This is a genomic window from Erwinia sorbitola (assembly GCF_009738185.1).
GTDB classification, from domain to species: Bacteria; Pseudomonadota; Gammaproteobacteria; order Enterobacterales; family Enterobacteriaceae; genus Erwinia; species Erwinia sorbitola.
Genome location: NZ_CP046510.1, coordinates 1 through 50358, shown reverse-complemented (window position 1 = coordinate 50358; position 50358 = coordinate 1). Strand labels below are relative to the sequence as shown.

The 50358-nt window shown below is 50.1% G+C and carries 50 protein-coding genes, 1 pseudogene and 1 riboswitch; of the genes and pseudogenes, 22 read left to right on the top strand and 29 right to left on the bottom strand.

Features of this window, described 5'->3' with window-relative positions:
- Positions 1-459: 459 nt before the first annotated feature.
- Positions 460-1359: a LysR family transcriptional regulator gene (locus GN242_RS21600; RefSeq protein WP_154754570.1), complete on the bottom strand. Its 900-nt coding sequence runs from the start codon at positions 1357-1359 to the stop codon at positions 460-462.
- A 112-nt stretch (positions 1360-1471) separates the two neighbouring features.
- On the opposite strand from GN242_RS21600, the gene GN242_RS21595 reads away from it, so the two are divergent.
- Positions 1472-2839 carry an MFS transporter gene (locus GN242_RS21595; RefSeq protein WP_154754569.1) on the top strand — a complete coding sequence of 456 codons (1368 nt, stop codon included), beginning with the start codon at positions 1472-1474 and terminating at the stop codon, positions 2837-2839.
- A gap of 3 nt (positions 2840-2842) precedes the next feature.
- On the opposite strand, the gene msrA is transcribed toward GN242_RS21595, so the two are convergent.
- The 4 genes from msrA to GN242_RS21575 form a co-directional block, all read right to left on the bottom strand.
- On the bottom strand, positions 2843-3379 hold the full coding sequence (gene msrA / locus GN242_RS21590; protein WP_156288434.1) for a peptide-methionine (S)-S-oxide reductase MsrA: 537 nt from the start codon (positions 3377-3379) through the stop codon (positions 2843-2845).
- Between the two features lie 85 nt (positions 3380-3464).
- Complete coding sequence (locus GN242_RS21585) at positions 3465-4772, bottom strand: type II toxin-antitoxin system HipA family toxin (RefSeq protein WP_197094808.1); 1308 nt, start codon at positions 4770-4772, stop codon at positions 3465-3467.
- Entirely contained in the window at positions 4772-5014 is a 243-nt protein-coding gene (locus GN242_RS21580) for a helix-turn-helix domain-containing protein (protein ID WP_154754566.1), read from the bottom strand. Before GN242_RS21580 ends, GN242_RS21585 begins: the two co-directional genes overlap by 1 nt.
- A gap of 124 nt (positions 5015-5138) precedes the next feature.
- Positions 5139-5798 carry a DUF1345 domain-containing protein gene (locus GN242_RS21575; protein WP_156288430.1) on the bottom strand — a complete coding sequence of 220 codons (660 nt, stop codon included), beginning with the start codon at positions 5796-5798 and terminating at the stop codon, positions 5139-5141.
- A 328-nt stretch (positions 5799-6126) separates the two neighbouring features.
- On the opposite strand from GN242_RS21575, the gene GN242_RS21570 reads away from it, so the two are divergent.
- Genes GN242_RS21570 through GN242_RS21560 form a run of 3 tightly spaced genes read left to right on the top strand, consistent with a single transcriptional unit; the run spans position 6127 to position 8644 of the window.
- A complete protein-coding gene (locus GN242_RS21570) occupies positions 6127-7152 on the top strand; it encodes a methionine ABC transporter ATP-binding protein (RefSeq protein ID WP_156288428.1) in 1026 nt (341 codons plus the stop codon).
- Positions 7145-7813 (top strand): methionine ABC transporter permease, encoded by a 669-nt coding sequence (locus GN242_RS21565; protein WP_154754563.1) that lies wholly within the window; start codon positions 7145-7147, stop codon positions 7811-7813. The genes GN242_RS21570 and GN242_RS21565 overlap by 8 nt, the downstream gene beginning before the upstream one ends.
- Positions 7814-7831: 18 nt before the next feature.
- A complete protein-coding gene (locus GN242_RS21560; RefSeq protein WP_154754562.1) occupies positions 7832-8644 on the top strand; it encodes a MetQ/NlpA family ABC transporter substrate-binding protein in 813 nt (270 codons plus the stop codon).
- A 58-nt stretch (positions 8645-8702) separates the two neighbouring features.
- On the opposite strand, the gene GN242_RS21555 is transcribed toward GN242_RS21560, so the two are convergent.
- Positions 8703-9344, bottom strand: coding sequence for a TetR/AcrR family transcriptional regulator (locus GN242_RS21555; protein ID WP_154754561.1), 642 nt, complete (start codon positions 9342-9344; stop codon positions 8703-8705).
- 280 nt (positions 9345-9624) lie between these two features.
- On the opposite strand from GN242_RS21555, the gene bhsA reads away from it, so the two are divergent.
- Complete coding sequence (gene bhsA / locus GN242_RS21550; RefSeq protein WP_154754560.1) at positions 9625-9882, top strand: multiple stress resistance protein BhsA; 258 nt, start codon at positions 9625-9627, stop codon at positions 9880-9882.
- A 35-nt stretch (positions 9883-9917) separates the two neighbouring features.
- Positions 9918-10175, top strand: coding sequence for a hypothetical protein (locus tag GN242_RS21545; RefSeq protein WP_154754559.1), 258 nt, complete (start codon positions 9918-9920; stop codon positions 10173-10175).
- 75 nt (positions 10176-10250) lie between these two features.
- On the opposite strand, the gene GN242_RS21540 is transcribed toward GN242_RS21545, so the two are convergent.
- Both GN242_RS21540 and ptrR read right to left on the bottom strand, forming a co-directional pair.
- Positions 10251-11003, bottom strand: coding sequence for a hypothetical protein (locus tag GN242_RS21540; protein ID WP_231617179.1), 753 nt, complete (start codon positions 11001-11003; stop codon positions 10251-10253).
- A gap of 8 nt (positions 11004-11011) precedes the next feature.
- A complete protein-coding gene (ptrR, locus tag GN242_RS21535) occupies positions 11012-11914 on the bottom strand; it encodes a putrescine utilization regulator PtrR (protein ID WP_154754558.1) in 903 nt (300 codons plus the stop codon).
- A gap of 139 nt (positions 11915-12053) precedes the next feature.
- On the opposite strand from ptrR, the gene GN242_RS21530 reads away from it, so the two are divergent.
- Positions 12054-13439 carry an aldehyde dehydrogenase family protein gene (locus tag GN242_RS21530; protein ID WP_154754557.1) on the top strand — a complete coding sequence of 462 codons (1386 nt, stop codon included), beginning with the start codon at positions 12054-12056 and terminating at the stop codon, positions 13437-13439.
- Positions 13440-13444: 5 nt separating this feature from the next.
- Here the strand turns inward: GN242_RS21530 and GN242_RS21525 are convergent, their stop codons facing one another.
- A complete protein-coding gene (locus GN242_RS21525; RefSeq protein ID WP_154754556.1) occupies positions 13445-15223 on the bottom strand; it encodes a sensor domain-containing diguanylate cyclase in 1779 nt (592 codons plus the stop codon).
- A gap of 261 nt (positions 15224-15484) precedes the next feature.
- On the opposite strand from GN242_RS21525, the gene GN242_RS21520 reads away from it, so the two are divergent.
- The 3 genes from GN242_RS21520 (at position 15485) to GN242_RS21510 (ending at position 17523) form a co-directional block, all read left to right on the top strand.
- Entirely contained in the window at positions 15485-15787 is a 303-nt protein-coding gene (locus tag GN242_RS21520; RefSeq protein WP_374189557.1) for a hypothetical protein, read from the top strand.
- A 324-nt stretch (positions 15788-16111) separates the two neighbouring features.
- Entirely contained in the window at positions 16112-16483 is a 372-nt protein-coding gene (locus GN242_RS21515) for a TehB family protein (RefSeq protein ID WP_156288426.1), read from the top strand.
- Positions 16484-16704: 221 nt separating this feature from the next.
- A complete protein-coding gene (locus GN242_RS21510) occupies positions 16705-17523 on the top strand; it encodes a DUF4225 domain-containing protein (RefSeq protein WP_156288424.1) in 819 nt (272 codons plus the stop codon).
- On the opposite strand, the gene GN242_RS21505 is transcribed toward GN242_RS21510, so the two are convergent.
- The 6 genes from GN242_RS21505 to GN242_RS21480 form a co-directional block, all read right to left on the bottom strand.
- A complete protein-coding gene (locus tag GN242_RS21505) occupies positions 17501-17830 on the bottom strand; it encodes a hypothetical protein (RefSeq protein ID WP_156288422.1) in 330 nt (109 codons plus the stop codon). The genes GN242_RS21510 and GN242_RS21505 overlap by 23 nt on opposite strands.
- A 229-nt stretch (positions 17831-18059) precedes the next feature.
- Positions 18060-18332: a VF530 family protein gene (locus tag GN242_RS21500; RefSeq protein WP_154754552.1), complete on the bottom strand. Its 273-nt coding sequence runs from the start codon at positions 18330-18332 to the stop codon at positions 18060-18062.
- Between the two features lie 92 nt (positions 18333-18424).
- Positions 18425-19390: a HesA/MoeB/ThiF family protein gene (locus GN242_RS21495; protein WP_156288420.1), complete on the bottom strand. Its 966-nt coding sequence runs from the start codon at positions 19388-19390 to the stop codon at positions 18425-18427.
- 3 nt (positions 19391-19393) lie between these two features.
- Positions 19394-20164: a thiazole synthase gene (locus GN242_RS21490; protein WP_154754551.1), complete on the bottom strand. Its 771-nt coding sequence runs from the start codon at positions 20162-20164 to the stop codon at positions 19394-19396.
- Between the two features lie 3 nt (positions 20165-20167).
- Positions 20168-20365, bottom strand: coding sequence for a sulfur carrier protein ThiS (gene thiS, locus GN242_RS21485; RefSeq protein WP_156288419.1), 198 nt, complete (start codon positions 20363-20365; stop codon positions 20168-20170).
- Positions 20362-21294: an FAD-dependent oxidoreductase gene (locus GN242_RS21480; RefSeq protein WP_156288417.1), complete on the bottom strand. Its 933-nt coding sequence runs from the start codon at positions 21292-21294 to the stop codon at positions 20362-20364. Before GN242_RS21480 ends, thiS begins: the two co-directional genes overlap by 4 nt.
- Positions 21295-21450: 156 nt before the next feature.
- A riboswitch (TPP riboswitch) is annotated at positions 21451-21572 on the bottom strand.
- A 328-nt stretch (positions 21573-21900) separates the two neighbouring features.
- Here GN242_RS21480 and GN242_RS21475 point away from each other — a divergent pair.
- A complete protein-coding gene (locus tag GN242_RS21475) occupies positions 21901-23940 on the top strand; it encodes a choline transporter (RefSeq protein WP_156288415.1) in 2040 nt (679 codons plus the stop codon).
- A gap of 130 nt (positions 23941-24070) precedes the next feature.
- On the opposite strand, the gene GN242_RS21470 is transcribed toward GN242_RS21475, so the two are convergent.
- Positions 24071-24931 carry a DMT family transporter gene (locus GN242_RS21470; RefSeq protein WP_154754547.1) on the bottom strand — a complete coding sequence of 287 codons (861 nt, stop codon included), beginning with the start codon at positions 24929-24931 and terminating at the stop codon, positions 24071-24073.
- A gap of 139 nt (positions 24932-25070) precedes the next feature.
- Here GN242_RS21470 and GN242_RS21465 point away from each other — a divergent pair, with 139 nt between their 5' ends.
- Together GN242_RS21465 and GN242_RS21815 are read left to right on the top strand one after the other, a co-directional pair.
- A complete protein-coding gene (locus tag GN242_RS21465; RefSeq protein WP_156288413.1) occupies positions 25071-26456 on the top strand; it encodes an aminotransferase-like domain-containing protein in 1386 nt (461 codons plus the stop codon).
- 65 nt (positions 26457-26521) lie between these two features.
- Positions 26522-26590, top strand: a pseudogene (locus GN242_RS21815) (recombinase family protein); the annotation flags it as partial.
- A gap of 201 nt (positions 26591-26791) precedes the next feature.
- Here GN242_RS21815 and GN242_RS21460 read toward each other — a convergent pair.
- Complete coding sequence (locus tag GN242_RS21460; protein ID WP_154754545.1) at positions 26792-27685, bottom strand: LysR family transcriptional regulator; 894 nt, start codon at positions 27683-27685, stop codon at positions 26792-26794.
- Between the two features lie 131 nt (positions 27686-27816).
- Between GN242_RS21460 and GN242_RS21455 the strand changes: the two genes are divergently transcribed.
- The 5 genes from GN242_RS21455 (at position 27817) to GN242_RS21435 (ending at position 31718) form a co-directional block, all read left to right on the top strand.
- Positions 27817-28797, top strand: a complete 981-nt coding sequence (locus GN242_RS21455; protein WP_046852623.1) for an aldo/keto reductase — start codon at positions 27817-27819, stop codon at positions 28795-28797.
- Positions 28798-28869: 72 nt separating this feature from the next.
- Entirely contained in the window at positions 28870-29643 is a 774-nt protein-coding gene (locus tag GN242_RS21450) for an SDR family oxidoreductase (RefSeq protein WP_154754544.1), read from the top strand.
- 10 nt (positions 29644-29653) lie between these two features.
- Complete coding sequence (locus tag GN242_RS21445) at positions 29654-29965, top strand: putative quinol monooxygenase (protein WP_156288411.1); 312 nt, start codon at positions 29654-29656, stop codon at positions 29963-29965.
- Positions 29966-30042: 77 nt separating this feature from the next.
- Entirely contained in the window at positions 30043-30927 is an 885-nt protein-coding gene (locus GN242_RS21440; protein WP_034458336.1) for an aldo/keto reductase, read from the top strand.
- A gap of 149 nt (positions 30928-31076) precedes the next feature.
- Entirely contained in the window at positions 31077-31718 is a 642-nt protein-coding gene (locus GN242_RS21435; RefSeq protein ID WP_099001051.1) for a carboxymuconolactone decarboxylase family protein, read from the top strand.
- Between the two features lie 454 nt (positions 31719-32172).
- On the opposite strand, the gene GN242_RS21430 is transcribed toward GN242_RS21435, so the two are convergent.
- The 4 genes from GN242_RS21430 to satP form a co-directional block, all read right to left on the bottom strand.
- On the bottom strand, positions 32173-32667 hold the full coding sequence (locus tag GN242_RS21430) for a hypothetical protein (protein WP_156288409.1): 495 nt from the start codon (positions 32665-32667) through the stop codon (positions 32173-32175).
- 343 nt (positions 32668-33010) lie between these two features.
- A complete protein-coding gene (locus GN242_RS21425; RefSeq protein WP_156288407.1) occupies positions 33011-35116 on the bottom strand; it encodes a fimbria/pilus outer membrane usher protein in 2106 nt (701 codons plus the stop codon).
- Positions 35117-35203: 87 nt separating this feature from the next.
- The gene (locus GN242_RS21420; protein WP_156288397.1) at positions 35204-35695 is read right to left on the bottom strand and encodes a hypothetical protein; all 492 of its coding nucleotides are present in this window, start codon (positions 35693-35695) and stop codon (positions 35204-35206) included.
- A gap of 286 nt (positions 35696-35981) precedes the next feature.
- Positions 35982-36548, bottom strand: coding sequence for an acetate uptake transporter (satP, locus tag GN242_RS21415; RefSeq protein ID WP_154754540.1), 567 nt, complete (start codon positions 36546-36548; stop codon positions 35982-35984).
- Between the two features lie 484 nt (positions 36549-37032).
- Between satP and GN242_RS21410 the strand changes: the two genes are divergently transcribed.
- Positions 37033-37200 (top strand): YhfL family protein, encoded by a 168-nt coding sequence (locus GN242_RS21410; RefSeq protein ID WP_154754539.1) that lies wholly within the window; start codon positions 37033-37035, stop codon positions 37198-37200.
- A gap of 173 nt (positions 37201-37373) precedes the next feature.
- Here the strand turns inward: GN242_RS21410 and GN242_RS21405 are convergent, their stop codons facing one another.
- Positions 37374-38018, bottom strand: a complete 645-nt coding sequence (locus GN242_RS21405; protein WP_374190152.1) for a Qnr family pentapeptide repeat protein — start codon at positions 38016-38018, stop codon at positions 37374-37376.
- Positions 38019-38025: 7 nt separating this feature from the next.
- On the bottom strand, positions 38026-39132 hold the full coding sequence (locus GN242_RS21400) for a tyrosine-type recombinase/integrase (RefSeq protein WP_156288393.1): 1107 nt from the start codon (positions 39130-39132) through the stop codon (positions 38026-38028).
- A 1395-nt stretch (positions 39133-40527) separates the two neighbouring features.
- Between GN242_RS21400 and GN242_RS21395 the strand changes: the two genes are divergently transcribed.
- Positions 40528-40932, top strand: coding sequence for an H-NS family histone-like protein (locus tag GN242_RS21395; protein WP_154754536.1), 405 nt, complete (start codon positions 40528-40530; stop codon positions 40930-40932).
- Between the two features lie 323 nt (positions 40933-41255).
- Here the strand turns inward: GN242_RS21395 and GN242_RS21390 are convergent, their stop codons facing one another.
- On the bottom strand, positions 41256-42458 hold the full coding sequence (locus tag GN242_RS21390; RefSeq protein ID WP_156288391.1) for an MFS transporter: 1203 nt from the start codon (positions 42456-42458) through the stop codon (positions 41256-41258).
- A gap of 93 nt (positions 42459-42551) precedes the next feature.
- Here GN242_RS21390 and GN242_RS21385 point away from each other — a divergent pair, with 93 nt between their 5' ends.
- On the top strand, positions 42552-42995 hold the full coding sequence (locus tag GN242_RS21385) for a winged helix-turn-helix transcriptional regulator (RefSeq protein ID WP_154754534.1): 444 nt from the start codon (positions 42552-42554) through the stop codon (positions 42993-42995).
- 74 nt (positions 42996-43069) lie between these two features.
- On the opposite strand, the gene GN242_RS21380 is transcribed toward GN242_RS21385, so the two are convergent.
- Positions 43070-44314 carry an LVIVD repeat-containing protein gene (locus tag GN242_RS21380; RefSeq protein WP_156288389.1) on the bottom strand — a complete coding sequence of 415 codons (1245 nt, stop codon included), beginning with the start codon at positions 44312-44314 and terminating at the stop codon, positions 43070-43072.
- 10 nt (positions 44315-44324) lie between these two features.
- The gene (locus GN242_RS21375) at positions 44325-45389 is read right to left on the bottom strand and encodes a sugar ABC transporter substrate-binding protein (protein ID WP_156288387.1); all 1065 of its coding nucleotides are present in this window, start codon (positions 45387-45389) and stop codon (positions 44325-44327) included.
- 194 nt (positions 45390-45583) lie between these two features.
- Here GN242_RS21375 and GN242_RS21370 point away from each other — a divergent pair, with 194 nt between their 5' ends.
- Positions 45584-46678 carry an oxidoreductase gene (locus tag GN242_RS21370; protein WP_156288385.1) on the top strand — a complete coding sequence of 365 codons (1095 nt, stop codon included), beginning with the start codon at positions 45584-45586 and terminating at the stop codon, positions 46676-46678.
- A gap of 234 nt (positions 46679-46912) precedes the next feature.
- Here the strand turns inward: GN242_RS21370 and GN242_RS21365 are convergent, their stop codons facing one another.
- The 3 genes from GN242_RS21365 to parA form a co-directional block, all read right to left on the bottom strand.
- The gene (locus GN242_RS21365; protein ID WP_154754530.1) at positions 46913-47893 is read right to left on the bottom strand and encodes a replication initiation protein; all 981 of its coding nucleotides are present in this window, start codon (positions 47891-47893) and stop codon (positions 46913-46915) included.
- Positions 47894-49062: 1169 nt separating this feature from the next.
- On the bottom strand, positions 49063-49269 hold the full coding sequence (locus GN242_RS21360) for a plasmid partition protein ParG (RefSeq protein ID WP_154754571.1): 207 nt from the start codon (positions 49267-49269) through the stop codon (positions 49063-49065).
- A gap of 2 nt (positions 49270-49271) precedes the next feature.
- Positions 49272-49898, bottom strand: coding sequence for a ParA family partition ATPase (parA, locus tag GN242_RS21355; protein WP_154754529.1), 627 nt, complete (start codon positions 49896-49898; stop codon positions 49272-49274).
- Positions 49899-50358 lie beyond the last annotated feature (460 nt).

The window sequence follows — 50358 nt, the reverse complement described above, 5'->3', positions numbered from 1 at the left end:
TTGTCATATGCCGCACAGCAGGGAATATTACTGCCTGAATCCCTGAATCCCTGAATCCCTGAATCCCTGAATCCCTGAATCCCTGAATCCCTGAATCCCTGAATCCCTGAATCCCTGAATCCTGAGATTATAGGATTCAGGGTTTTCATTGAGAGCAGTTACGGCATGTTAAGGTTGGAAGGGCACAACATTGAGGACAATATTACGAGGTCGGGAGGACGTAAAGTTGCCGGTATTGCCCCGCGTCAGATAACGAGAAGCAATATCCGGCAGGCTTTATAAGCGTATTTATTCGCACAGCTCATTCCAGTAACTGAAGCGAATTGCGTGTTGGATGGGCTGATTCACAGAGCTCTCCTTTTGATGGAACTCCAGGACGTTACCATTGATGCATTAAGCAGACGAACGACATATTCTGCTTAACATTGTCGCCGGCCGGGATTAACCGGTACCGGATATTTACCGGGGAAAAGCAGCCAGCAGGGCATCAATGGCGTAACGCAGACGCAGTGGCATGGCCGTCGTTTTAAGCCAGACGGCATAGACAGGCAGGCCACTGCTGCGGCTTTCTGGTAAAACTTCGATCAGTTGCCCGTTGGCCAGTTCGTCATTCACCAGCCAGCGTGGCAGCTGGGCAATGCCAATACCTGCTATACACGCAGCATACACGGCGCTCATGGTGCTCAGGCGCAGCCGGTCAGCAGGCTGCCAGTAAATCAGTTCATTCTGCTGATTTTTGAGAAGCCATGCCTGCGAGCGCCCCTGTTGAAGAAGAGTCAGATGTGGGAAGCCGGTCAGATCGTCGAGTCGGGAAATAGCAGGAAAGCTATCCAGCAGGACAGGGGCGGCGCACAGCAGCAGTGGCTGAGTACCCAGATGACGGGCTGTAAGATCAGCATGGTGTCCCGGATCGCCGATGCGGATAGCCAGATCCACGCCTTCGGCTGCAAGGTCGATACGTTTAGTGGAGAACTGGACATCGAGTGAAAGTTCTTGCCAGCGCTGCGCCAGTGGCATCAGCACCGGCAACACCCATTTTTCACCAAACAGGGGAGGGGCACTGACCCTCAGTCGCCCGGACGGCTCACGGGCGTGCAGCGCAAGACGATTTTCTGCGGCATCCAGGCTGGCCAGAATTTGCAGACAGTCCTCGTAAAAGCGCTGGCCCTCACTCGTAAGTGAAAGTGAACGCGTGGTTCGCTGAAACAGTTTGACCTGCAAACGCGATTCAAGGCGCGCAACAGCTTTCCCTACCGTTGAACGTGACAGCCCCAGCTGTTCAGCCGCCAGGCTGAATCCGCCGGCCTGGGCGGCCTGCACGAAAGCGCGAATAGTGTTGAGTCTGTCACTGTTGATCATCCTGCAATCCTGGTGGCGATATTAATTCGTCATTATGGCGAATTAATCGCGTAATTGAAGATAATAAATCGTGTCAGGCTGAAGAGATTATTATTTTTAGGTGTCTTCCGTTATGACAAACCCTTCACAGTTATTTCGCTTGCAGTCCGGTATCTGCCTTAGCAGTTTCCTGGGATGCATTGATTTCACCATTGTTAACACGGCGCTGCCAGCGTTACAGCGGCAGTATGCCGCCGGGGTTGATGCAGTACAGTGGACGATGACGCTGTTTGTGATGGCGCTCTGCTGTTGCATGGTGCTTACCGCCCGTCTTGGTGAGTATTTCGGACAGCGGCAGATGTTGTATGCTGGCATGATCGGGTTTGCGCTGGCCTCGTTAGGGGCCGGACTCTCCCCGGGGCTGGCGCTGCTTAACCTTTGTCGTCTGCTACAGGGGGCTGGCTGTGCAGTACTGTATACCGCCACAGCAGCTATCCTGGTGGAAGCGATGCCTGCGTCACGCAGGGGCAGGGCGCTTGGGCTGCTGTTTGCTGCAAACGGTGCAGGCCTGGCCCTTGGGCCGGTGGCGGGAGGGCTGATGGTGAGCCAGTTCGGCTGGCGCTCGATTTTTCTGCTGAATGTGCCGCTTATTCTGCTCAGTTTTATGCTTTGCCGGGGCAATATCCCAGACTCTACGACAAGTCGTCATCTTCGCCTGGATTATCGCGGCTGGCTGCTGATGGTCAGCGGACTGGTTCCGTTATTACTCTGGGCAAGCTATGGTACACGCTGGGGCTGGCTGAGTTTGTCATCGCTGATGCTGCTGGGAAGCGCTGTTTTGCTCCTGCTGGTTTTTGTGCGCGTGGAACGAGGAACGGAGCAGCCGCTGATCGATTTCAATCTGCTGCGTGAGCAGAGGTTCCGGCGGGCCTGTGGATTATCCATGCTGCTGGCTATTTTCTACTGTGTGGCATTTATGCTGATGCCGTTCCGTCTGGTTGAGATGTATTCGTTAAGTGATGCACAGCTGGGTCTTATGCTGCTGCCGGTAACGCTGGTGATGGCGCTGATTTCCCCTCTGGCAGGAAGGCTTGGCGATCGACACGGTCCATGGCCGGTTATGACTGCGGGATTTATCCTGCTGACTGCCTCGGCAGTACTGCAAAGCACCTTCAGCAGTACTCTTTCTGTTTATTTCGTGATGACAGCATATGTGCTGATGGGGATGGGATGGGGGGCGATCCTCGGTTCTTCTGTTGCGGCTGCGCTGGGTGCTCTGCCCCCGTCACTGCATAGTCAGGGGATAGGGATCTCCTGGACGCTGCATAATCTGGGCGGCGCGCTGGGGCTGGCTGTTGCGGTGCGTATTTTTCAGGCTGGCGGAACGGATAATGGCTATCAGTGGGTGATGTGGTTACTGAGCGTGTTGTCAGCGCTTGGTGTGATTATCGCTGCCTGTTCCGTTCGCAGCGCCAGCGGTGCATCTGCCGGCGCTGGCTGATGATTAGCCCGTAACGGTTTTTGCGGCAAAACGCTTACGCAGTTTTTGCAGTTTGGGTGGGATCACCGCCAGACAGTAACGGTTCTCCTGACCTTCGCCCGCCCAGTAGTCCTGGTGATAATCTTCTGCCGGATACCAGGTGGCATTCGCTTCAATAGTGGTCACTACCGGGTCATTATGCTCGCTCTGAGCGCGGGCGATAGCTGCCCGTGCTTCCGCTTCCTGGCTGGCATTGGCCGGGAAAATAGCTGAACGGTACTGCGTGCCGATATCATTACCCTGCCGGTTCAGCTGAGTGGGATCGTGGGTGGCGAAGCTGATATCCAGCAGGTCACCATAGCTGATTTTTTCCGGATCAAAAGCAATGCGGATTGCTTCTGCATGCCCGGTATCACCGTTACACACCTGCTTATAAGTCGGGTTCTCAGTATGGCCGCCGATATAGCCGCTTTCCAGTGACTCCACGCCGTTAATCTGTTTAAAAACTGCTTCGGTACACCAGAAGCAGCCTCCGGCGAGGGTTGCGTATTCTGTCGCCATTTGTCACTCCTCAGGGATATTCCTGCTGTTTGGCTGTTGATGTGAGAATAACCTTAGCGTGTTGTTGCACAAGGTCAATGCGTTTTTAGCCCGCGCCGTTCAGTCGCTGATATTTTGACAGGGTGTCGAGCGTCCCCCTGCAAATAGCTTCACCTGTCTGGCGATCGAACTCGTCCGGTGCATCTCTGAGCGCGATGCTCAGACTTTCCGGCGTGCGGATAATCACCTCATCAATCCACTGATGTGCCAGCTGCTGACTGATACCCTGGTGGCGGGCATGGGTCATCCAGTGACGTGGCAGAATGCTCTGCCAGCGATAATGTTTGCCCGATTTTCCGCGTACTGACATCGCCATCTGAATTTTTTGCGGCTGAATATCACCCTGACCAAAATAGGGATAGGTTGACATCACATCGTACAGCGGCGTCAGGCTGTAGCCCTGTGGCAGATGATGGAGGCTGAAGTTTTTGGCATGCCCATCAATGGCCGCCAGCAGCCAGAAAACAAACTGTGTTTTAAAGAAGATCTCCAGATCCTTTTCCGGATCGAGCGCATAGCGCAGTACGCCAGCAATCGCTCTGGCATCCGGGCCTCCGTGTGACTCATACTTGCTGCCGCTGGCTTTCCCCAGCGCCTGGCAGAAATCTTCCTGCGGCAGCCGGTAAATGCGTTCTCCGATAATGCGCCGGTCGAAACGTTTAACAATCAGTACTTTTTGTGCACCAAAACGGGCAATCTCTGCCTCTGCAGCTGGCAGGCCCAGCGCGGTCAGATAACGCAGGCAGAACCACTCATTATCCACACTTGATGAGAGATCAAGAGGGTCACCACGGCGAGGAGAGATCGGCGGCTTGAAAATATGGGTGGTCGGTGTGCGGCCAAGGGGTTTTTGCCAGCGTTGCTGCCACCATGTCAGCGCGGTTTTCTCCTGGGCTCCGGCAAGGGAGAGGCGGAATGGATCTCCGGCACGCATACCGAGAATATTATGCAGCCGGGTATCATTAATCAGCTGTTCAATCTCGCTTTCTTCGAGTGGCTGCGTTGCCATCGCTGCTGAGGTTGAGGGCTCGCTATTGCTTTGCAGCGTCAGCGCGCCCACGCAGTCACGTCCAAGTACTGTCAGCAGGTCAAAGGGTTTACTGCTGGCAGCACCCAGGCGATCGACGATGGCCTGCCGGATGGTGTCGTTGTCTGGCAGCAGGTTTTCAAACCAGGCATCGACCACATCACCGCTGCGGATCTCATCGGTTAGCGGAAGGCTGACTGAGAGTGCACGCCCCCGGGGCGAGGCCAGCCAGCGATGGTCGTAACGAAAAGACTGTTTGCCATTGTGCCGACTCAGCTCGCCCACCGGTTCATCATTCATAAAGCAGTACAGTCGGCGGATAGCCATTACCATCCTCCTTCGTCAGCGCCGCTGTTATGCTGGGGTAACGGGCTGATATCCAGTTGCAGATGCAGAGCGGCACAGGCGCGAAGAAGTGTCTCAATATGACAGATGCCGGTTTTTTCCAGCCGGGAAATTGCGGATTGAGTCGTGCCGCATATGACCGCAAGCTGCTGCTGGTTGAGATCGCGTGCTTTGCGCGCACTGCGGATCACGGCGCTTACGTCGATTGGTGTACGTACTTTCATTTTATTTATCGCAGTAGAGAGATATTTTCAAATTATAGCGGTAGTGCGATAAAACGCAATTATCGCATCACTGCGATAAACTATCTGCCTGAGCGCATGCGGTGTAATAACATCCCGCCAAAAACTAGCTTAACAAACCAGCCCCGACGTTTACTGACAGCCCCAGAATCGCCAGATTAAACACAAATGAGATCACTGACTGGAGCAGGGCAATCTGGCGCATATAGGTAGAACCGGTTGCCACATCGGCAGTCTGTGCAGCAACGGCGATGGTGAAGGAGAAATAAAGAAAGTCCCAGTATCCTGGTTCGTCAGGTTTTTCCGGGAAGATCATCGGTGTGACCTCTTTCGTCTGGTGCAGGTAGTGGTGGTGAGCGTAGTGCATGGCAAACGAGGTGGGAAGCAGTGCCCACGAAGCAATTAATGTGGTGGCCGTCAGCAGCAGATGCAGGACGCGCGGTGCACCACTGAGCTCCTTCAGTGAGGTCAGTTCCATCAGAATAGCCAGAATGCTGACCAGACAGCCAATAGTTACCAGGCTCAGTACCAGTGTGGCACTTTCATCCTGAGTTCTGGCGATATGCGGAATATCTTTCGCTGCTGTGCGAAGCATCCGGAACCATAGAAAAAACAGATAAAAATAGGCCAGTACGTTCCAGCCTGTCAGCAGACGTTGCAGCAGACCAAACTGTGCAGGCAGAGCAAGAAAACACGCCACGCCGGCGGCGATGGAAATCAGCAGACGGCTGCGTGCAAGCAGATGATGGTGGAGAGAGAGACTCATGGTGACAGATGCTAATAGAAAAGAAGAGTAGGTTAACTGTAGACGTTGCCGAAACAAAAAAATGTCGTGATCCGGTAGAAATTGTTTCAACACGTTTGGCAAAGATAGTAAATGACGCTATGTCCGCATTCAGGGGGACTCTCTACAGGATCGCCTTCATATCTCTGATATTCCATTTGCTTATAAGGCATGTCATTTCGGTTGTTTCCAATGAATCCTCGCCTGATTAATATCATTTGGCAATTAGTGCTACCAATAATGCATGAAAAATAATCAGTTTAATTAATCAGCGTTTTTCGCTGATACGACGGCAGAAAACAGGCATCAGATGATAGTTTTACGCAATGTTTCTAAAATATTTAACGCCAAATCAGGCCCGGTGACCGCCGTTGATAATGTCAGCCTGCTGGTAGAGCAGGGGCAGATTTACGGCATTATTGGCTATAGCGGGGCCGGTAAAAGTACCCTGATCCGTCTGCTGAACGGGCTGGAAAAACCAACCTCAGGCAGCGTGATTATCTCAGGACAGGACATTGCCCAGGCTAGCGGCGAAGCGCTGCGCCAGGCACGGCTGAAAATCAGTATGGTTTTCCAGCATTTCAATCTGCTGTGGTCGCGCACCGTCAGTGAAAATATTGCCTTCTCCCTGCAAATTGCCGGTGCGCCGAAAGCCGTGATTCAGCGCCGGGTGCAGGAGCTGATCGCGCTGGTCGGTCTGAACGGCAAAGAGAATGTTTATCCTGCGCAACTGAGCGGCGGACAGAAACAGCGTGTCGGGATTGCACGCGCCCTGGCGAACAGCCCGGATGTGCTGCTGTGTGACGAAGCAACGTCGGCGCTCGATCCACAAACCACCGATGCCATTCTCGATCTGCTGCTGGACATTAATCGCCAGCTTAAGCTCACCATCGTACTGATCACTCACGAAATGCATGTGGTACGCAAAATCTGTCACCACGTGGCGGTGATGGAAGAGGGTAAAATTGTTGAAGAAGGCGAGGTTCTGTCGGTATTCACCCATCCGCAGCAGCCGATCACCCGCATGTTTGTAAAGCAGACCTCGGAATACACCAGCGCGGAGACGCCGTTCAACCCGCAACTGATTAATGCTGACGATGGCGTGGTGCTGAAGCTGACGTTTGTCGGCAAAAATACCCAGCAGCCGATCGTTGGCGAGCTTACGCTCAAGTACGCGTTAACCTTCAATATCCTGCATGGAAAAATGACCCAGACAGCCAACGGCACCTTTGGTGAACTGTGGTTGCAGGTGCCTGCCACCCCCGATCAGCTGTCGAATATTCTCGACGATTTACACGCGCACGCGATTAGCACTGAGGTAGTTACCCATGTTTGAGAACCTGTTCCCGCATCTGAAACTGGAGCAACTCTGGGCCGCCACCGGTGAAACGCTGTATATGACCGCGCTTTCCGGCGTGGCGACATTTGTCCTCGGAATCGTCCTGGGGCTGGCGCTGTTCCTGACCGCCCGCGGCGGATTGTTCCAGAACCGCGCTATTTACTCGGTGATATCTGTCCTGGTAAACGTGTTCCGCTCGATTCCGTTCATCATTTTAATCGTCCTCCTGATCCCGTTTACCAAAACGCTGATCGGTACCATTCTTGGCGCTGATGCGGCCCTGCCTGCGTTGATCGTTGGTGCTGCACCATTCTATGCACGGCTGGTAGAGATTGGCCTGCGTGAAGTTGATAAAGGTGTGATTGAAGCCTCGCGATCAATGGGGGCGCGTCTCAGCACCCTGATTTTCCGTGTGCTGCTACCAGAGTCGTCTCCTGCCCTGGTGTCAGGGATCACGGTAACCCTGATTGCGCTGGTGAGTTATAGCGCAATGGCCGGAGTGATTGGCGCGGGTGGTCTGGGGAATCTGGCGTATCTGGAAGGTTTTCAACGTAACCACGGCGATGTCACGCTGGTGGCGACGGTAATGATTCTGGTGATTGTTTTTATCATCCAGTTTTTAGGTGATGTGCTTACGACACGGCTCGACAAACGTTAACTCTTTAGGAAAAACAAAATGAAAAAAACACTGACGCTGCTGGCTGCGGCAACCCTGGGTGCGCTGAGTCTGAGTGCATGGGCTGATACCCTGACCGTTGGCGCATCGAACGTGCCTCACGCAGAAATTCTTGAGCAGGCGAAACCAATTCTGGCAAAACAGGGCATCGACCTGGAAATCAAACCATTCCAGGATTACATTCTGCCGAACACTGCGCTGGCGAGCCGCGATATTGATGCCAACTACTTCCAGCACATTCCTTACCTTAACAGCGTGCTGAAAGATCACGCCGGAGATAAAACCTACGATTTCGTCAGCGCCGGTGCTATTCATATCGAGCCTATCGGTATTTATTCAAAAAAATATAAGTCGCTGAAAGATCTGCCGCAGAATGGCAAAGTGATCATGCGTGATGCGGTAGCTGAAGAGGGCCGTATTCTCTCTATCTTCGAGAAAGAAGGCGTGATTAAACTAAAGCCAGGCGTCAGCAAAGTTGATGCGCGTATCAGCGATATCGTGGAGAATCCGAAACACCTGAAATTCCTTGCCAATGTTGAAGGCGCACTGCTGCCGCAGATGTACAACAATGACGAAGGTGATGCTGTGGTGATCAACGCTAACTACGCGATCGATGCTGGTCTTGACCCGGTGAAAGGCCCGATTGCTGTGGAAAGTGGTGAGAATAACCCGTACGCGAATATCATTACCGTACATCGTGGTGATGAGAACAAACCGGATGTTAAAGCGCTGGTGACCGTACTGCATTCAAAAGCAATTCAGGACTGGATCCGTACTAAATATAAGGGTGCGGTGATCCCGGTAAACAACTGATTCTGCATAAGGCCGGGTAACCGGCCTTTTCCTCTCTTCCGCGTCTGTACTTAACTTATCAGCAGCCCAGCCTGCTTAATACCGGCCACTGTAGCATCAGCGTATCAATCAGTGTGTCCAGTTCTGCACGCGTCGCGCCCTCACGTGCGCGAACCGACATACCCTGCAACAGGCAACAAAGATAGGCTGCCAGCGCACTGACGCTGGTGTTTGCATCCAGCTCTCCTGCGGCCTGCCGCGCCTGCAAAAACGTCAGTAAATGTTGTTCCTGATTGCTGTGACGGTTGCGCAGCATCTCTGCCACCTCTGTAGAATCTGCTGACAGGGTGCTGGAAGTACAGATAAAGAAGCAGCCGCCAGGTTTTTTGCCGTCAGTAAAGCAGGCTGCCGTCGAGCGGAAATAGTTTTCCACACCGCTGGCCACGCAGCTTTCCGGGCATATCAGTGCGGCCTCACTCTGACGGGCGAACTTTTCTGTATAGCGATCAACAGCCGCGCGAAACATCCCTTCTTTATTGGTAAATTCCGCGTAGAGCGTCGGAGCTTTTGCTCCGGTAGCTTCAACCAGATCGGCCAGAGAAGTTCCCTCATAGCCATGTCGCCAGAATAACTCCAACGCTTTATCCAGCGCCGATTCCCGGTCAAAGGTTTTTGGCCGTCCCCGGCCTTTACGGATGCCTGCGTCCTGCTCAGTATTCATCTTTCCTCACTTGCGCAATACCGCCCGGTCATTAAATTATCAATCAGTATAAAAACATTAAACCCGACTGTCGAGCGGCGTTTTCATGCCATGTGATCCTGCCGCACGAAGAAAATAACATAACTATATTTGAAATGAATTCAATGTGTTAATTAATAAATTATCGATCATTAATAAAATATTGTTGACGTGGATCACTAACAGGCCTAACATTTACCTATCGATCGTTAATTAATAACGACGCAACGCAAAATTACTGAATTCAACTGAGAGTAAAATCATGAAAACTATCAAAATGACCCTGGCTGCCATCGCACTGACTTCCGTTTCTTTCGCCGGTTTTGCTGCCGAACTGGTAAATGCAGAACCTGTTCAGCAACAGCAGGTAGGTGTGATTTCTGCCAGCGGAGCCTCAAATCTATCTTCACTGGAATCTCAGCTGTCGGCAAAAGCCGATCAGGCGGGAGCTAAATCGTTCCGCATCACCTCAGCTGTTGGTGATAATAAACTGCACGGCACCGCGGTGATTTACCAGTAATAGCGATGATGAAAGATAAGCATCAAGGGGGAGTTATGACATTCACAAAATCAGCCCTTGTTGCCGTCATCCTGAGCACGATCTCTGGTGCCAGCCTGGCAGCACTTCCCGAAGGGCATTCAAATGCAGTGGCGCCGGCAGTGGCAACCACCTATGTGACCGGCAGTACAACGCTGGTATCACTGGATGTCCAGTTATCGGGAACGCCTGTCACCCCTGCGGTCAGACCGATATCGGTAGCCCGGGCTTCAGGTGCTAACAGTCTGTATGGCACCACGATCAGCTATCATTAAGAGATGATTACGAAAACCGCCGGTTATCCGGCGGTTTTTTTATGCGTCAAATGCGCTGGTCAAATGCCTGAAAAATTACTCTGAAGTGATATAGCGCATGCTGGCTTTATCAAAGTGATAGCCGACGGTGATATCGGCCTGCTGGCTGTAGCAGTTAAGCCAGATCGTTTTACCGGCCTGATCGCTCTCAATATTCTGATAAATGGCCGTCATATAAAAGCCGAACTGGCACTGATGCAGCTGTGGATCCAGCGTCTGATCGCTATTACCGGTTTTTTTATTAATCACGCTGATGCTGTTGATGGCGATGCCGTCAGCAGTGGTCTGGTAGTGGCCGATAAAACTGTGGGTAGCGGTTTGCCCCCAGAAGGGGATATCGACGCGTTTTCCGGTAATTTTTCCCTCTGCGGTATTATCCAGTGAGGCCGTCTGTTTTAGCGCAACCTCATAGCGTTTATCCCCCTGCTGCCAGTGGCCGCGCAGTTTGTCGCCTTGTCGTGTCAGGCTGAACGGGCAGATATGCGTATCAACTTTACCCTTGCTTCCCTGAATCAGCGCACTGTCATACTCCGCAGGTGTATTAACTTCGCACAGTTCAAACGAATCGGCACTGCGCTTGCCATATAACGGAATGGGCGCACGATATTTATCGTAATAGTAACTCCCTTTGATATTTAACCCGCTGCCATAGCTGTCGTACTCCTGTAAGGAGATATGAACCGGCCATTTGCCGAGTGTACCTTCGTAGTTATCCACCACGTACCACCCGGCATGTGCGGTGCAGGAGAGCAGAAGTGCAGCGACTGCCAGACTGTTTTTCATCTTCATTGTTATCTTTACTGCCCTGTAGTATCAGAGGTTATGACTGAACTTTCATCAGCAACGCGTTCCTGAAGCATCCGCGTCATGGCCTGTAAATTAGTGGAGTGAGTGCCTTTGCGCCAGACCAGCCAGATGGCAATCAGTCCCCGCCCTTCACTGAGCGGGTATGAGCGTACGCTGTCTCTGCCAGGCATATTTGCCAGCATGCTGGCAGGTATCAGCGCAAGTCCGGCCCCGGCACTGACACAGGCGAGAATACCGTGATAGGATTCCATTTCAAAAATCTTCCCGGGAGCGGCATTTTCTCTTGAGAACCAGTTTTCGAAATGCCGGCGGTAGGAGCAGTTAGCGCGGAACGCATAGATGGTTGATCCGGATATACTGGCGGCGTCGGGCACAGGTGGATGATTGAGCGCAGCGATCAGAACCAGCTCTTCAGAAAACACCGGCACACCCTCCAGCTGCGGATGCTTTGGCGGCCCGTCCACAAAGGCGGCGCTGTACTGCCCTGCCAGCACGCCGTCGATCATATCGCCGGACGGCCCGGTGGTGAGATCAAGCTCGACCTGTGGCCAGGTCTGATGATAGCGCGCTATCAACGGCGGCAGCCTTACGGCAGCAGTGCTCTCAATCGCTCCCAGCGTAAAAATCCCGCTGGGATGCTGGCCGGAAACGCTCTCTCTGGCTTCTCCGGTCAGCGCCAGGATTCGCCGGGTATAGTCGAGGAAAGTTTTGCCGCTGTCGGTAATATGCAGGCGCAGCTTCTCGCGCCGGAACAGCTCACAGCCGAGTTCTTCTTCCAGCTGTTTCAGGCGAGTGGAGATATTTGATGGCACCCGATGTAATTTGTCAGCGGCTGCGGTGACGCTGCCTTCCTCCGCGATGGCACGGAAAATTTCCAGCTGGGCTAATTCCATATCATTCTCTTTTTGAGCTAATAATTTTCTTTATTATTCATTTTAAAAGAATCATCCACAAGCCTATGATGGTTACATATTGCGCTGCACGGCATTATGCGTGGCGCCCGAATTCACTGTTTTTGATAAGGCGAACATAATGACGAACCTCTCTTCTGCACAAGCCATTTCACGTAATCCGGCCACGGGCGAAATCGTTGCCCGCTATCCTTTTGCCAGCAGTACTGATGTCCTTACATCGCTGGCGCTGACCGATGCTGCATTCCAGAGCTGGCGTCACAGCGCGATGGATGAACGGGTAAAACTGCTACAGAACATCGCCGAAGGCCTGCGCCAGCACGCACAGGCACTGGCTGAGATGATGACAAGCGAAATGGGCAAGCCTGTTGATCAGGGGCTTGCTGAAGTGGAAAAAAGTGCAAAGCTGTGCGAGTGGTATGCAGAACACGGCCCGGCATTCCTGCAGCGTGAACCAACGCTGGTAGAGGGCGACAAAGCCTTTGTTGACTATCTGCCACTGGGCCCGGTGCTGTCGGTAATGCCGTGGAACTTCCCGGTATGGCAGGTGCTGCGCGGTGCAGTACCGATCATACTGGCGGGTAACAGCTATCTGTTAAAACCGGCTCCAAACGTGATTGGCTGTGCGCTGTTGTTACAGGATATCCTGACCGCAGCTGGCGTACCACAGGGGCTGTTTGCGGTGGTGAATGCTGATAATGACGGCGTAGCTCAGGCAATTAACGATCGCCGTATCGCTGCCGTTACTGTCACTGGCAGCGTTCGTGCCGGGGCGGCCATTGCAGCACTTGCCGGAGCGGCCATCAAAAAATGTGTGCTGGAGCTGGGAGGTTCAGATGCCTTTATTGTGCTGGCCGATGCGGATATCGATGCGGCAGTGAAGGGTGCTATCGCCGGGCGTTTTATGAATAATGGCCAGCTCTGCATCTCGGCAAAGCGTATTATTGTTGATGCTGCCGTGTTTGAGCAGTTCAGTGAAAAGTTTGTCAGCGCTGTTAAAGCAATGAAAATTGGCGATCCGCGTGATTCCGGTACCTGGATCGGTCCGATGGCACGCTACGATCTGCGTGACGAGCTGGATGCCCAGGTGCAGGCGACCCTGAAAGAGGGGGCAACGCTGCTGCTCGGAGGTCATCCTCTGCCGGGAGAAGGAAACTGGTACGCGCCGACGGTGCTCAGTGATGTTAAACCGGGTATGACCAGTTTTACACAGGAACTGTTTGGCCCGGTAGCATCGCTGATTGTGGCGGATGATGCAGCTCATGCCATCGCGATGGCCAATGACTCTGAGTTCGGTCTGGGGGGCAGCCTGTGGAGTCGTGATGTGGTCACGGCGCAAAAACTGGCATCGCAGATTGAAACCGGCGGTGTATTTATCAACTCACCGAGTTTCTCCGATCCTCGCGTGCCGATCGGCGGCGTGAAAAAAAGTGGTTTTGGCCGCGAGCTGTCACACTTTGGCCTGCGTGAGTTTACCAACGCACAGACGGTGTGGATTGAGTCCTGATTGTCTCAGTTCGTTGGAAAGTGGCGACTGAGCCAGTGTTCCAGCACCTCGGGTGCCAGAGGACGTGAATAATAGAAACCCTGGATTTCGTCGCAGCCTAAACGCTGCAATGAAGCCAGGGTTTGCAAATCTTCCACTCCTTCCGCCAGCACCACATAATGCAGCTCCTTCAGCATGGTGATCACATGCCGGGCAATGACTTCACTGGCCGGGTCGTGGGAAAGCTGCTGGATAAGTGATCGATCCAGCTTAATCACATCTACCGGAATACGGCACAGCGTATTGATATTGCTGTAGCCTGAGCCGAAATCATCCAGCGCAATACGAAAACCGCGCAGCTTCAGTTTATCCAGCCCGCACCGTGCATCAGGATTTTCCAGCACCTGCTCGGTTTCCAGACATTCAATGGAGAGATCGTCGGTATTCAGCCCGGCCTGAAGCATTTTTGCTTCGAGTTTATCGGCAAAATCGGCTCGGGAAAAATCACTGACGCACAGATTAACCGAAGCGGGCAGGTTCAGACCTTTACTACGCCACTGCCGCAGCTGTGCCAGGGTGTGGTCAATTACCCAGTCTGTCAGCTCCTCCATCAGGCTGGTCTGTGCTACCAGCGGTATAAATTCATCCGGGGGAATATTGCCGAAAAGTGGATGATCCCAACGTAGTAATGCTTCCAGCCCGACGGGTTTACCGTGCAGCAGGGAAATTTGCGGTTGATAAACCAGATACAGCCCCGGCGTTCCGCGTATCGCAGCTGCCAGATCGTGAAGCAGGCGAAAATTCTGACTTTTACGGCCATCACTTTCGGCATTGTAGGCCATATAGTTCTGCTTCAGCGTTATCGCTTCATGCAGGGCGCTGACTGCACGGCGTAAAACTTCAGATACCTGTGATTCTGCCGGAACAAAGTTCACTTCGCCGAGGTGCGGTCTGGCATCAATCGAAATATTGTCGAAAATCTGCGCGCGTATTCCGCCCAGGCGCTTGCTGAGTTCACGGGCGCTGGCATTGTCATGCGTGCCACTCAGCAGTGCGAAACGTCCGAGCGCCACGGTATACAGTACATCATCCGCCTCCAGCCGCAGTCGCGTGCGTAAAATCGAGGCCAGCTCCCTCAGCAGATTTTCTACCGCATTCATCCCTACCGAGCGTGCAATTTCATAGGCACGAGGCATATCAATACAGTCGATCAGCGTCAGGTTATGCGGCTCCTGATTTCCGGCCTGCTGCAGCAGCTCAATGTCTTTTAACAGGCGCTGGCGATTCGGTAGCCGTGTCACAACATCCTGATAGCCGGTGATATACCAGGCATCGAGATAACCGATTACCAGGCCGGCTAACAGCTCAAGCAGGGCGGCTTTATCATGAGAAAAATCATGGGGTGTGACGTCGGTTACGCACAGCGTACCAATAAGAATTCCATCGCGATTACGCAACGGCGCGCCTGCATAAAAGCGTATAAATGGTTCACCCAGAGTCAGTGGATGCTGGCTGAAGCGCGGATCGAGATGCGTGTCGTTACACACCAACACATCATCCAGCTCCAGCGTATGGCGGCAGAAAGCATGCTGAAATGAGGTTCTTTTCAGGTCAAAATTGCAGGCGGCCTTAATGTACTGATTTTCATCATCCACTACAGAGACGAAGCTGCCGGGTATTCCGAGCAGCTCGCTGGCCAACTGAGTAAACTTTTTCAGAATTTCATCGCGGGCTGCATCCCCGGATTTCAGCATCTCAAGGGCGGCCAGGCGTTTGGCATCGTCGCTACAAAAAGTCCCGCTCATATTCAGTTTCGCATTCCATGTTTAATGGCCGTGAAGCGGGGCCAGACTAGGATCGGTATCGGCGGCGGTCAGCCAAACTTTATTAATTACCTGACGGAAGTGTCTAAACAATAGAACAAATGTGACAGGGATAGGGTTATCAAAGGAGAGGTGGAGCCGGCGGGCGAACTTTACCCATGACATTATTATAAAATTTATACCAGTTGATTTTTTATACAGAAATGTAATCTTCTTAGGATTATTCCTAAGGAGTCGGTTTTTATGTTTAAGACAGCACAGCTATGCCTGCTATCAGCTTTACTCATGCCTCTCTCTTTTAGCAATATAGCCACAGCAAAAGGAACGGCGTCCGATGCACAGGTAAAACAGGCCATTATTGATGAATCAATAGCGGCATATCCCGGAACCTGTGCATGCCCCTTTAACGTTGCCAGGAATGGCAGTTCCTGCGGTCGTCGCAGTGCATGGAGTAAAGCGGGCGGGTATTCACCGATCTGCTACAAAAAAGAAGTCACGGAGGAAATGGTGAAAGAGTGGCGGGATGCTCACTCAACCAATAATTGATTGGTTCTTCAAAAGACAAGAGCTACGGTCATCGTTGTTGCCGTTGGCAGACATGATGAAATTTACCAGGACTCCCATAAGCAGGCTGGCCAGTTCGTTAACGGAGATGGTCAGGAGTGTCACTCCCACACTGCGATGTCATTTTAACAATAATTATTAAGTATTAGCGTTAAATCATATGGTTATAAGGCATGGCATAAATAACGCCTCATAACTTGCTGCCGTGGAGTATACCGGCGTAGTAGTGGGATGCAGTCTCTGACACAACAACACTACCAGTGACCAATAAGGCGGTTTTATTTTCTGAACAGGAGGGGGATTATTATGTCCCGGCAGATACCAAAGAATTATATACACACCCGTTCCACCCCATTCTGGGATAAAAATACGGTACCAAAGGCTTTGCTCACTCATCACAACACTAAAAAAGGTGTTTATGCCAGGCTCTGTGTGATGCAGGGTGCAGTAAAATATTATGGTTTTGCCAGCGCCGATGAGGCTGAACCTGAGATCGAAATCATCATTCAGGCAGGTCATTTTGGTATCAGCCCACCAGAATACTGGCATCATATTAGACTGCTGACGGATGACACTTTTTTTAATATCGATTTTTTTGCACAGCCAGACCAGCCTCTTGATGGTGCAGGTATTGGCCAGGTTGTAAACACTTCCCGCGCTGAGAAACAGACTGCATAAAATCGACCGGCCCGCCTTTTTCAGGCGGGTTTTTTGTAACGACTGTTTCGTTCACCAAAATTTACACGCTGGAAGAATTTGCATCAGGCAAAGTCTGGCCTGCTGTTAAGCGGGAGAACCCCTGCTATTTTGAATCAAAATGGCTCATTAAGCCTGAATCGATGTTTACAGATGAAAGTGAAGGATTATTATCGGCGATTGAATATATAGGGAGAAAATAAATGGATGCCGTATTACTTGATATGATGCGCTCTGGAGGAAGAAATAAATCATGGGCCGAAAAAATGGTTAATCTCGAGGCGAGGAAGCTACTTAACACAGCTAATATGCTGTCTGCTTTCCACCTCCAGGATGGCCTGACTCGCATGAAATTTGTGCAAGAAATAAAAGAGGTAATTGAAAGGCAGTTCGCCGCCGCCCTGCAAGCAGAATCTGATGAAGAGTGCATGGCGTGTATCAAAATTCTCAGAGCAGAAACAGACAATCTTGAAGAACAGGGCCGAATGTTACGCACAAAAGCGGCGAAGCTTTATGCCAAAGTGGACTTCGTTCGGAAAAATAATAAAATTGTCGGATATGTGATTTCTGCCGTAAATGTAGTGCTTTCCGGCGCTGAGATAGCCTTGGGAGTAACACTTCTGGCCAGTGCTAATCCATTGGGTGTGTTGGCAGGAGCAGTGCTCGTTACGGATGGGTTGAATGGGTTAAGTAAAGAGTTTAGCCACCATGTACTCCATGATTCGATATCTGAAGGTTTTGCAGCTAATGCTACAATGTCTATTGCAGAATTTATGGGGTTCAGCTCAAGTAGTGGGTTGGGAGTGTATAATTCTATTTCACTTGTCGCTAATGCTTACAGTATCCTGGGGTTAGTAAAAAAACCGGGTACATGGAGATTATTTCGCTATATCCCAATAAATTATTACAGAAAAGTAAGTGTTTTAAGTCGTCCTAAGTTAACGATGAAAATCGTTGGGTATGGGGTTAAGGCTAAGGTTATTTTTGATCTCATGACATTCACTGATCGCCCTCAGTCCTAGAAACGTATTTTTTATACCGCCAGGCTTTATATGCGAGTCTGGCGGGTGTCAGATACCATATAAATGGCAAACCTACAATTAGCGAAAAAGCCAAAGATAGTGTGTTATTTGGGGTCGTAAAAAACGATGACATAATTAAAATCATGAGAGCGACAATCGTAACCCACTTAGATATATTAAACCGTTTTGCTAAGTCTTTAATTACTTCATCAAGAGTTCCCCCATAGTTTTCTACATTATGTTTAACCTTCTGAATGTCAGCATGAGTGAAACCGGACTCCATGAGTGCTCTTTCGCTTACTTTCATAGATTTTTTTCCTTAAAAAATTACAAATATATATATTAAGTAAGTTTATGCGAAATCAGGGGGTAACTCGCTTTTTTATAGAGTTTAAAGTCCAACAGTTATCCCAGCGCTGAGGTCAGCCTGAAGTGGCCTAAGATAAGCCAGCCGTCGGTGTGTATCTGACCTCATCCAGTAGTAATCCGTTACCCTCTAAACGCTGACCTGCTGCATCCCGCAGGCGGTCAGCTGATTACTCTTTACTCTGCCAATTGCCCCACGGACTGTCCACCGGATCTGCCGGCACATCATCTAGTGATGCGATATACAGCTCTTCCACTGCTTTGCGTGCCCACGGGGTGCGGCGCAGGAATTTCAGGCTGGATTTAATGCTCGGGTCGCTCTTGAAACAGTTAATATTGATGTGTTTTGCCAGCTCCTCCCAGCCATAACGCGCGTGCAGCGCGGTGACCAGGGCTTCGAGCGTAATGCCATGTAACGGATCTTTAGGAGCGTGAGAGGTCATGGTGATTCCGGTTGCCGTCAGAGAATTGCGCACAAGATACTGAGCGTGATGGGCAGATGCAACGAGAAAACATCAGGCTGCCTGCCATCTCGTTAGCGGTTAGCCGCGATAATTGCCAGTTGAGTAAACCCGCGCTGCTCCAGCACCATCGCTGCCTTCGCCGCGCGGATGCCGCTGGCACAGACCAGCACGATGCGGCGGTCAGCAGGTGGCTGCCAGTCGTATATCTCTTCAGGCTGCACCCGATGGACGCGATCAGCGATGCTCTCAGGTGCCTCCTGCTGACTACGCAACTCTACAATGCAGTCATTACTGACCAGCAGATGGCGATCGATAAACGGTACTGAGGGCCGATCGGGTTCATCTGCGCCATCAAAACGGAACTGGCGGAAATGCCACCGGGTGAAATCGCAATTTATCAGGCAACCCAGCGGTGAGGGGGTGAAACCGAGCAGGATACTGAGTGCCATCTGGGCCTGTAAGGCGCCAAGCGTCGCCACCGCCGGACCCATCACCCCAGCGCTATTACAGTTAGCCGCACTGGCCGGCAGCTGTGGAAAAACAGCGCGATAGCCGGGAGCACTGCCGCAGAATCCGCCCACATAGCCCTGTCGTCCCAGTACGGAAGCGCTGACCAGCGGAATGCGGCGCGGCAGGCAGGCGTCGGAAAGCGAATAAGTCACGGCGAAATTGTCGGCAGCATCAATGGCGAGGTCAATGCCGTTGAGCGCCTCAGCCATCATGCTGGCACCCAGTGCCTGCGGTTGTGTATCGACCTTACAGTCCGGATTACGTGCATTCAGTGCCTGGCGGGCACAGTCAACTTTTAACTCCCCGGTATGCTCCATGCCATACAATGTCTGCCGGTGCAGGTTATGCTCCTCCACCCGATCTCCATCATATATCCGCAAATAACCTACCCCGGCACCGGCCAGCAGTGGCAGCAATGCCGATCCCAGCCCGCCCGCGCCAACTACCAGCACGCGGGCATTCAGCAGCACCCGCTGCCCGGCGTCGCCGATTTCCGGTAGCATTGATTGTCGTTGATAGCGGCTCACAGATTATGACTCCTGAAAGGGAAACTGGGCCATGCCAAAAATTGGCGTGGAGGCGCTCGCCATATCACGGCGTTCTACCAGGCCTGCATGACAGGCATCGTGACCAGCTCGGATTGCGGCAGAAAAAGCCCCGGCCATGCGCACCGGATCCTGCGCTTTCGCCACCGCGGTATTCAGCAGGATAGCGTCAAAGCCCATTTCCATTGCCTGTGCGGCCTGACTGGGGGCGCCGATACCGGCATCAATAATCAGCGGTATGCCTTTAAACCAGGCGCGCATTGAACGCAGCCCTTCGATATTTCTCAGCCCCTGGCCGGAGCCTATCGGTGCACCCCACGGCATCAGCAGTTCGCATCCAGCTTCAATCAGTTTCTCACCAAGGATCAGATCTTCTGTGGTGTAGGGAAACACCTGGAAACCGTCGGCGCAGAGAATGCGGGCCGCCTCCACCAGAGCGAAAGGATCGGGTTGCAATGTGTCAGCGTGGCCAATCACTTCAAGTTTTATCCAGCGGGTATTAAACAATTCACGTGCCATATGTGCGGTAGTCACCGCCTCTTTTACGCTATGGCAGCCAGCGGTATTGGGCAGTATCCGTCTGTTCAGGCCGGTGAGCAGCTCACGGAAGGCAGCGCCGTGGCGGCCCTCTCGCCGCAGACTGACGGTGATAATCTCGCTACCGGAAACCTCAATGGCCTGTTGCAAGATCTCCGGCGAAGGATATCCGGCGGTGCCGAGCAGAAAACGAGACTGCGGAATGAAATCGTAAAACATGTTTTATCCTCCCTGCATCGGTGAGAGCACTTCAAGTTCACAGCCAGCGGTCAGTGCCTGGCTCTCATAGCGTGCGCGCGGCACAAACTGGCCGTTGAGGGCGCTGGCTACGCAGCTGGCATCAATCTGCTGTTCGCGCAGGAGTTCCGCCAGTGTATGAGCGGTGGTATCAATCGGGAGGCCGTTAAGCTGAATTTTCATATCAGTTTTTCCTGCATCAGTTGCTGCATCAGTTTTTCCGCCATTACCGGAGCAAGGAGGAAGCCGTGGCGATACATACCGTTGAGAGACCAGACGCCGTTGTGACAGCGTATGGCGGGGATATTATTGCGGTAGGCCGGGCGTCGGCCGGTGCCACTTTCCACTATCCGCGCCTCTGCCAGAGCCGGATGGATAGCCCAGGCGGCGCTTAACAACTCCATCATGGCGCGTGCGCTAATCGGGCTGTCATCGTCGCTTTCCACCATGGTTGCGCCCAGCATCAGGTGTCCGGCTGCACGGGGTACCAGGTAACAGGGAAAACGGGGATGGAGGATGCGCACTGGCCGGGAGAGCTGAACCTCCTCACTGTGCAGGATCAGCATTTCGCCGCGAACCGCGCGCAGTTCTGGCTGGTCGGCGGCGGCGTGGATCCCCCGGCAGTCAATAATGGTGCCGCCGGGCTGACCCTGATGGAAGCAGACCCCGGCAAGTTGCAGCCCCTTACGCAGCTGTTGCAGCGCACTGCGCGGATCAAGGTGAGCTTCGCCGGCAAAGAACAGCCCACGGGAAAAACGTCCTTCCAGCGCCGGTTCCAGCGTGGCGGGATCTACCCACTGATGAGCGCGCGTCATACGCGAAAAACGGGTGAGTTCGGGGGTGTCACGGGCGGAGGCCACTACCAGGGTGCCGCGATGCTCCACACCGTTAATCCGTGCAGACCACCATGGTGCGGAGCGCTGGCCCAGCTCGATCACTTCTTCCGGGGCGCTCTCCCCTTCACACCATGGAGCCAGCATACCGCCAGCCCAGTGTGATGCCGCACAGTGCTGCTCTGCGGTGATCACCTCTACGGATTCACCGCGTTCAGCAAGTGATGTGGCAACACAAAGCCCGGCGACGCCGTCGCCCAGTACCGACCAGCGGCTCATGTTGGGTGGTTTCCGCAAGACAGAAAAAGTGGAGTTAATAATGTCACGTTAGCCTCTCAAAACATGCTGAGACCCGTGATACAGAGAAGGAAAAAGGCGGGAACTGCTGAAGCCGTGCCCCTTGCGGCAGGTATCCAGAAAGGCCGTACAGGTACGCCATCAGGATACGAGTCTTCCTACGCCAGTATCAACTGGGTCAGGTTCTAAGGGTCGCTAAACCGCGAATAATCGCTCATTAGCCTCTCAGTCTCTCTGGCGAGACTCCCCTGACGGGAACCAGTTTTATTTGACCTGCTGGCTGTCGTCAAGTGGTACAGGATGTTAACGGGGAAAAAGAAGGCAGAATGAGACGCAGAAGTTTTTTTAATTGAATGCTCAATCAATAAAAACTATCATTATTTGTGCTGTTTACACAAAATTTACTTTTGGAGGGTGATCTGGATCATAAACATTAAAGATTAATCAGTGATTTACACTTATACCCATCCTGATGGTTCTCCCAGTGTAATTAGCGGATATACGGCGGATTTTACCCAGTATGCGCTAATGCGCGCTTCGCAGAGCGGACTTCAGGTTTTTTCCTTGAGCATTTTTTGCGGAGAGATTATGCCGACAACTGAAATACCAGGAAAGCCTCAAAAAGATCGTATTAATCCCGTGGTTTTCTACACCTCAGCAGCGCTTATCCTGCTGTTTTCCCTGACCACCATTCTGTTCACAGATTTTTCCGATCGCTGGATCAATCTTACCCTCGACTGGGTTTCTAACACCTTCGGCTGGTATTATCTGCTGGCAGCCACGCTGTACATCGTCTTCGTACTTTTTATGGCCTGCTCACGTTTTGGCTCAATCAAACTTGGCCCCGAACAGTCGAAACCAGAGTTCAGCCTGATGAGTTGGGCGGCAATGCTGTTTGCAGCGGGTATCGGTATCGATCTGATGTTCTTCTCAGTAGCCGAACCTGTGACCCAGTATATGATGCCGCCGGAAGGCCAGGGGCAGACAATGGAAGCTGCACGTCAGGCGATGGTCTGGACGCTGTTCCACTACGGTCTGACCGGCTGGTCAATGTATGCCCTGATGGGCATCGCCCTCGGTTATTTCAGCTACCGTTACGGCCTGCCGCTCACCATCCGCTCGGCGCTCTACCCTATTTTCGGTAAACGTATTAACGGCCCAATCGGCCATACGGTGGATATCGCCGCAGTACTGGGTACCATCTTTGGGATTGCCACTACGCTGGGCATTGGTGTGGTGCAGCTTAACTACGGGCTGAAGGTGCTGTTTGATGTGCCGGAAGGGCTGACTGCCCAGGCCGGACTGATCGTGCTGTCGGTGATAATGGCCACTATTTCAGTCACCTCCGGGGTGAATAAAGGTATCCGGTTCCTGTCGGAGCTCAACGTGTTGCTGGCCTTTGGTCTGATCCTGTTTGTGCTGTTTGTCGGCGATACCAGCTTCCTGCTAAATGCGCTGGTGCTGAACGTCGGGGATTATATCAACCGCTTTATGGGCATGACGCTGAACAGCTTTGCCTTCGATCGCCCGACCGAGTGGATGAATAACTGGACGCTGTTCTTCTGGGCGTGGTGGGTAGCATGGTCACCGTTTGTCGGCCTGTTCCTGGCCCGTATCTCTCGTGGGCGTACTATCCGTCAGTTCGTGGTGGGCACCCTGACCATTCCGTTTATCTTCACCCTGCTGTGGCTGTCGATCTTCGGTAACAGCGCACTGTATGAGATCATTCACGGCAATATGGCGTTTGCACAGGAGACAATGGCGCATCCGGAGCGCGGTTTCTACAGCCTGCTGGCGCAGTATCCTGGCTTCACCTTCAGCGCATCTGTTGCCACCATTACCGGCCTGCTGTTTTATGTCACTTCAGCTGATTCCGGTTCGCTGGTGCTGGGTAACTTTACCTCACGTCTGGCTGACATTAATAACGATGCGCCAAACTGGCTGCGTATTTTCTGGTCGGTGACCATTGGTGTGCTGACGCTGGGGATGCTGATGGTTAATGGCGTGACGGCATTGCAGAAAACCACGGTGATAATGGGGCTGCCGTTCAGCTTTGTGATCTTCTTTGTGATGGCCGGGTTGTATAAATCCCTGCGCGTGGAAGATCACCGCCGTGCCAGTGCGACGGTGAATACGCCGCCGGTGCCGGTATCTCGTGAGGATCGTCTGAACTGGAAGCAGCGTATCTCCCGCGTGATGAACTATCCGGGCACAACTCACACCCGTAAAATGCTGGATGAAGTCTGTCGTCCTGCAATGGAAGAGGTTGGACGTGAGCTGGAACGTCGCGGTGCGAAGGTGCAGATCAATGAACTTCCTGCGGTGGAGGATGAGCGCCTGAACCATCTGGAATTGCTGGTGGATATGGCCGATGAACAGAGTTTCCTCTACCAGATCTGGCCGCAGCGTTACTCCGTTCCGGCATTTACCTATCGGGCACGCAGCGGTAAGTCTGACTATTTCCGCCTGGAGACTTTCCTGCTGGAAGGAACTCAGGGGAACGATCTGATGGACTATACGAAAGAGCAGATCATCAATGATATCCTTGACCAGTATGAGCGTCACCTGACTTTCCTGCATATTCACCGGGAAGCTCCGGGTAATTCCATGCCCTTCCCTGAGGCATAATGCCTGCAAAAACCAGACTTCGGTCTGGTTTTTTTGCAGCAACCGAAGTGACGCTCTTTATTCAGACTTGTTGTAGCACTCTCCTGACATTAGATGCCGTTATTTTCACATATCACCGCCATAATGCCTTTCAGGCGAAACGTTTTGCTCCAGCCACACAGAGAATAATTGCCGCTGCACATACCACCATGGCAGGGGCAATGGATTCATGAAGGAGCAGCGCACTGAGCAGCAGACCAAAAAAAGGCTGCAACAGCTGGAGCTGCCCAACTCCGGCAATACCACCCAGCGCCAGGCCGCGATACCAGAATATAAACCCGATCAGCATACTGAACAGGGAAACATAGCCGAGGCTGAACCAGGCAGCGGGGCTGATCCCATGCCAGGTCAGCGGTAAATTAAGCAGACCTGTTACTGCCATTGCTGGCAGCGACAGCAGCAGTGCCCAGCTGATCACCTGCCAGCCCCCGAGCCGCCGCGACAGGCCTGCGCCTTCAGCGTATCCCAGCCCGCACAGTAGAATAGCGGCAATCATCAGCAGATCGCCCCTTAAGGAACCGGCTTCCCCTGATGAAATGGCAAAGCCCGCAACAATAGCAGCACCGAGCAGCGAGAACAGCCAGAATGCCGGACGAGGTCGTTCACCACCGCGCAGTACACCAAAGATGGCGGTCGAAAGCGGCAGCAGGCCGATAAAAACCAGTGAATGGGCGGAGGTCATTTCACGCAGCGCCAGCGCCGTCAGCAGCGGGAAGCCCACGACCACACCGGCCGCAACAATAAGCAGTGACAGTACGTCGTTGTGTGCAGGGCGTTGCTGCCGAAGAGTAACCAGTAATCCCACGGCCAGCAGTGCGGCGATCACAGCACGGGCACTGGTGAGAAATAAAGGTGAAAAATCACTAATTGCCACCCGTGTGGCGGGGAGCGAACCGCTGAAAATAACCACTCCTGAAAGCCCGCTCCACCAACCTGCTGCTGCTCGTGCCATATGTCCTCTGCTGAAAAATAAAAAGTAATATCCTGCTGATAGTAGAGGCCAAAACCCAGGGTTCGAAGATACAATACAGTACAATTTTGCTGTTCTGTATGGCTGACACTACCCATACAGTTTTGCGCCTGGTGGAAAAATGACCCGGACAGAAAGACTGATCGATGACGTTCGCAGCCGGATTCTGTCCGGGGCGCTGGCACCCGGTGACCGGCTGGCTTCCGTACGGCGCTATGCCGCACTGATGATGGTGTCGCCCTCTACGGTAGTGGAAGCCTATGAGCGACTGGCCGCTGAAGGCGTGATCCGTGCACGGCGGGGATCGGGTTTTTATGTATCCGGTATTTCACTGGCAGCTCGCAGCCTCACGGATAACACCACCCCGCTGCTGCGGGATGTCGATCCTTTCTGGGTCTCAAGGCAGTCACTCGATGCGGGGAAGGAGGAGCTGACCCCAGGCTGCGGCTGGCTGCCTGCTGACTGGATGCCGAATGAGGCGCTACGCAAAGGTCTGCGCCAGCTGACGCGCCTGCCCGACACCTTACTGACGGATTACGGCAGTACGCATGGCTCAACCACGCTGCGGCGTCTTCTGCTGGCGCGTTTTGCGCAAGAGGGGCTGTCAGCGTCGATGGAGCAACTGATGCTGACGGGGTCGGGCAGCCAGGCGCTGGATTTACTCTGTCGTTTTCTGCTGCGTCCCGGTGACAGTGTGGTAGTGGACGATCCCTGTTATTTCAATTTCCAGGCGCTGCTGCGTACGCATCAGGTAAATATTGTTGGCGTGCCCTACACATCGACAGGTCCGGATATCGCCGTGTTTGAACAGGTGCTCGCCACCGTTCGCCCGCGTCTTTATATCACCAACTCAGCCCTGCACAATCCTACCGGCGCGTGCCTTTCTGCACAAACGGCCTATCGGGTGTTGAGTGCCGCAGCTGCGCACGAGACCCTGATTATTGAGGATGATATTTTTGCTGATTTCGAGCCCGATCCTTCACCACGCCTGGCGATCCCGGACGGCCTCGACCGTGTGATCAGAATGGGGAGTTTTTCGAAAACACTCTCTGCATCCGTGCGCTGTGGCTATATCGCCTGCCGTGCAGAGTGGATTGAAGGGTTGGCCGACCTGCAAATTGCCACTAATTTTGGCGGTCCCAGCCCGCTGTCCAGCGAGCTGATCGCCAACGTACTGGGCGGTGGCAGCTACCGTAAGCATCTGAATGAGGTGACAACCCGGCTGGATCGTGCGCGAAAAGAGGCGATTGAACATCTGGATGCGCTGGGTATTACTCCGTGGATGGTGCCGCGGGGTGGATTCTATCTATGGTGCCGCCTGCCAGAGGGGATTGATTCAACGGCGATTGCACGGCGCTGCCGACAAGATGGCGTGGTGCTCGCACCAGGCAACGTCTTCAGCGTTACTCAGTCAGCGGCCGAGTTTCTGCGTTTTAATGTGGCCCATTTAAATACCAGGGTTTTCAGTGTCCTGAAGCGGGCGATAGCAGAACATCAAAATAAGTGAATATTAATAACCCTCACGCTTCTGAGCTATCAGGGGGCCGCTTGGAAAACGGAAAACATCCTATGGTGATTGTACGGATTAACGCAGGGAACAGTATCAGCGCCATTGCGCGGGAATTTAATACCACCCGGTAAACCATACTCCGGGTAAAGACAGGGCAGCAATAATCCTGAGCTCTTAGCTGGACGTTCCGCTGTGTGCCAGGAGCTGACGTTGCAACCACCACATATTCTAACTTCAGGAGGGGTGGCTTTTAGTAAGGATTTAAGTCTGAGCTAAATACGCCGCCTAAGAATTAACCAACCGATCAATGGAGCCGGCAATATTGATGCGAGTTAATTCAAATCCTTCAGGGCGTTCAAAACCAGCTTAAATGCAGGAAGGGACTGTCTCCTGCTCGGATAATAAAGATGGTAGCCTGGGAACGTGGGTGACCACTCCTCAAGCACCGGCATCAGCCTTCCTTCCTCTATATATCTTTGCACCACATCTTCCGGTGCGTAAGCCAGTCCATACCCTTCGAGTGCCGCTGTTAACAACTGCGGTGAAGTATTAAAAATCATCTGACCGGGCACCTGAACCTTCACTTCCTCTCCGTCTTTAGCAAACTCCCATGCGAAGAGGCCACCATGCGTTGAAAGCCGCAAATTGGCGCAGTTGTGTGAGGTCAGATCATGCGGCGTTTGTGGTTTGGGATGTCTGGCGAAATAGTCAGGAGAGCCGACAACAATCATGCGAAAATCTGGCGAGATTCTCATGGCAATCATGTCCTTAGCAATCTGATCCCCGATACGGACGCCCGCATCGAAACGGCCCGCCACAATATCGATTAATCCGTAGTCCACGTTAATTTCAAGCGTGATATCAGGATACTCCTTCAGCAGCTTTGAAAGTTTTGGCCACAGTATTGTGGTAGCCGGATGGTCATGGGAACTGATGCGTATCGTGCCGCCCGGTTTCTCGCGCAGCTCTCCTAAAGTGGCAAGCTCAGTTTCGATCCCGTCGTAGTAAGGCGTAAGATTCGCAAGAAGCCGTTCTCCCGCCTCGGTTGGCACAGCACCTCGCGTTGTCCGAGTAAGTAAACGGATGCCCAGTCTTTCCTCCAGACCACGAATACTATGACTGATTGCTGATTGTGAAACGCCCAGGTGCGCCGCGGCCCGCGTGAAGCTTTTTTCACGCGCTACCGTAATGAAAACAGCAAGATGATTGAAATCCGTATGATTCATTATTAGTTCCACTCATGTCGGTTATCTGATTATGCCACTTCAGTAATGACCAGTCATTCCTTAGAGTATATGAACACCACCTAATCAAGCCGTGCTTGTGAGGTGTTCAATCCATAAACAGGAGACTCATTATGCAAAAGCGACAATTAGGTAACAGTGGCCTTGAAGTATCGGCAATTGGTCTGGGATGTATGGGACTGACCTTTGGCTACGGGCCTGCGACAGACAAAGCTGAAGCCATCAAACTTATCCGTGCAGCTTATGAGCGCGGCGTAACGCTGTTCGACACTGCAGAAGCGTATGGTCAGATCAATGAAGAAATGGTCGGGGAAGCTGTGGCACCGTTCCGTGACCAGATCGTTATCGCTACAAAATTCGGTTTTAAAGAGGGTAATGCAGCGGCGGGACTCGACAGTCGTCCTGAGCGTATTCGTACTGTCGTTGAACAGTCCCTTAAGCGGCTGAAAACGGATTACATCGATCTCTTTTACCAGCATCGTGTGGATCCAAACGTGCCAATGGAAGATGTCGCCGGAGCTGTACGCGACCTGATTCAGGAAGGAAAGGTGAAATATTTTGGGATGTGTGAGGCGGGCGTAAAAGCTATTCGTGACGCACATGCTGTTCAGCCGCTGTCCGCACTGCAGAGTGAATACTCTATGTTCACCCGTGAACCTGAAGACGTCATTATCCCGACGCTGGAAGAGCTGGGTATCGGCTTCATTCCTTTCAGCCCGCTGGGTAAAGGCTTTCTTACAGGAAAGATTGATGGTGCAACCACCTTTGCTGAAGGAGATGTCCGAAATAATCTGCCGCGTTTTGCTGACGAAGCCCGTCAGGCCAACCATAACCTTGTCGCCCTGATCGGTAAAGTTGCTGAGCGTAAACAAGCAACCCCGGCACAGATTGCTTTAGCCTGGTTGCTGGCTCAAAAACCATGGATTGCTCCGATCCCCGGCACCACAAAACTTCACCGTCTCGACGAAAATGTAGGCGGGGCTGCAGTTGAACTCACGGCCGCAGACCTACAGGAAATTGCAGATGTGCTGGCAAAAGTTCCCGTCCAGGGCGAGCGTTATAACGCTGCAATGATGAAGTCCATTAACCGCTAAGCCTTGCTTCATTAACCGGCGACGCCATGTCGCCGGTATCCTCCCCCGTATTCATTCTCAGAGGACATCATCATGACGACCCAATCTCTTAAAGGCCGTATCGCACTGGTCACCGGCGGAACAACCGGCCTGGGTTTCGGTGCAGCGAAGCGACTGATTGAACACGGCGCAACAGTCTATATCACTGGCCGCCGACAGAACGTGCTGGACGAGGCAGTAACCAAACTGGGCAACTCCGCCAGAGCTATATGTGCGGATGTCTCAAGTAAAGAAGACATGCTGCGTGCGGCTGCCACCATTAAAGCCGAACAGGGGCATCTGGATATTTTGTTCGCTAATGCGGGTGGTGGCCACGCCACGCCACTCGAAGAACTGACCGAAGATCAGATCGACAGCGAACTGAGCATAAATGTTAAAGGTGTTGTACTCACTATGCAGAGCATGCTGGACGTGCTTCGTGACGGTTCCTCCGTAGTGCTGAATGCGTCGATTACTGCAGATATGGGGTTACCTGGATTTGCTGTTTATGCCGCGACCAAAGCGGCAGTGCGTTCACTGGCTCGCAGCTGGACCACGGATCTAAAAGGGCGAGATATCCGGGTCAATACCATAAGTCCCGGTGTAGTCCCGACCGAAGGTTACAGCAACGAACAGAAAATGAGTGACAACGATATTGCCTCATATGCGGAGCGAGTTTCTGCAGAAATTCCGGCCGGGCGCGTGGGCACCGCGGAAGATATCGCTGATGCATTGATTTTTCTGGTATCAGACTCGAGCACGTACATACGTGGCATTGACCTGATAGTCGATGGCGGTATGACCCGTGTTTATGCCGGTAAGAACTGAAGAGATGACGATGCAGAAAATAAAATCGGAAGAACGCCACATCATCTGTGAACTGCGATGTGAACCTGAGAATCGTGAGCGCGTTAAAGAGCTGATCCTGAAATTTGTCGGGCCTGCGCGCCTTGAAGCAGGTTGCCTTTATTACGATTTTTATCAAAAAATCGATGAACCCGACACGTTTTATATTATTGACGGCTGGGTAAACCAGGATGCAGTAACCAGCCATGCGGAAAACCCGCATGTTGCAGAAGTTATGTCATACCTGCAATCGCTGCTGACATTCGGACCTTCTGTCAGTCTCATTACCCGTGTCAGTGACTGATAAGGGTAACCCCTCGCTTTCTTATTCATGGCATCACGTATGCTTCCTCTAAGCCACAACGCTAAAAAGGGACTCAAATGAATGGTATAAATCCTTATATTACGTTGAATAATGGTGTGAAAATGCCCGCTCTGGGATTGGGTGTTTATCAGGCCAAACCTGAAGAAACTACCGAGGCGGTGAAGAAGGCACTGGAAACCGGATATCGGCTTATCGATACCGCTGCGGCCTATTTTAATGAACGTGAAGTCGGCGCCGGGATCCGTCGGTCGGACGTAGACCGCGACGATATCTTTATTGAAACTAAATTGTGGATTTCCGACTATGGCTACGATTCTGCTCTTCGCGCCTTTGATGTCAGTCTGAATAAATTAGGCATTGAGCAACTGGACCTCTGGCTGCTTCATCAGCCTCTGGCATCAGAATTTGAAAAGACCATTCAGGCCTATAAGGCGGCTGAAAAGCTGCTGGCCGAGGGGCGCGTGCGTGCCATTGGTGTATCCAACCTCACGCCCACTGAACTCGACAGATTGATTACAGAGACCAGTGTTGTTCCTGCGGTGAATCAGATCCAGGTTCATCCATATTATTCACAGGCGGAATGGCGTGCGGCTAACGACCACTATGGCATTATCACACAATGCTGGTCACCACTGGGTGGGTCTTATACCTACAACAATGCGGAGAAAAATCCTTTCGAAGATAAGGTAATCACTGACATTGCCAGAAAATATTCGAAGACGCCGGCACAGGTTATTCTTCGATGGCATCTGGATCACGGATATTCCGCCATTCCTAAATCTGTAAAACCCCACCGAATTGTCGAAAACTTCGACGTGTTTGATTTCAGGCTCACGGCTAATGAAATTAAAGCTATTGATGCGCTTGAAACAGGCGTTCGTGGCGGCCCGGATCCCGACTCACTGGATCTGGCAACCTATGGTTTCCAGATCCCTGACTGATGATTTTCCAGTGTAATGACAAAGGTGCGTAAATGCGCCTTTGTCATGGTAGTGGGTGAGCGCTAAACCGCTGCGATGCAGGCGACCATCACACATTAACTTAGCTGATTAAAGGCCGGAAAACTGCTCCGCCTCAAAGGGATCATTCTATGAAAGTTACAGAGCTGACGAGTCGCCAGCAGGCGATCGCTCCAATTTCTGCATTCACTGCGTTGGGCGATAATCATAAACTGAGAGCCGCACTGGAAGCAGGCCTACATGCTGGCCTGACTATTAACGACATAAAAGAAATACTGGTACAGCTTTATGCTTACCTTGGTTTTCCACGTGCGCTTAACGCACTTGGAACCTTTATGACCCTTGTGAATGAACGAAAAGAACAGGGTATAAATGATATTGCAGGTTCCGAAGCCAGCCCGCTGCCTGCTGGCCGATCCCTCCTTGAACTGGGCACATCTGTGCAGACATACCTGATAGGTGTGCCAGCCAAAGGGCCTGTATTCGATTTTGCTCCTGCTATTGATACGTACCTGAAAGAACATCTGTTTGGTGACATTTTTGGACGGGACAACCTCAGTTATGAAGATCGTGAGATTGCCACCCTTGGCGCACTTGCAGGCCTGGAAGGCGTTGAGCCGCAGCTAATGTCCCATTTCAACATTTCTTTAAACATTGGTTTGACTGAAACGCAATTAAGGGGGGTGAGCGTCGCCCTTGAAAATTCGGCCTGTCCGGTCGTCGCTCAACGTGCAACGTCAGCCCTTGAGAAGGTGCTGGCAGCCAGTAAGTAAAATCTATGCAGCTTCTCTTTGTAGCGCAAAAGCTGCGTAATGGCATGATTATTAAAAAACAGTGAGGCCGATTTGATGGCTTTCGCGACGTGATCTCGTAAGCCCTGACCTAAAGGAATATGGCAATAATCTGGAATGCGGGGCCCATGCCTTTAATGACTTAAAAATAAAGGCATGTCCTGACAAAGTCAGCAGGGCTTTCGATGCAATGTCCGCTTTTCGCTCAAAGCAGCCTGTCAACGTGATCGATCGCCCTTACCACAGCCTAGAAGTACAAAAAATAACCTTAACGTACAATAATTTTCGATATCCAAACTGCCCCTTAAAAAACTGTTATTTATCCTGCTTGCAGTAAGAAAGCCGCCGTATCCCCTTTTAGGAGTCATGGCGGCTTTTTCAAAACAACTGAGCATCAGGCAACTAATGCAGACGAGTTGTTTAACTAACTAAGTATTTAATTGCCATCAATAGCAATCAGCAGTGCGTCTAAATTATCAACCTCTTTCAAAATAGCGCGATAGATATTTAGTTTACTGTCTGCACCTGTACTTCCCAGTTTCTCAGGTGCAAGAAGGATAATTAATTTCCTGACTATGTTTTTTGCATACGGTTTGTTTCGATCAGAAATAGGTATGGCGAGATATTCTTTAGACAGCTCTCTGTATTCAGCCTGCCATGCTTCAACCTGATCATATTCAGCTGTAATTAACTTTCTGGTTTTATTAGCAATTGAACCACAGTATTTCTGAACTCCACCATGTACATCATAAATAATCTTGGTCACCTTTGGCAGGTTAGGGGATGTGATTTTGCTGTCCGCATGTATATTACTGATGCACTGCTGTACTGATTGCCGTAGTTTCTTTTCATTACTGTTAATATCAGCGAAAGCACTACCTGAAAAAACAACTGCACTCAGCATCAAGATGCCGGTTTTTATTTTTAGCATAATTTAATTTCTTTTAAAAAACATGAAAGTGTGCTGTCATAATCCTGGTAATAATAGTGCATTATTATCATTAACTTCAAGACTTGATGGGTAAAACTGCTGTTTATCATAAAACTTATTATTTTTTCATTATTGTTTAATGGCAATAGTATTTTATAGATTTTTTTAAAAAACTGATAACTGGCAAGGTAAAATGAATCAAAGAAGCAGTATGCAGATCTGCTGAAGACGCGCTGAAAGGATAAAAAACATAAGACGCCGTCATAACGCATTTGGTTGTTATGACGGAAATTTCAAATAAAAAGATTGTGAAGAATCTGATAACCAATACAGAAATAAATGATTAATTGACTAACTCGTAATATGAAAGTGCACCTAAGGTTGGAACTTTCACAACTTCATTTTCTGGCTCATCATCAAAAATATCTCTTTCAGCGAATTCGTCACTTACTGCGTTGACCTGATAGGGAATAAGTCCGGTGATAATGGCATATCCACGTTTGTTTGTAATCACATCCATCTGATCGGGAAGCTCTGTATCAGGATGATTTTTGGCATAAACAAGGGCGTTTGTATCACCTAACGTTTGCCCGGCGGTCATTCCTGCACTATGGAAAACTAATGAACCAGAACTATTTGCCGAGTAACGTGTGTAATCAGTACCAGATATATATCTAATGCCGGATTCACCAGCCGCATAGCGATAACGAGCATTTGCCCGATAAGTTTTTTTACTTTTCTTACCTGATTGGGCTGCCACCTGATAGTTCAGGTTGTTATCTAATTTCCGGCCGTTGATGCTGATTTCTTTTTGATAGTGATCATAGGGGTTATAGCTATATCCCAGATTCACACTGGTATTCTTGATCCCTGTTTTTGCTAACGGGATACGGAAAGTAATATCAAAACGCATCTCACCTTTATGAGTGCTGTAACGGTTGTACGCAAGATCTAAATCAAATGATAACAGTGATGCACTTTGTGTAAAAGTCAAAGCATAAAAAGTACTTTTACCCTGCTCGCCTCTGTATTTTTCGTGGTTAATGTTAAAAGACAGATTCTGAGAAGGGCTGATTAACGACTGGAGGGAGAGTTCATAACTATACTCTTTTTTGTAAAAGTCGCAGCAAAAGTAGCCAGATTTTGCACTATTTGCATAATTGTTAAAATCATTATAGTGAGGCTGTAGGAAATAATCACCATTCGCGGTAATACTGGTGTTTAACTTGTTGAAGTTGGCACTATATTGAAGGCGCAGCTTTTCACCTTTCACTTCGCCCTGTTCCGATGAAGTTATTTTGCTGACACGGTGATTGAGCACAACGTCACCATACTGCCCCAGTCTCTGACCAATGCCAAATGAGTGGTTGTAATAACCCTCTGAAACTAAGGCACCGCCATACAATGAGTTTTGTGTAGAAATACCATAACCGAAGCCGCCCTGGAAGAATAACGGGTGCGACTCTTCCATTCGACTATCACTCATGAATTTTCCAAAAGAGATATCATATTTCCATGTGTCTTTATCAATAAGATTCTCTAACTGGTTCCATGGAACATCATAATAACTTGACGTGCCGTCACTCTCTTTAACGATCATGCTGATAAAACCTGACTTATCAAACAGCTTGATATTTCTCAGAACAAAGTCTCCGGGAGAAACCATTGTGCGGTAAACCGTCATACCGTTCTGTATAACCTCCACTTCAGCATCTGTCAGTGCGACACCATAAACCCATGGCAACACCGCACCTTGTGATGAGGGGAACATGTTGTCATCTGATGCCAGCTTAATTCCACGATAAGGAAAAGAATCAAGGTAGAAACTATTATTGTAACCATCGCCCATATGTAAACGAGAATTGATTGCAGAGATGTCTCTCTCCAGATAAATATCGGAGAATTTAACGCGTTTCTGTGGCATATCTTCATTATTATGGTACTGTTTTGCTCTTAAGCGCCATTTTTTGAGGTTGATACCGGATTCCAGCTCAAATTCAATATTGTCTTTTATTTTTCTACGGGCGTAACGCAAACCCTCGTATCTCTGATAGTTGGCGTCATAATTAATTAGAATGGCGGGAATACCATCATCTCTGTTGCTAATGGCCAGGCGAGGATCATTTTTTACCTCAGTTGGCTCTAAACGTATAAAAGTAAGGATGTTGATTTTTTCAATCAGGTTGGCGCTAATGTTTAGCGGATAAAGTTCCTTGTTGTTGATACATCCGATTTCTTTTAATTCACCCATATTTTCTGGTGTGATAATTTTCCATTCTAATAGTCTTTCTCTATCAAAACAGGGAAAACCCTCTTTCGTAATATCCAGCTCAATGTGTCCTAAGTCCCGCTCACCATCCGCTATGTAAAAATATTCACCAGCACTGATAACGGTCGGTATTGAAAACAGTATTAAAGCTAAGACAGTTTTTTTGCTTATAGAAAACATGCAGATAAATCCGATAAAGCATGCATGTGAAAAGGCGCCGATGATAGTTTATCGTCAGCGCCTTGGTTAACTAACCAAATTAATTATCTACTTATCAATAGAAAGTAACAGCGAGTCTAATTGATCAAGTTCTTTCATCATAGCGCGATAAACGAAAATTCTGGAAGTTGTACTACGTCCAGCTAGTTTATCAACTGCAGTAAGAACTCGTATTTTTTTAACCAATTGAGCTGCATGGAATTTATGCTGTTGGGATACAGGAATAGCATTAAATCTTTCAAGAAGCTCCTGGAACTCAGCTTCCCATTTTTCATGCTGATTATGTCTGTCAGTGATTAACTTTCTAGTTTTATCAGCAATAGAACCACAATGTTTTTGAACGCCACCAAGCGCCCCAAAACTGATATCTAAAAGGACAGGGGAATGAAGGGATTTCTTAATGCTATCGTTACATTGAGTTACTAAGGAACGCATTTTTTGTTCCTGGCTATTGATACCACCAAAGGAAGAAGAGGCAAATGCACTACCTGAAAAAATGATAGTACTCAGGATTAAAATACCCGCTTTTTTTATAAACATGAAAAAATCCTTTTAAATAAAATGAAAGCGTACTTTCATCAGCGTGCTGATAATAGTTCATTGTTGTGACTAACTTCAAGTAAACTTGAGCTGTGTTATTATTTATCGTGAAAACAATGATTTTCTTATTAATGCGTATATATCAATAGATATTTTATTGATTCGATTTTTATGAGTAAAGGAGTTCAGCGATGGGAAGGGATATTACGGTATTTTGTAGAAAGAGGGCTTAACGTCTTACCTGAGAAAGAAATTTGCCTGCATAAATGCAGGCAAGGAGAAGAAATCAGCGTGGTTCGCCAAGCGGAAGTATGGTTCGGCCGAACTGTTCATTCAGTACTTCAGCCATCCCCTGGTACATAGCACTTGCTCCGCTGACCAGGCCAATCCAGCCAGCGATCTGAATCAGGCCCGGTTTATCTGCCAGATGAGCTGTCGTCAACAGTGCAAACAATACTACAAGGCTCAGGAAAACGAATTGCATTACGCGATTACCCTTCAGAGATCCGAAGAACATAAACAGTGTAAATACACCCCACAGGCCAAGATAGGAACCCATAAATTGTGAGTTGGCTACTTCAGCCAACCCCATTTTTGGCATAAGCAGTATAGCAACCAGCGTCAGCCAGAAGAAACCATAAGAAGCGAAAGCGGTTAAACCAAAGGTATTGCCTTTTTTATATTCCAGCAGGCCCGCTAACAGTTGTGCGATGCCTCCGTAGAAAATGCCCATAGCCAGGATAATGACATCCATCGGGAAAAGCCCGAGATTGTGCAGATTTAGCAAAATTGTGGTCATGCCGAAACCCATCAGACCCAGCGGGGCTGGATTAGCTAATTTAGTGTTGCCCATAAAATCCTCTAAAATCATTATAATATTGTTAAATAGTTACACCCACGCCTGTTTCCCTGACAGGGCGCGCGATCATAATCAGAGCAATCGTCGGCGTCTTTGATCTAGTCAGGGTGTAATCAAACATATTTTCTACTTCTTGCTTAAAAGGAGGTGGACTTTGGTTTTAGTGTTAGTTCTTCGATTCGCGAGGTAAGTGCGCCGGCCTAAATTCTATCTTTTCCAGCAATATAAGAAGTAATAATCAATTTTAAGTTTGCGGTTTTGTTTTTTTCTGCATAGGTTTTGGCGAGGTGGTTTCTGAGTGTGGTGGCACATACTGTAAGCAGCTCATGGAGCACAATCATTTTCTGTGAAAATCGTTTTAAAAAAATATAGTAATTTCTTTAAAAGCGACTGATGAGCAGCTTGAATATTGTTTCATTTTGTTTTTATTCATATCATTCTGACTCTTAGTTAATTTATATGTGTAAAAGGGATATTCATGAATCGTATAGTTAAATTCACCATAATTGCTGCTGCTGTTGCCACCCTTACGGCATGTACTGGTCGTGTTGAAAATAAGCAGAAAGACTGTAGCTATGATTACCTGCTCCATCCTGCCGTTTCTATTTCAAAATGGATTGGTGGTTGCGGACCAACGGACAATTAAATATAAAATGCTGAGTGTTAATCACTCAGCATTTTGAAGGTTTTTTAAACGACATCTAATGCCTCATCGATTGTGGGTTTTTATTGCTCAGAATCAATAACATTCGGATCTACGGGTATAGAAGCGCTATGTTTAATCGATTTTAATTCAATTGAACTAAGCCGTAACTGATATTACTCTTCAACCCTGATTCCGAGACGTTCTACCAGAATGCTAACCTGGGCACTGTCCAGTTTGACACCTTCCAGGTCAGTACTGCGCAGGTCGAGATCGCTGGTAATGGAGCGGGTTAAATCACAGTGAGTGAAGTCAGCCGAGTGCCAGTCAAAAGAGCTGAATTCGCCACCTGAGAGATCGGAGCCACTGAAAATGGCACCCACGACGTTAGTACCGACCCAGCGATTATCCCACAGCTCGCATTTCTCCAGCACCACTTTGGATAAGTTGGCATAACTCAGATTAGTTTTGGTGATAAATGCACTGCAAAACCAACTTTTCGTGGTGATCATATTCATAAAGCTGGCACCGCGAAAATCGATACCCTGTGCCCGACACTCACTTATCTCAATACCCAGCGCATTGACGGAACGAAAGTTGTTCATGGATAAATCGCAGTGCTTAAAACTCGCATCTTTCAGCGTAGCACGGGTAAAGTTACAGCCCTGCTCACTCTCCCTGTCATAAAACTGACAGTGGATAAATTGCGTATCAGTAAGGTCACATCCGGAGAAATCACAGTTAATAAACTGGTAGCGTTCTGCGATGCAGCCAGTGAATCGATCAGGGCTGAATTTTTCATTACGAAAAACCAGTGACATTGTCATTCTATGGCTCCATATAAAGCAGTGCGCGTTCATCAAGCTGAAGTTTTTCACCGGGATAACGATGCTCAAGCAGATGGTAAGATTCAGCAGCTATAATATTCTCAATATTTTCAGATAACGCACTCAGTGCCTGTTGCATCTGCGGCAGATAATTGTGCGTGTCATATACCCGGTCGATACCTTCCAGGGCATGGTTCATGATTTTACGCGCAACATCATTCGGAGTATTGAGTGCTGCCAGACGGGAACGGGCGCTGCGGCGCAGATCGCGTGTGGTGAAAGGCGCAATACCCAAACCGCGATCGGCACGTATCATACGCCGCAGGGCCTGAGTAATGGCACCTCTTGATAAGGGTTGTGACAATGTCACGGGAGAGGGTACCAGCCAGGGTGACTCCTCCGGGCTGGCGTTCATCAGCGCACTGATGCAGACACGCATCATTGGAGTCAGCGGCAAAATATGCTCGCGCTGCGATTTATTCCGCGTGCCCTGCCGCCAGATGCCGGATGTCAGATTGAACTCATCCTTACGCGCCTGCACCACCTCATCCGGTCTGCGAGCAGTCAGCAGACAAAGACGCAGCGCCCAGCGGCACTGCTCTGAGAGATCCCAGGCGTCCAGACCATGCCAGAAAATCCAGACTTCGGCATCGCTTAGCGTACGGTTGCCCGGTGCAGCGCTTCTGCCAGCCACATCGCGTTTTTTCATCGCACTGAGCGGGGAGTGCTCAAGATAGCCCTGCATTTCAGCCCAGGAAAAAAACTGCTTACAGAGCGCAAACACTCGTCGGGCCTCTTCTTTTTTTCCGTCGGCAATCAGGATATTAAAAAGGCGGTTTAACTGTAAGCGCGTGACGGATGTCAGCGGCCACTCCCCGATAACCGGCAATACATGTTTCAATAATGATGAGATCGCGATTTCCGGGCGGCGGCGGGTTTGCAGCAATGAAAGCCTGACCCACAGTTTCATCACCTGCATCACGGAACCCGCGTGACCACTACCTTCCAGTTCAGTCAATGATGACGTGCGTACTCCGTCGAGCCACTGTAAAACATGACGCCCGACATAAGCTGTACGCTGCATCTCAGGATTATGGGATTCAATCATCCTGTAATCCTGAGATTCTGTAATCATATGATTCTGGCATCCTGACCTTCCGGGATAAGCTTTACCGGGCCTCCGGTACTGTGGGTGCTGATTTTACCGTGTTTAATAATATGACTCCAGACTTAATAGGTCTGGAGTCATAAAGATCGCTTAGAGTTGTTGTGATAGCATAAGACGCAGGATTTTCCCTCATCTAAAAAACCGGGCAGATTAGGCTGTATCAGAGGGTTAATCTCCTCACTCTGATGGCAATTTTTTTTGTTTCTGAATGGTACCAACACATTTACAGATCCCCTGATGAATATCTATACCAGTACTGATGAAGAGTCTGTGGCAGAATGAGCGACGGCATACACACACTGACATTAATCTCTAAATCTGTTCATTTATTGTATTCATATATGATGTACAGGCTGTCTTTCATTCCTTCCTCTTCCAGTCCTGTACAGAAAAGATAATACCTGTAAGAGTCATCTCACCAGTGAAGCATAGCTCCCTGAACACTCATGCAAAGCTTAAAAACAAAGAGCAGCTCTATTTTCATTCGGACTATCTGTAACAGTGATGGACTAATATAGATGATTCGAGATACATGGTTCATCCGGGATATAGAGTGAAATAGTACCGACGAGAGGAAAAGGTTTAGCGATGAAACCAGCCCTTTTCTTACTAAAAAAGCCGGTTCAATGACACTGAGGATAATGGAGTGAAAGGTTAAACCAACTCATATGTATGTTGTAACTAAAAAATAAATAACGCGAACTGGATCACCAAAAAATCTTGCGCATCTTGATCTTTATCACAGCTAAGATGGCACCAGACCCCGTTGAAAATAGCCCTTGTAGCACTCATATCTGCTCTATATGGCGGGAAAAAATAGAGTTGGAGGAAAATTCATCCGGTATAGAGTTAAAAATCAGCGAACTGACCGAACATACTTTTATCTCATACGAGCAGCATCATTTTTTGCATTTTACAGTGCGTAGCATGCTGACAGTTTTCTTCGTGTAACCTGCGGCACAGCGTGACGGCGTAACTCAACCAGGATGAAAAAATCCTCCTCGCAGCTGAATGCAGAAGAGAAAACCATGCTATTACAACATGTTGAGTCAACAGGTCTCCCCGGAATATAAATCATTATTCTCTGAAGATAAACAGGGATAAACCTTCATCAGTTAAATTTGATTCCTAAAACATTGTTAAGATTTATCCCAGAAGTTGTAAATATAAGAACCCGCTCCTCCGCTCTGCGGCAGAGTAAAAGAGTATCAGAGTAACATTTGAACTAACATTTTTTTAATTTAGTGTTTTTTCACTCTTCATTTGTCTGTACACTAAGTCTCGATACAGTAGTAGTTACTAATTTAAACCAACTCACAGGTTACGGATTCCGTTATGAGCGAAACGCTGAAAGTATTAAATAATATTCGCACCCTTCGTGCCCAGTCTCGGGAAGTGTCTTTAGCTGAACTGGAAGAGATGCTGGAAAAACTTGAAGCGGTAGTGAACGAAAGACGTGAATCAGAAGCCGCTATTGCTTCTGAAATTAAAGAAAAAGAAGAGAAACTGGCTAAATATCGCCAGATGCTGCTGGAAGACGGTATCGATTTAAGCGAACTGACTGCCGCGGATAATACCACTGGCAAGACACGTGCCAAACGTGCACCACGCCCTGCCAAGTATCAATATACTGATGAAAACGGCGAGCAGAAATCATGGACCGGCCAGGGTCGCACCCCGGCAGTAATTAAGCAGGCACTGGATGCAGGCAAAAAACTTGAAGATTTCCTGATCAAGTAAATGCCAACCGGCCGCCTGACAGGCGGCCGGATGTTTTTCATGTCTCGATTATCTGCGTTCACAGATACAGATAATAGAGTAATGCCACTTGTTTCTCCGTATGTTCTCCCCCCAGTACGCTGTGCTATAAATTCAGGCTGATACGTAATGCATCCCTCCTGCCCTGCCGCAACGAACCTGAGCAACCAGGCTTTTCCCGATGAACTCAGCATTTCGGTTTTGAGCATCATCCAGCGCCCGAAACAGAACCTGATTGATTGTCACCCGGCAAAGTATCTCATCCCCCGCAACGACTGACCTTACGCGCCAGCTCACCGTATTACTTAACCATCAGCTCTGGTTAATGGCATCATCATCCAGAACAACAATGCCAGCACGCTGCTCGCGATGCCGCACAGGCACACGGCGTCCCATCCTCCCCTGGAAAACGCCTGAGTAGATAGCAGCGCACCCGCACCACTGCCGGCAGAATAAAACAGCATATAACCTGCAATCAGCCGTCCCCCGGCATCCTGCTGGCTGGCCAGAATAAGGCTCTGGCTGGAGACATGTAACGCCTGCCCGGCCGCATCCAGCAGCAAAATTCCAATAATCAGTAGCATCAACGAGCCTGCTCCCAGCCACAGCGGCAGCCAGCTCAGTAATAATACTGCCAGTGCCATCGCACTGGTGCGTTCAGCAAGTCCGCTATCTGCCCAGCGTCCGGCACGACCCGCAATAAGGGCGCTGATAGCACCCACCAGACCCAGCGCGCCAATCTGGCCATGGCTGAGTTGCCACGGCGGTGTACGAAGCAATAATACCAACGCACTCCAGAAGATATTAAAACTGGCGAACATCAGCAGTGCCAGTACGCCACGAACCTGTAATACCCGGTTTGTGTTCAGCATCCGCCACAGGGAAGGGATCGCCTCTGGTTTGTTTGCTGCGGTCGTATGCGCAAGATCTGGCAGCCTGCGCCACAGGATCGCTGCCAGTAAGACCATCAGCAGCGCAGAACAAAAATACACTCCGCGCCAGCCGGTAATGTCGGATATCAGACCTGCCGCTGCCCGTGCCAGCAGTAGCCCGATAACCACGCCACCGGCAACGGCCCCCACCACGCGCCCACGCATTTCGGGGGTGGATGCTGCGGCCGCATAAGCAATCATCCCCTGCGTCATCGCCGTGCCCATCATGCCGGTCAGCAGCATTGCTACCAGCAACATCATGACGTGGGTTGCCGTGCAGACCAGCAGCAGTGCCATAATCAACCCGGCCAGCTGACAGCGCATCAGACGGCGTCGGTTAACCACATCCCCCAGCGGCACCAGCAGTAATAATGCCAGTGTACAACCCACCTGGGTGGCAAAAATAACCCCGCCTACTAGCGCTGGAGTGATAGAGAATGAGAGCGCCAGAGCATCCAGCAGCGGCTGTGCATAATAGACGTTGGCTACACTCAGCCCACTGCTACTGGCAAACAGCACCACCTGAAATGATGATAAATCTGCTCTTCCTGTACTTTTATCTGCGAGGATAGCCATCTGAGCTCCAAATTTGGTTTCAAATTAAAACCATTTGCAGCTTGCATAAAGTGGTTTTAAAATGCAACCAAATTAATCGCGGAGGATATCATCATGGCTGAACGTCACTCTTTGAGTCAGGCTCCCTGCCCGGTTGCCCGCAGTGTTGATTTGATTGGCGATCGCTGGATGTTATTGATCCTGCGCGATGCCTTCGACGGCAGCCGCCGTTTTAGTGAGTTTCAGCGCGGGCTGGGCATGGCGCGCAATATTCTGGCCGACCGGCTGAAAAGACTGGTGGAGGCACGTTTACTCCAGGTTCAGCCCGCATCTGATGGCTCCGCCTGGCAGGAGTATGTGCTGACCCGACGTGCAGACTCCCTTTTCCCGCTGATCGTTGCCCTGCGTCAGTTTGGTGAACAGCACCTGTTTACCGCAGGGGAAGCGCGCTCAGAATTAGTGGAAATCAGCAGCGGTACTCCGCTGGCACCTCTGCGCGTCTGTAATCAGCAAGGTGAAGAGTTAACACCCGATAAAACCCGTGTGCAGAAAAACTGATCGCTATGCAATAAACGTTATTTGAGGCAAAAAAAAGCGCCGTTTTCGGCGCCTTTACGTAAAAACGGGCAAGATCAGCCGAGATACTCAATGACTGAAAGACCGCCGTTATAATCTGTGCTGTAAATAATTCCATGCGCATCCACAAACACGTCGCAGGATTGGATAACCTGCGGACGGCCGGGACGGGTATCCATCATGCGCGCCGGTGCTGCAGGCACAAGCGCACCGGTTTCCACCGGCTGATAAGGATTACTGATATCAAAGGCCCGGACACCAGCGTTTTGCCAGGTAGCAAAAATCAACGTCGAACTGACGAAGCTCCCGGGGCGATTCTCATGCAGATTATGAGGCCCAAAGTGTGCTCCTTTTGCTACATAATCCCGCTCGGCAGGCTGTGGGAAGGTGGAGATACTGATCGGGTTTGAAGGCTCACGAATATCAAACAGCCAGATATGTTTTTCGCCATCCTCCTGATTGTCCAGCACCGCCTCATCCAGTACCACCAGTAAATCCCTGTCAGGCAATGGTAGTGCAGTATGCGTACCTCCCCCAAACGGCGGGCTCCAGTTACGATGACTGATCAGCTTAGGTTCGGTTCGATCGCTGACGTCCAGCAGAGTCAGACCGCCATCACGCCAGCTGCCGTATGCCACATCACCGCTAATAATGGCATGGTGCAGGGCATAGCGCTTGCCCTCTTCCCAGCCGGCCTTCTCACCAGCAGCAGTATTCATACCCGGCAACCACCATTGTCCAGCGACCTCAGGCTTGCGCGGATCGGCCAGATCAATTGTCAGGAATATATAGTCACTGAAACCGTCAATCAGCGCCGAAACATACGCCCAGCGGCCGCCGACATACCAGATACGATGAATACCAATACCACTCAGGGACAGAAAACTGATTTCACGCGGCTTGTCGGGTGTGGAGATATCGAAAATACGCAGCCCTGCACTCCAGCCCTTATCCTGCACATCGCTGACCGTTTCACCGACCGGGCGGGTGTAATACACTTTTTCGTTGGCAAACCGCGCGTCAGCAAACAGGTCACGCGCATTAATTACCAACAGCAGGTCATCATGAGCCTGAAGATGCACATTCCAGGTTCCTGGTGGTGCAGGAACATAGGCCACCGTGCGGGGATTTTTCGCATCGCGCACGTCAACCACCGAAAATCCTTGTGACACCATGTGACCAATATAGGCATAACCACGGTGAACCATCAGCTGGACGCCGTCAGGCCGTCCGCCCTGATCGCTGTGGCCAATCAACCGCATATTGCGACTGTATTCCGCTACAGGAAGCATGTTACTCATCAGCCGCTCCTTATTTTTTATACTTCGCTTCCAGCGTGGCAAACCACGGCGCGATAAAATCTTCCGTTTGTCCCCATCCCGGGATAACCTTGCCAAGGCTGGCAACATTTACCGTACCCGGCTGGCTTACCAGCAGAGCCTGTGGGATTACCGTAGCTTTAAAGTCATAGGTGGCAGGTGTGGCTTCTCCCGCCAGCTTCAAAGCAATCAGTCTGACGTTGGTAGCCCCGATCAGCTTAGGATCCACCGCTGCGGTCACTTTCCACGGGCTGCCGGCTTCACGCATGAGCTGCAAATCCTGATTGGAAACATCAATACTGTAGAGCTTGATTTCAGTACGTCCGTTTTCCCTGAGCGCTTTAAGTGCCCCCTGGCTGAAGGCATCCCAGGTTCCCCAGATCGCATCTACTTTGCCTTTAGGATATTTGGCCAGGAGTGCACCAACTTTGTTGGCCGTATCGCCCTGCACATCGGAAGAGACTGCGCCAACTGACTCCAGCTCGTGAATCCCCGGATTCGCCTGCAATAACTCCTTGTAAGCTGCCTGGCGACGTTCCATTGGAGGATAACCGGCCACCCACAGTTTAATTATGTTGGCTTTGCCGTTGTGATCCTTGATCAGCTGACCGAAAGAGAGATCGGTCAGTGAAGCGTCATCCTGTTGTGTCACGGTCACGCCTGGCACCTCTTCATCAACCGCTGTATCAAACACCGACACCGCAATACCGCTGTCAGCAATACGTTTAATGAGGGTACCAGAGTAAGGTGCACGCCCCTGGGACAGAATAATACCGTCATATTTCTGGCTGATAGCCTGATTCACAAAGTCCTGAAAACGCGCATCATCACCGTTGGTTAAAAAGGTGCTGACTTTAAAACCGAGTGCTTTCCCCTGCTGGGTAGCCCCCTGAATAAACTGAGTGGTGTTATCGTCGGAGCCCAGATTGCGGATCACTGCAATACGCACCGGGCCATCATGACTGGCGATTTTCTCCGGCACCGGGGCCAAAGTGGCGGCATGAACAGGTAAAACACTGGCAACCCAGAGGGCCAGTAAAGTAATCAATGGCTTCATATAAAAATCCCTGTAGCGAAAAAAGAAAAGTGACATATCGTTTTATTACCGCATGTGACTGGCGGCCATGACTCTGACTTTTTCACAACAGGCAACGTACTGACAAAGAAGTAAAAAGAATATGGAAGTACTTAAAAAGTATTAGCCTGATGCAGGCCGTAACTTCAGGATAGAAAAAAAACTGAGGGGCTATTATGAGTAACACTGATATTCAGGTCGTGACCGGCCCGGCCAATTATTATTCTCACCCTGGCGCGCTGCAGCGTCTGGATGATTTTTATCACCAGGATGAGCTTTCCCGTGCAATCTGGATCTACGGCGAGCGCGCCATCAACGCCGCACGTCCCTGGTTACCCGACAGTTTTTCTCTTCCTGGCGCACGGCATATTTCCTTTAATGGGCACTGCACCGGACCGGATCTTTCGGCCCTTGTACAGGCATCAGGACAGAATCGTCAGGTAGTCATCGGCATTGGTGGTGGTGCCCTGCTGGACACAGCCAAGGCACTGGCCCGGCGCCTGAGAGTGCCCTGTGTAGCGATCCCCACTATAGCAGCAACCTGTGCTGCCTGGACGCCGCTTTCCGTCTGGTATAACGCTGCCGGACAGGCATCACATTATGAAATATTCAAAGATGCCAATCATCTGGTGCTGGTAGAGCCTGAGATCCTGCTACGTGCACCGGTGGAATATCTGCTGGCCGGGATCGGTGACACACTGGCAAAATGGTATGAGGCAGTAGTACTGGCTCCCGAACCGTCATCCCTGCCATTGACGGTACGGCTGGGGATCGACACAGCGGCCACGCTGCGGGATGTATTGCTGACCCAGAGTGCTGCTGCGCTTGAGGATCAGCGCGGGGGAATTTTAAGTCAGAATTTCCGGGATATCATTGATGCTGTTATTGCCGGTGGCGGTATGGTCGGTGGTCTGGGAGAGCGTTATACGCGTATTGCCGCCGCTCATGCGGTTCACAATGGACTGACTGTTCTGCCGCAAACCTCGCGCTACCTGCACGGCACTAAAGTGGCCTACGGCATTTTAGTACAGTGTGTACTGCTGTCTCAGACTGACACTGCACGCCAGCTTATCTCTGCCTATCATCAATTTAATCTGCCGACCACGCTGGCGGATCTGGACGTTGATATCCATAACCACGCGGAAGTTGACCAGATTATTGCTCATACATTACGTCCCGGAGAATCAATCCATGCCCTCCCCATTCCGGTTACTGCCGAAAGCTTGCGCACTGCGTTAATCACGGTTGAAAAACTGGGCCGCGTAGCTTAGTTCAGCGCACACCCAAACGTTATACCCCCACATCAGATCCTGCCGTGCACGGGATAAAAGAGCTGATGTGGAGGAATTTCCTGTATGCACGCAGCCTGCACGACCGGGTTAATTGCACATATGTGGAGCACTGGCTACGATATTTTATCCACAGAAACGGGGGATAATACGGTGAGTAACTTTGTTTAACGGGTGAAGAACCTTTGATAAAAAAGACGAGGGTCAATGATTTTATTATGGTTTTTTCGCACGTTCAGCAACTTCACCCATCACACGTTTATGGCTGATTTTATCGCCGGTAATTTTATACCATCCGGCCAGTTTCCGGACATCCGTCAGAGGAACCTTCTCGCCCTTATCGTACGCAGAAAGGCGGTTACGGTACTGTTCCATGATGGTGATACAACGCCGGGCCCAGTCGCCTTCCAGCTCAGATCCTGCGACTGCACGGGGACGGCGAGGAAATTTAGGCCGTAGCGGTTTACTCGCTTCAGGTGTGGATTCATCGACATAGGAAAATTTAATCGATACCACGGTGCGCCCTTTTTTGACCGGCTCCCAGATCACAGAAATATCCGTATTGGCGTTGATGCGCGCCAGCGTTGGCTCAAGTAATTTCTGCCGGAAGTCACGATAATCCTCGTATTTCCCCCGCAATCCGGCTTTTTCGCGCATCCAGTCCAGTGCCAGAGTCACTTCGATTGCCTTACTGGTTTTACGCCCGTAGAGGTTTTTTGCCTTGATTAACCAGCCATAGAGCCGCACCGAAAATGAAGTATCCAGTTTGGCAATGTTGGCAAAATTAAGCTTGGTAAAAGACTCCTTCAGCTCGTAAAGATACGGAGCCACATCCTGGCCGAAGCGAAGAACGACGGCGCTTTGCTCGTCACTGCTCACATACTCAAGCCGGGAGAACCATGACAGCTGAACGGTCCGCATCTTGCCTGTTTTACGATCGGGCAGGTAGATGGTGACCGGCTTTTTCATCAGGCTCTCAGCTGCTTCACGCAGCTGGCGGTGGCTGCTGGTAGGGTTCAGACCATAAATGCGTTGATAATCATGTGGGAAAAGACGATACAGCGCGTCAGGCTGCGGTTTCCTGCTGTCAATCTGTGCCAGTGCAAGGTTCAGCAAACGCATCTCATCAAGCGTCACGCTGTAAGCCCCCTCAAGGAGATCATTACCTTGCACAACGGTCAGTTTGTTCAGCTCCATGTAGCAGGATCCCTTTGTGGAATGTTAGTCCAAGTATTCCACACAAAAATTGCTGAGGTAAAGTGAAAAGTAACACTTATAAATATATAAATATCAACAAGTTAATAAGAACTAGTCAAAATCCGAACATAAAATGCTTCCACATTAGCTCCTGAACAGATCCTTTGTCCCGCCAGGAAGATCGTTTATCTGCCTCCAGCCAACAGAAAAAAACTCCACATAACATACTGAATCGCTGACAGGAAATCCTTCCACATTAGCAGCATCTCCCCGACAATAACTGATATCGAAATTTCCTGGAAAAAATATTTTTTTCAGTAAGTTAACTCAATCTCTATCATGAAATCCCTCCACATTAACGCGTTCTCAGCCGCTCATGTTAGTCATATATTCTACTGCCCCTACAGAAAATTCCTCCACATATCACATGAAATCTCTCCACGTTTCATATTCCTGCAAACAAGTTTGCGGCAAGCAGCATAAAATCTATCCACGTAAAAAAGAGTGACATGGCCACTCATCTTCCACACAACAGATAATCTCTCCACCTTTCAGCCGGGGGAAAATTTAATGGCGAACAGAAAATCATTCCACGTTTACCAGATGAACCTCGGGACAGAAAATTCTTCCACATATCGTGTAACGCTACTAATTAACTTATTGGTATTACAAGATAAAGCAACACAGAATGAGGTAACTCATCGGCATAAGTTACTACGCTAATATGACCGGATCGTCTTTCGGGGCGACAGGGGCAGGAAAACATTCCACATAACATCAGGAATGATACGTGGAGAGGAAAGTCAGGGGTGATCACCAGCTAAGACCGGAAGGGGGGCTTATCCACAGAAAATCTCTCCACATAAGGTTCTCTCTGCAAATCAAAAAGTTATCCACAGGAAAAAACTCTACATATAACAGGAAATCACTCCACATATAACAGGAAATTACTCCACCTGAAGCAGGAAATCACTCCACATATGTCGCTATAACCTTATGATTTAAATGATGAAATTCACCCCTTAAAGTTAAAGATCTAAACTATAAAAAGAAAAACAAACACTATTGGATCTTTTTTAAAGCACGATCCTCTCAGGCGATCCACAATATTTTCATCAAATCGCTGGAGGAAAGATTTTTATGCATGATACATCAGCAATCATATTGCTCTACCTGGGCTCATTTTCGGGTAACCAGCCCTCAATAAGTTCGGTGAGTACATCCTTCATTTCACGGCCCTGCAGGAAACAAGCGGTTTTGAAACGCCGGTGTAACTCTTCATCGATATTGGTCTGCAATTTCTTTACAGTTCCGCCTGCTGGTTTGTTCACAGCATCAAGGGCCGGAGCTAGCTGACGATGCTGGCCAAGTTTCATTTTCACGCTAAAAGCTCCAGAATTTCATTAGTCATCACTTCGATCTCACCTTTTGCATTTCCGTCGGTAGTATCGAATACCGTTCCGCCGTCGAGCATGGTGCGTATATACACCTGACGCTGCGTTGTTGCAGTTTTAAGCGCAGGTACACCCGTATCCTCAATTGACTCTTTGAGAACCTCCAGCATACGTGTGGAAGCAACTTTTTTGGTGATCAGGAAGCGTGCTATGACGGGTTGCAGATTTTCACGCGCTTCAACCACCGCCAGGATGGCACCACAGGCGGCAAAGTCGAGTGGTGAGGGGGTGACCGGAATCAGTACCAGGTCGCTCACCATAACGGCAGCAGAAGAAATAGCGGTGATGGCAGCGGCACCATCGATGACAACGTAATCATAATCCTTCAGCTGCTTGCGTACGGTGTATACCTCTTTTTCGGAGGCCGCTTCAGCAAGGTCAAATTTGCATTTAGTTTCGTCATACCAGTTGCTGATGCTGCCCTGAGGATCGGTGTCCACCATCACAACCCGGTGCCCTTTGCGCGCCAGGCATGTCGCGATATTGATGGATGTAGTGGTCTTCCCTACCCCGCCCTTCCCGTTCAGGAAAGAGATAATTTTTGTCGCCATGACGAACTCCTGCAGGTTAAAGGCTGGTATCCTGGGATTGTGTAATCCTGAGATTACAGGATTTTAAAATCACAGGATTATGTAATCCTGTGATGCAAAGATAACGTAATCACTGGTTGCAAACAACATCGGGAGATTTGATAATCATGTAATCATGTAATCATGTAATCATGTAATCATGTAATCATGTAATCATGTAATCATGTAATCCCAGAATTATAAAAATTAAACTCTCCGCTTCACTTTCTGCCACCGATGAACACAATAATCCTGCAATCCTGCAATCCTGCAATCCTGCAATCCTGCAATCCTGCAATCCTGCAATCCTGCAATCCTGCAATCCTGCGGTTGACCTGGATTTCGGGTTTGTATTCAGTAGTTCTGAGATGCTGAGATGCTGAGATGCTGAGATGCTGAGATGCTGAGATGCTGAGATGCTGAGATGCTGAGATGCGCACTA

What these genes read in the sequence shown, in the direction of transcription:
- GN242_RS21515 (WP_156288426.1), top strand. Translation starts at nt 16,112, where the DNA reads ATGTCCCGGCAGATACCAAAGAATTATATACACACCCGTTCCACCCCA.
- GN242_RS21565 (WP_154754563.1), top strand. Translation starts at nt 7,145, where the DNA reads ATGTTTGAGAACCTGTTCCCGCATCTGAAACTGGAGCAACTCTGGGCC.
- GN242_RS21500 (WP_154754552.1), bottom strand. Translation starts at nt 18,332, where the DNA reads ATGACCTCTCACGCTCCTAAAGATCCGTTACATGGCATTACGCTCGAA.
- GN242_RS21555 (WP_154754561.1), bottom strand. Translation starts at nt 9,344, where the DNA reads ATGAATACTGAGCAGGACGCAGGCATCCGTAAAGGCCGGGGACGGCCA.
- GN242_RS21445 (WP_156288411.1), top strand. Translation starts at nt 29,654, where the DNA reads ATGCAGAAAATAAAATCGGAAGAACGCCACATCATCTGTGAACTGCGA.
- GN242_RS21390 (WP_156288391.1), bottom strand. Translation starts at nt 42,458, where the DNA reads ATGGCTATCCTCGCAGATAAAAGTACAGGAAGAGCAGATTTATCATCA.
- GN242_RS21570 (WP_156288428.1), top strand. Translation starts at nt 6,127, where the DNA reads ATGATAGTTTTACGCAATGTTTCTAAAATATTTAACGCCAAATCAGGC.
- bhsA (WP_154754560.1), top strand. Translation starts at nt 9,625, where the DNA reads ATGAAAACTATCAAAATGACCCTGGCTGCCATCGCACTGACTTCCGTT.
- GN242_RS21530 (WP_154754557.1), top strand. Translation starts at nt 12,054, where the DNA reads ATGACGAACCTCTCTTCTGCACAAGCCATTTCACGTAATCCGGCCACG.
- GN242_RS21525 (WP_154754556.1), bottom strand. Translation starts at nt 15,223, where the DNA reads ATGAGCGGGACTTTTTGTAGCGACGATGCCAAACGCCTGGCCGCCCTT.
- GN242_RS21370 (WP_156288385.1), top strand. Translation starts at nt 45,584, where the DNA reads ATGAGTAACACTGATATTCAGGTCGTGACCGGCCCGGCCAATTATTAT.
- thiS (WP_156288419.1), bottom strand. Translation starts at nt 20,365, where the DNA reads ATGAAAATTCAGCTTAACGGCCTCCCGATTGATACCACCGCTCATACA.
- msrA (WP_156288434.1), bottom strand. Translation starts at nt 3,379, where the DNA reads ATGGCGACAGAATACGCAACCCTCGCCGGAGGCTGCTTCTGGTGTACC.
- GN242_RS21510 (WP_156288424.1), top strand. Translation starts at nt 16,705, where the DNA reads ATGGATGCCGTATTACTTGATATGATGCGCTCTGGAGGAAGAAATAAA.
- GN242_RS21425 (WP_156288407.1), bottom strand. Translation starts at nt 35,116, where the DNA reads ATGTTTTCTATAAGCAAAAAAACTGTCTTAGCTTTAATACTGTTTTCA.
- GN242_RS21460 (WP_154754545.1), bottom strand. Translation starts at nt 27,685, where the DNA reads ATGAATCATACGGATTTCAATCATCTTGCTGTTTTCATTACGGTAGCG.
- GN242_RS21400 (WP_156288393.1), bottom strand. Translation starts at nt 39,132, where the DNA reads ATGATTGAATCCCATAATCCTGAGATGCAGCGTACAGCTTATGTCGGG.
- GN242_RS21505 (WP_156288422.1), bottom strand. Translation starts at nt 17,830, where the DNA reads ATGAAAGTAAGCGAAAGAGCACTCATGGAGTCCGGTTTCACTCATGCT.
- GN242_RS21365 (WP_154754530.1), bottom strand. Translation starts at nt 47,893, where the DNA reads ATGGAGCTGAACAAACTGACCGTTGTGCAAGGTAATGATCTCCTTGAG.
- GN242_RS21490 (WP_154754551.1), bottom strand. Translation starts at nt 20,164, where the DNA reads ATGTTTTACGATTTCATTCCGCAGTCTCGTTTTCTGCTCGGCACCGCC.
- GN242_RS21360 (WP_154754571.1), bottom strand. Translation starts at nt 49,269, where the DNA reads ATGAAACTTGGCCAGCATCGTCAGCTAGCTCCGGCCCTTGATGCTGTG.
- GN242_RS21560 (WP_154754562.1), top strand. Translation starts at nt 7,832, where the DNA reads ATGAAAAAAACACTGACGCTGCTGGCTGCGGCAACCCTGGGTGCGCTG.
- GN242_RS21450 (WP_154754544.1), top strand. Translation starts at nt 28,870, where the DNA reads ATGACGACCCAATCTCTTAAAGGCCGTATCGCACTGGTCACCGGCGGA.
- ptrR (WP_154754558.1), bottom strand. Translation starts at nt 11,914, where the DNA reads ATGGAATTAGCCCAGCTGGAAATTTTCCGTGCCATCGCGGAGGAAGGC.
- GN242_RS21405 (WP_374190152.1), bottom strand. Translation starts at nt 38,018, where the DNA reads ATGTCACTGGTTTTTCGTAATGAAAAATTCAGCCCTGATCGATTCACT.
- GN242_RS21595 (WP_154754569.1), top strand. Translation starts at nt 1,472, where the DNA reads ATGACAAACCCTTCACAGTTATTTCGCTTGCAGTCCGGTATCTGCCTT.
- GN242_RS21600 (WP_154754570.1), bottom strand. Translation starts at nt 1,359, where the DNA reads ATGATCAACAGTGACAGACTCAACACTATTCGCGCTTTCGTGCAGGCC.
- GN242_RS21380 (WP_156288389.1), bottom strand. Translation starts at nt 44,314, where the DNA reads ATGAGTAACATGCTTCCTGTAGCGGAATACAGTCGCAATATGCGGTTG.
- GN242_RS21585 (WP_197094808.1), bottom strand. Translation starts at nt 4,772, where the DNA reads ATGGCTATCCGCCGACTGTACTGCTTTATGAATGATGAACCGGTGGGC.
- parA (WP_154754529.1), bottom strand. Translation starts at nt 49,898, where the DNA reads ATGGCGACAAAAATTATCTCTTTCCTGAACGGGAAGGGCGGGGTAGGG.
- GN242_RS21465 (WP_156288413.1), top strand. Translation starts at nt 25,071, where the DNA reads ATGACCCGGACAGAAAGACTGATCGATGACGTTCGCAGCCGGATTCTG.
- satP (WP_154754540.1), bottom strand. Translation starts at nt 36,548, where the DNA reads ATGGGCAACACTAAATTAGCTAATCCAGCCCCGCTGGGTCTGATGGGT.
- GN242_RS21410 (WP_154754539.1), top strand. Translation starts at nt 37,033, where the DNA reads ATGAATCGTATAGTTAAATTCACCATAATTGCTGCTGCTGTTGCCACC.
- GN242_RS21520 (WP_374189557.1), top strand. Translation starts at nt 15,485, where the DNA reads ATGTTTAAGACAGCACAGCTATGCCTGCTATCAGCTTTACTCATGCCT.
- GN242_RS21440 (WP_034458336.1), top strand. Translation starts at nt 30,043, where the DNA reads ATGAATGGTATAAATCCTTATATTACGTTGAATAATGGTGTGAAAATG.
- GN242_RS21435 (WP_099001051.1), top strand. Translation starts at nt 31,077, where the DNA reads ATGAAAGTTACAGAGCTGACGAGTCGCCAGCAGGCGATCGCTCCAATT.
- GN242_RS21420 (WP_156288397.1), bottom strand. Translation starts at nt 35,695, where the DNA reads ATGTTTATAAAAAAAGCGGGTATTTTAATCCTGAGTACTATCATTTTT.
- GN242_RS21385 (WP_154754534.1), top strand. Translation starts at nt 42,552, where the DNA reads ATGGCTGAACGTCACTCTTTGAGTCAGGCTCCCTGCCCGGTTGCCCGC.
- GN242_RS21580 (WP_154754566.1), bottom strand. Translation starts at nt 5,014, where the DNA reads ATGAAAGTACGTACACCAATCGACGTAAGCGCCGTGATCCGCAGTGCG.
- GN242_RS21395 (WP_154754536.1), top strand. Translation starts at nt 40,528, where the DNA reads ATGAGCGAAACGCTGAAAGTATTAAATAATATTCGCACCCTTCGTGCC.
- GN242_RS21430 (WP_156288409.1), bottom strand. Translation starts at nt 32,667, where the DNA reads ATGCTAAAAATAAAAACCGGCATCTTGATGCTGAGTGCAGTTGTTTTT.
- GN242_RS21545 (WP_154754559.1), top strand. Translation starts at nt 9,918, where the DNA reads ATGACATTCACAAAATCAGCCCTTGTTGCCGTCATCCTGAGCACGATC.
- GN242_RS21575 (WP_156288430.1), bottom strand. Translation starts at nt 5,798, where the DNA reads ATGAGTCTCTCTCTCCACCATCATCTGCTTGCACGCAGCCGTCTGCTG.
- GN242_RS21540 (WP_231617179.1), bottom strand. Translation starts at nt 11,003, where the DNA reads ATGAAGATGAAAAACAGTCTGGCAGTCGCTGCACTTCTGCTCTCCTGC.
- GN242_RS21375 (WP_156288387.1), bottom strand. Translation starts at nt 45,389, where the DNA reads ATGAAGCCATTGATTACTTTACTGGCCCTCTGGGTTGCCAGTGTTTTA.
- GN242_RS21470 (WP_154754547.1), bottom strand. Translation starts at nt 24,931, where the DNA reads ATGGCACGAGCAGCAGCAGGTTGGTGGAGCGGGCTTTCAGGAGTGGTT.
- GN242_RS21475 (WP_156288415.1), top strand. Translation starts at nt 21,901, where the DNA reads ATGCCGACAACTGAAATACCAGGAAAGCCTCAAAAAGATCGTATTAAT.
- GN242_RS21480 (WP_156288417.1), bottom strand. Translation starts at nt 21,294, where the DNA reads ATGAGCCGCTGGTCGGTACTGGGCGACGGCGTCGCCGGGCTTTGTGTT.
- GN242_RS21455 (WP_046852623.1), top strand. Translation starts at nt 27,817, where the DNA reads ATGCAAAAGCGACAATTAGGTAACAGTGGCCTTGAAGTATCGGCAATT.